This window comes from Candidatus Brevundimonas phytovorans (genome assembly GCA_029203145.1).
GTDB lineage: Bacteria > Pseudomonadota > Alphaproteobacteria > Caulobacterales > Caulobacteraceae > Brevundimonas > Brevundimonas phytovorans.
In genome coordinates this window covers 2,496,035-2,551,917 of the sequence record CP119309.1, presented here as the reverse complement: position 1 = coordinate 2,551,917, position 55,883 = coordinate 2,496,035, and the positions used below count along the sequence as shown (strand labels likewise).

Here is a 55,883-nt window from a genome sequence, read left to right as displayed (position 1 = left end):
GGTGTCGGTGGTGTCGGGCGACCGGAAGACAAACACACCGCGCGGATTCGCGCGCAACGGATCCAGTCCGCCAGCTTCTGACAGGGCGTTGAGAAGCGTGACGTCAGCGGTCGCCAGCGGATGGGAGCCCTGACGACGCACGGCTCCCAACGCTTGGAACACGGCGGGCTTCACAGTGACGATCAGGTCTGTGTCCCCGTCAAGCGGCAGGGGCGGACCGGCGAGGATCTGCGCTAGCGTCGCCTGGGATGCGCCGTCATGCTTTCGGATGGTGACATTGGCCGTGAATGGGGCCTCATACGGAGCCCCCGCCCGGGACAACGCGTCCTGAATCGTTAGCAGGTCCGAGCCGATCGCCAGTCTGCCCGGCGTTCTGACAGCACCGGCCACTGAAACGCTGCCGCGATTGCGGGACTTGATCTCCACTAAGGCTTCGGGGCGGGTGGCGAAACCGCGCACGCGAGAGAGAATGTCGAGACGAATCGCCGCCACGTCGCGGCCTTCGACGCGCAGGGCGCCGACATAGGGAAGAACGATCGTGCCGTCTTCGCGTACAGGAACGTCGGGAAAGACGCTGCCGCCCGTCGCCGGAGTCGCAAACACGCCGTCGGGCAAGCCCTCGAATAGGGCAATGGTCAGGACATCACCTCTGGCCACAACGAACCGTGCCATCGAAGGCGCGGGAGCGTAGGTCTGTGGCTCCGGAAGCTCAAATGTCGCGCGTTGTTCTGGAACTCCGGCGAGGGTCAGAGTCTGCAGCCGCAGATCGCTGCCGGAACCAATAGCTTTGGTGGTCGGTCCATCCGTCGGAAGCCCCGCGCAGCCGACAAGTGTCATGGCCATGCCCATCAAGGCGACCATCATCGGCGATCTGGCGATCATTCGGCTTTGCCCCTTTGCAGTCGCGCCTCGCCATCTACGCCGGTCGCGCCTGCGATGGAAAGTGCCGTCACGCTTTTTATGCGCTTGTGTTTTCGCCAAAAGCCAAGCTTTGAGGTCAGGCCGTCAGTTCTACGGGCTTGAGTTCCTCGCTGGCGCGCTGAAGGTCGCCGGGGCGGCCCACGTCCATCCAGAAGCCGTCATGTTCATAGGCGCAGACCAGATAGCCATTCTGCTTTGCCCGCTCCATAAGTTGGGGCATGTCGACCCGTTCGCCGGGTGCGATGAGTTGCAGCAGTTGGGGATTGATGACGTAGGTTCCCGCGCTGACTCGGTAAGAGAAGCTTGGTTTCTCGACCACTGAGAGGATCTCACCCGCGTCGTCTACTGAGATCACGCCGAAGGGCACATTGACCTCATGCGGTACAGTTACGACCGTCATGTCTGCTTGCTGGCGTTCATGCGCTGACAGCAGCGCGACATAGTCGATATCCGTCAAAATGTCGGCATTGCAGACCAACATGGGATCGTCGTTTACTGGTCCGATCAGAGAAAGTCCGCCCGCCGTTCCCAAGGGAATTTCTTCATGCGCGTACCGAATTTGAACACCCCAACCTGAGCCATCGCCACAATGGGATCGAATTTTTTCCGGCAGATAGTGCGTTGTCAGGACATAGCTATGCAGGCCGTAACGCTTCATCCGGTGGATGATTCGTTCAAGCATGGGTTGGCCTGCAACAGGGATCAGGGGCTTGGGCAGGTGGCGCGTTAGGTCGCCGAGGCGGCTGCCGAAGCCACCTGCCATAACGACTACCGTGTTCGCCCGTCGGGCTGCTGCGGGTCGGATGGTCAGTTCGTGAACTTCAGCCTGCATTGGTGAACGCCTTCAAACGGATAAATGGTCGAGCGAGAATGACTGCCAGAGTTCCCGGTTCCAACAACACTGCACTTCGACCTATCGGCCCGTGGGCCATGAAATTTACCAAACCCCGACAAGCAAGGACGAGTCGGCGCTGCATCTATAAAGACGCTTTAGATCATACGATCATGACAAAGGTCCATATCCCAAAAATGCAACATTTGTTCTTAAAGGTTCTCAACGGGATGGCGGAGGGTTGAGCAGACGTTTCGAGCGTGTCTAAGCGTTGTCGTTATTCTCTTAACAAAATCCTTTGGAGCGATTTGTGCGTAGGGGAGACGCCGAGGGTGGTCCAGCCCACAGCCGCTCAGCTTGTAGGAGAATATTTGGTCGCAGCCGGTCGCGCTTAGCGCATCCGACGGGTGTTCCCAATTCTGCTTATCCGTTCAAACTCTCGCGCAATCCAAGAGCATTTGCGTCGACCAAGGGGCTAGAAATGCGGGGCTGTCCGATAAGATCGATTGCACGCGCCCTGATCTGTGAAGTGGCAGGCTGCGCGCCGGGTGCACGCTTTTAAAGTGGGCAGCTCGGCCAGCCCCCCGCCCTGCTCAAGGCGCTGAGGCGGGGTTTGTTGATCTTCTGGCCGATCCAGCGGGCGCTTTCGATCAACTGGTCGAGGTCGTAGCCGGTTTCGAAGCCGGCGCGCTCCAGCATGTAGACCAGATCCTCGGTGGCGATGTTGCCGGTTGCGCCGGGCGCGAAGGGGCAGCCGCCGATGCCGCCGACGGAGGCGTCGAGGATGTCGATCCCGGCCTCGACCCCGGCGTAGGCGTTGGCCAGGCCGGTGTTGCGGGTGTCGTGGAAATGCAGGCGAAGGGTCGCGTCGGGGGCGGCCTTGCGGGCGGCTTCAACCTTTTTTGTGACGCTCCACGGATCGCCGACGCCGATGGTGTCGGCCAGGGCGATCTCTTCGACGCCCAGCGCCGCGATGCGGGCGACCAGTTCGCTGACCTGTTCGACCGAGACCTCGCCGTCGAAGGGGCAGCCCCAGACGCAGGACAGGGTGGCCGACAGCTTGGGCGTCGCGCCCGGCGCACCCTCGGCATTGCGACGGCCCGCCATGATGTCGGACAGCATCTGCACCTGCTGGTCGACGTTGAGGCCCTGGTTCTTCAGGCCGAAACCGTCGGTGGCGGACATGGCGACATTGACCTCGTCCACCGCCGTGCCGAGCGCGCGGTCATAGCCCTTGCCGTTCAAAACGAGGCCGATGCGGCTGCGACCCTCGGCGGGGGGCAGGGCGGCCATGACCTCTTCGGCGCCGGCCATCTGCGGCACGTATTTGGGATGGACGAAGCTGACAGCCTCGATGCGTTTGGCGCCCGCGGCTTCGAGGCGTTGCACGAAGTCGGCGCGGACGGCGGGCGTCAGCACGGCCTTTTCGTTCTGCAGGCCGTCGCGCGGCCCGACCTCGACGATCTGGATGAAGCGACCCATCAGCGGGCGCTCCGCTCGCCCGCTCCGGCGGGGGCATAGACGGTCAGGCGCACGTCGTCGCCGGAGGAGTAGTTGTGGCCGCTGACCACGCCGACGGCGCGTCCGGCGGCGCCGAGGTCAGCCAGGGCGCGACGGAAGGCCTCGTCGTCGTGGGCCTCGACGATGGCGGGGCGGCCCTCGGCCAGGGCGCGGGCGGCGCCGGGGCCGTCGGTCAGCTGGGTGTCGCGCCCGGTCAGGAAGACGAAGCTGGGCTCGTGGAAGCCGGTGATGGCCACCGGGCCGGGATAGCGGCCCTGGGCGGGGCTCAGCTCGGCCGACTCCAGGGTCTTCACCAGGCGCGGGGCGATGGACAGGGGGCGCAACTGGCGGACGGTCCCGGCCAGACCGGCGTGAGCGATGACGCCGCACAGGATGGCGGCCAGGACGCCGGTGATCGCCGCCCGATTGACCAGCAGGAAGCCGCCGACCGCCGCCGCCATGACGGCGAAGACGATGGTCACGGTGGCCCAGGTCTGGGCCGTCGAACGCCCGAACTCGGTCAGGCCATAGACGGTGATGGCGCAGATGATGACGGCGGCGAACAGGCCCAGCAGGGCGCCGGATATGCGCGAGACCTTGCCGATGGGCTGGGTCAGGGCGGCGGCGGCCAGAAGCGCGATCGCGCCAAACGTAGGCAGGGTATAGTGCCACAGCTTGGTCGGGGCGATCTCGAACATCAGCCAGGCGGGCACCAGCCAGCAGACGGCGAAGCGGATGGCCGGCTCGGCGCGGCGGCGCCAGCCGGTCGACAGGGCGGCGGGCAGCATCAGGGTGACGGGGAACAACAGCAGGGGCGACAGCAGGGCGTACATGCCGATGAAGCCGCCGTGGCTTTCGTGGGCGCCGGTCAGCTTGGGCGCCAGATCGCCGCCGATGGCTTCACGCCAGAAGCCGCCGTCTGTGGCGATGGTGACGGCGATGGCCCAGGGGCCGACCAGCAGGGCCACCAGAGGCAGGCCCCAGCCCCAGCCGAGCTGACCCAGCCACTTGATGTTTCGGTCCCAGACCGTCAGGGCGATGATCGACAGGGCCACGACCAGAAGCCCGATCGGTCCCTTGATCAGGATGGACAGGCCGATGCCCAGCCAGAACAGCAGCTTGTGCCAGCGCACCGGCTTCTCACTGGCTCGCGTCGCCATGTAGATCCGCGCCAGCGCCGCCATCGACAATGTGGTCAGGCCGCACAGCATGGCGTCGGTCTTGGCGATGCCCGCCTCGGACGACAAAAGGAAGGTCGCGCCCAGCATGGCGCCCGCCAAAAAGCCCGCGCGATTGCCGAACAGGGCCGCGCCCGCCCAGGCCACGGCCCAGGCGGCCAGCATGGCTCCGAACAGCGACGGCAGGCGATAGGGCTGGATATTGCGGTCCTCGACGTCGGAGGTCAGGGCCACGGCGGCGGCCTGCATCCAGTAGATGCCGACCGGCTTCTTCCAGCGCGGTTCGTCCTGGAAGCGGATGTCGACGAAGTCGCCGCTTTCCAGCATCTGCGCGGTCGCCTGGGCGAAGCGGCTTTCGTCGCGGTCCAGCGGCGGCAGCAGCATCAGGCTGGGCAGGCCGGCGAGCAGGGCCAGCAGGGCCGCCAGAACGGGGCCGCGCCAGCCGGCGATGAGGTGATCCAGGTTCGGGCGGTTCATGGCGCTGTCGTATCACGCCGACGCCGCCCCCCGGAAGCTTCAGCTTTGCATCGGTCGCGCGTCCCCCGTTTTCCTCGCCCCCGGCGATGCGCTACAGAGCGACGATGACCGATAGCTCTGCCTCGACTCCCGATATTTCCGTCGTCGTGCCCGTTCACGACGAATCCGGCGCCGCCGTGCCTCTGGCGCGCGAGATCGCCGAGGCCTTCGCCGGTCGGTCTTATGAGATGATCTTCGTCAATGACGCCAGCCGAGACTCGACCCTGGCCGAGCTGCAGGCGGCGATGGCGGAACTGCCGACGCTGCGGGTGTTGTCGCATGCGACCAATGCGGGTCAGAGCCGCGCGGTGCGCACCGGCGTCCTGGCGGCGCGCGCGCCCATCGTCGTGACGCTGGACGGCGATGGCCAGAATCCGCCCGCCGACGCCCCGCGCCTGGCCGACGCCCTGATCGCGGCGCCCGCCAATGTCGCCCTGGTCGGCGGCGTCCGCGCCAAGCGTCAGGACACGAACGCCAAGCGTCAGGCCTCGATCTGGGCCAACCGCATCCGGCGCAAGCTGCTGTCCGACGACGCCGATGACACCGGCTGCGGATTGAAGGCCTTCCGTCGCGACGTCTTCCTGCGTCTGCCCTACTTCGATCACATCCACCGCTACCTGCCGGCGCTGACGATCCGCGAGGGCTATGAGAACCGCTACCTCGACGTCGATCACCGCCACCGCGAGACGGGCCAGTCGAAATACACCAACTGGGGTCGGCTGCGGGCGTCGTTCTCGGACCTTCTGGGCGTGATGTGGCTGAAGTCGCGCTCGCGTCGTCCGGGCGCGATCAGCGAGTTCTGACCGCGCTTGGCCCATATGGCCGCGCATCGGAAACCGGGGTAAGCAGGGCGATCTGGAGGGGCCGCCATGCTGATCGCCATACCGCTGCTGATCGTTCCGGTCGTGATCTACAACCTGGTCGTTCTGCTGGGCGGGAGCGCGCCGGACGCGGTCCTAGGCCAGACCTCGGTGCTGGGCGAAGTCCTGTTTCGCGTGCCCATGACCTCGGGCGCGGTGTGGAGCGTCAGCGTCGGCGACCTGATCCTGTTTTTGTCGCTGATCCTGCTGTTTGTCGAACTGCTGAAGTCGACCTCCAGCCAGCGGGTGGCCATCGTCAATCACGCCCTGTCGATGGTGCTGTTCGTGGTCTGCCTGGTCGAGTTCCTGCTGCTGCCGGGGTTTGCGGGATCGGTCTTCTTCCTGATCCTGACCATGGTGCTGCTGGACGTGCTGGCCGGCTTCATCGTCACCATCATCGCCTCGCGGCGCGACTTCGACATGAACCCGCGCTGATTAGCTGAAGGCGACGAAGACCAGGGCGACCACGGTCACGTCGAACAGGCGGGCGGCGAGGTTGAGGACGGCCATGGGCGAAACTCCGGTCGAAGACGCCGGAGCCGTCGCAAACGGCGTGCCATTCGTTGGAGCGGCCTAGACCTCGGTCTGTCTCGCCCTGCCCACGCGGGGGCGTCGGTCGCGCTTGCCCGAATATTCCGCGCCCAGATAGGTCGAGCGGGCGGCGTCCAGAACCGGCGGCCCGCCCTTCAGTCCGCGTTTCTGCCCCTTCTGACCCAGCACCTGCGCGGCGAACAGGGCCGGAGGCGAGAGCGGCGACACGGCAGGCTTTGCCGGGGAGGCGGCATGATCGACCCGCTCTCCGGCTGGAACCACGGCGCGCGAGGCCTCTTCGGCCCGGGCAGCGGCGCGACGATCACGCTCGCGCCGATCGCCCTCACGGCGCTCGTGCACCGTCTGGCCCTCGATCGGGCTGATCGGGCGGACGCCGTCGGTCACTTGTCGGCGCCGGCCAGGCGGTCGATCTGGGCGCGCATCTCGTCCATCTGACGACGCATCTCGTCCAGGGGCGAGGCGGCGGCGGGCGCGGCCTCGGGCTCAGGCGTCCTTTCGGCCTCGCCGCCGGGACGGCCATAGGCGGTCATGCCGGGGAACATCTTCATGGCCCGCTCGAACATGGCCATGTTCTGGCGCACGGCTTCTTCCATCAGGCCGCCGCCGGGCGTGCCGGCGAAGGTGCGGGTGAACTGGCTGCGCAGCTGCTCCTGCTGGCGGCTGAAGCTGTCCAGCGACATCTCCAGATAGGACGGCAGCACCGCCTGCATCGAGTTGCCGTAGAAGCCGATCAGCTGACGCAGGAACTGCACCGGCAGCAGGGCCTCGCCGCGGCTCTCTTCCTCGAAGATGATCTGCGTCAGGATCTGACGCGTCAGTTCGTCATTGGTCTTGGCGTCATAAACGACGAATTCGACCCCCTCGCGCACCATCTGCGCCAGGTCTTCCAGCGTCACATAGGCGCTGGTGGCGGTGTTATAGAGCCGCCGGTTCGCATACTTCTTGATGACGACGACGCCATCACGGGTTTTTCCGCCCTCGGATTTCTTGTCGGCCACGCTTGTTCTCGCGTTGTTGCAACGCGGCACTATCACGCGTTGCGCGCGCGAAGGCCAGAGGGCGCCGCAGGGTCAGGTGGCGCCGGGCGCCAATACCACGCCGATCAGGATGGCGGCCCAGTGCACGCCGGCCCCGGCGACGACGAAGCCGTGCCAGATGGCGCGGCGGAATTTCACCTTCTGGCTGATGAAGACAAAGACGCCCGAGGTATAGATCAGCCCCCCTGCGACCAATAGGCCCAGAGCCAGTGGATGCACCGTCTCGATCATCGGTTTCAGCGCAAAGATGGCCACCCAGCCGAACAGGACATAGACCCCGCTCCAGAAGACATCCGAGAGGCGCGGGGCGAACATCTTCACCGCCACGCCTGACAGAGCGATGGCCCAGACGGCGATGGTGAAGCCGATCGACCACGCCCCTTCGAACCTCTGGGTGGTGAAGGGGGTGTAGCTGCCGGCGATCATCAGGAAGATGGCCGCCTCGTCCAGCCGCCGCAGCACGGGCCGCGCGGCGCAGGGGTGGGTCTGATTATAGATGGTCGAGGCGGTCAGCATGGCCAGCAGGCAAACGGCGTATATGGCGGTCGCCACCACGGCGCCGATCCCGCTGTAGAGCCCGGCCAGGACCGCCAGGACGACCCCGCCGACCGCCGCCAGGCCCAGGCCCACGATATGGACCCACAGATCGGCCAGACGCTCGGCGCGCGATTGATAGTGCTCGATCATGTCGAGATCGTCGGGCGTCCACACCCGTCGCGCCAAGGATTTAAGCCGCACCAGCATCACTCCTGAAAAGCGTCCGCTGAGGGTATCGTTCCCGTCAGATTGCGCCCTGATGATGACGAAGTGCTGAACTTCGCAACTGCGAGAGGTGACGCCGGCTGTGGAATGCGGCACAACCTCGCCCAGAATTCTCCCCGGAGTGAATATCATGACTGATGTAGTGATCGTTTCCGCCGCCCGCACCCCGGTCGGCTCCTTCCTGGGCGCCCTGTCCAGCCTGCCCGCGTCCAAGCTGGGCGAGGTCGCCATCAAGGCGGCGCTGGAACGGGCCGGCGTGGCCGCCGCCGACGTGGACGAAGTCATCCTCGGCCAGGTGCTGCAAGCGGGCGCGGGCCAGGGCCCGGCGCGTCAGGCCTCGATCGGCGCCGGCCTGCCCAACGAAACCCCGGCCTGGAGCCTGAACCAGCTGTGCGGCTCGGGCCTGCGCGCCGTGGCCCTGGCCTATCAGCAGATCGTTCAGGGCGACGCGAAGATCGTCGTCGCTGGCGGTCAGGAAAGCATGAGCCAGTCGCCCCACACCGCCCAGCTCCGCAACGGCCAGAAGATGGGTGAGTTGGGCTTGAAGGACAGCATGCTGCAGGACGGCCTGATCGACGCCTTCCACGGCTACCACATGGGCCAGACGGCCGAGAATATCGCCAACAAGTGGTCGATCGATCGCGCGTCGCAGGACGCCTTCGCCGTCGCCTCGCAGAACAAGGCCGAGGCCGCCCAGAAGGCCGGCAAGTTCGTCGACGAAATCGCCCCCGTCACCATCTCGACCCGCAAGGGCGACGTGGTCGTGGATCAGGACGAGTACATCCGCCACGGCGCCACCATCGAGGCGATGGAGAAGCTGAAGCCCGCCTTCGTCAAGGACGGCTCGGTCACGGCCGCCAACGCCTCGGGCATCAACGACGGCGCTGCGGCTCTGGTGCTGATGTCGGCCGATGAGGCCAAGGCGCGCGGTCTGGAACCGCTGGCCCGCATCGCCTCCTGGGCCACGGCGGGCGTCGATCCGGCCATCATGGGCACCGGCCCGATCCCGGCCTCGAAGAAGGCGTTGGAGAAGGCCGGCTGGACCGTGGCCGACCTGGACCTGATCGAGTCCAACGAAGCCTTCGCCGCCCAGTCGCTGTGCGTGGTCAAGGAGTTGGGCCTCGATGCGGCCAAGGTGAACGTCAACGGCGGCGCCATCGCCATCGGCCACCCGGTCGGCGCCTCGGGCGCCCGCGTCCTGACCACCCTGCTGCACGAGATGAAGCGCTCGGGCGCCCGGAAGGGTCTGGCCACCCTGTGCATCGGCGGCGGCATGGGCGTGGCCATGTGCGTTGAGCGTTAAGGTCGCGCCTCAAGGCTGAAATGCAAAAGGCCGGCGGAGCGATCCGCCGGCCTTTCTCATGTCTGAGGGCTGAGCGTCAGAAGCCGCGTCGCCAGCTGCCCAGCAGGGCGTAGCCGGTGGGCGCGCCCGCGCGGTGCTGTTCGTCGCGGCTGGCCACGGCCTCCAGTTGCAGCATCGACCCGCCGGGCAGGGGGTGCAGGCTGCGCACAGAGAAGTCGATCTGACGTCCCGACGGGCTGGCCGAGAAGCGGCGCTCGGAGAAGGTGACGGGGTCGAAATACTCCAGCGGCACGTCGGCCAGGAAGGCGCTGAAGGTTCCGCTCTCGATCCGCAACGGTTGCGAGATCTCCCAGGTCAGACGGCTGCAGCCGAGCGCCCACGACGGGCAGTCGGATTGCAGGGCCATGCGCCAGGTCGAGCTGACGGCGGCGCTGGACAGGTTCAGGAACCGGCCCTCGATCTCGGTGCGGCCGAAACCGGCCTCGCCGCTCAGCACGACGCCACGGCCCAGCGACAGGTCGCCGCCGAAGGCCGCAAAGCGCGTGCGCGACGGCATGGCGAAGTCCGAACGCGTCGGCATATAGGCGCCGAGCGGTCCCATCTTCTCGTCCAGAGCCCCCATGCTGAACGACAGGCCGCCGTGCTCGCCGCGCCAGTCCAGCGCGGCACGGGCATAGGAGGAGACGTCCTGTTCGACCGAGCGCAGCGGGGCGCGGCGGTCGCCGGCGCCGGTCTCGGCGCTGAGGGTCAGGGGGCCAAAGCCCAGGCCGTCGAAGACCATGGCCCCGCGCACCGCGTGGTCGGCCTGCGCCAGGGCGGCGAAGCCGTCGCCCGAGCCGGTGCGGAAGGGCGAACGCGATCCGCCCCTGCCTTGCCAGGCGGCGAAGGACATCCGCCCGGCGGTGACGTCGAACAGGGCCTCCTGCTTGACCTCGTCGCCCAGCCAGGGGGCGTCGAAGGGGGTGTAGCGATTCAGGATCGGCTCGGGCGTCTCGACCGGGACAGCGGCGACCAGCGACAGCTTCGCCCCGCCGGGGCCGTCCATCGTCACCTGCGACTGACGCATGGGCGTGGGGTTTTCCGGCTGATAGCTGCGGCGCGGGGCGATGCGATAGGCGGCGCCCATGTCGATGCGGAACAGGCGCTCGTATTCATCATAGCCGATGGTGCCCAGGGCGTCGGTGCGCCCCATGGCGTCGCCGAACGGTCCGCCGACATAGGCGCCCGGTTCGATGGCGACCTGAACCGCCCGGCCCGTCGCCTGGGGCGAGGAAGTCGTCCCGACGGGCTGGAAGGCCTTGGCGATGTCCAGCAGGCCGCGGCCATAGATCACGTCGGTTCCCGTATCCCCGGCGTCGCGTCCGGTACGCAGCAGGATATCGACCGCCTGCTTGCCCGTCAGGTTGGGGAAGGCCTCAAGCAGCAGGGCCAGGGCCCCGGCCACGGCGGGCGAGGCGAAGGAAGTCCCGTTGGCGATCCAACAGGAGTTTCCCTCGCAGTCGGTGTAGATCTGAACGCCGGGCGCCGAGAGGAAATAGGTCTGCGACACCCCGGCGCGGTTCGAGAAGCCGGCGATCTGATTGGCGTTGTCGTGGGCGCCGGTGACGATGATCCCGCCCGCAAAGCGCGGGTCGCTGGCGTAGCGGCCAGGCCATTCGGGGTTGGTTCCGGCCTCATTGCCCGAGGCCACGGCGAAGACCACGCCGGCGTTGATCGCCCGCCCCAATGCGTTTTCAAACGCGGCGCCCAGGGGGCCTTCCCCGCCCAGCGACAGGTTGATGATCTTGGCCCCGTTGGCGACGGCGTAGTCCAGGGCGCGGGCCAGGTCGGACCCGTAGAAGCAGACGGTTTCCTTGGGATCGCTGCAATTGCTGACGTCGGCGCGGATCGAAAGGATGGTGGCGTTATAGGCGACCCCGACCGTGCCGTAGTTGTTGAAGGCTGCGGCGATGACGCCTGAAACGCTCGTCCCATGGGTGTCCGGACCCTGCGGCTGGTTGCGGCCGTAGATGACGTCGGTGGACAGGGGAGAGATGTTCACCGCCAGGTCCTGGTGATCCAGCTTGATGCCGCTGTCGACTACGCCGACCGTGACGCCGCGCCCCGTCGCCCCCGTCTGCCAGGCGGCGATGGCGCCGGTGTTCCCGACGCCGTAGTTCCTCAGATACTCGGACGAGTTCGCCGACGGAATGGTCGCCGGCGGCGGGGGTGGGGGTGGCGGGGGCGGTGGCGGAGGAGGTGGCGGAGGCGTGACGACGCCCCCGCCTCCACCCCCGCCCCCGCCGCAAGCGGCGAGGGGCAGGGCCAGAAGGCCGAGCGCGCCAAGTGAAATCGCTACCTTGCGCAGACCCTTGATCGTCAACGCCGCCTCCCCCGGAAAACAAGGCCGCCATTAGGCCATAGTTCGCGCCGTTGGCGAGCCGTTTATGTGTCGATGCGGCGCGTTGCTGGCGGTAAACCTTCGATCAGTCGCGCAGCAGTTCATTGACGCCAGTCTTGGCGCGGGTCTGGGCGTCGACGCGCTTGACGATGACGGCGCAATAGAGCGACGGACCGCCGTTCGGGTCGGGCAGGGCGCCCGGCACCACGACGGAATAGGCCGGCACCTCGCCGCGGAAGATCTCGCCGGTGGCGCGGTCGACGATCTTGGTCGAGCCCGACAGATAGACGCCCATGGCCAGGACCGCGCCTTCGCGGACGATGACGCCCTCGGCCACCTCGGCGCGGGCGCCGATGAAGCAGCCGTCCTCGATGATGGTCGGGTTGGCCTGCAGCGGCTCCAGCACGCCGCCGATGCCGGCGCCGCCCGACAGGTGGACGTTCTTGCCGATCTGGGCGCAGGAACCGACCGTGGCCCAGGCGTCGACCATCGAGCCTTCATCGACAAAGGCGCCGATGTTGACGAAGGACGGCATCAGCACGACGTTCTTGGCCACGTGGGCGCCGCGACGGACGATGGCGCCCGGCACCGAACGGAAGCCGGCAGCCTGATAGTCGGCGGCGCTCCAGTCGCCGAACTTGTTGGGCACCTTGTCCCAGAAGGGACCGACGGCGACCGGGTGATCGGCCGACAGCGGCAGGGTGGGGGCGTGGCCCGCACGCATGATGACGTTGTCGTTCAGGCGGAAGGACAGCAGCACGGCCTTCTTCAGCCATTGATGGGTGGTCCAGACGCCGTCCGCGCCGCGCGTAGCGACGCGGGCCTGTCCTGCGTCCAGCAGGGCCAGGGCGGTGTCGACGGCGTCGCGGACCTCGCCGCGCGTAGCGGCCGAAACCTCGGCGCGGGCTTCCCAGGCGGCTTCGATGACGGATTCCAGATGGGTCAGGTCGGTCATTGCGGATCTCCGTCCAGCATGGCGGTGGTCAGGAAGGGGCCGACGGTCGCGGCCCGATGGTGGATATGCTCGCCTTCAGCCGTGAAGGCCTTGGGACCGACCAGAACCGTGGTCATGCCGATGGCGTGGGCCGGCTCCAGGTTCTTGGGCGTGTCCTCGAAGAAGCAGGCCGTGGTCGGATCGACGCCGAACCGGGCCAGCATTTTCTGGAAGGTGCGCGGGTCCGGCTTGGGGATCAGGTCGGCGTCTTCCAGGGCGAAGATTCCGTCGAAGAAGCGTGTCAGCTCCAGCTTCTCCATGACCCGCCGGGCGTGGCCGATCGAGCCGTTGGTGAAGATCAGGCGCGGTCCGCTCAAGCGTTCCAGCGCCGCGTGCAGGCCGGGATCGGGCGTCAGCACGTCCAGCGGCACATCGTGGACCTCGGCCAGGAAGTCGTGGGGGTCGATGTCATAGTGCATCATCAGACCGGCCAGCGAGGTGCCGTAGTCGTGCAGATAGCCGCGCTGAACGCTGAGTGCCTCGGCGGACTCCAGGCCCGATGTGCGCACCACATACTGATTGATGCGCTGTTCGACCTGTTTCAGGAACAGGCTTTCCGGCGGGTAGAGGGTGTTGTCGAGATCGAACACCCAGGAGCGGACGTGACGCAGGTCGGCGCCGATCTCGGTGGTCACTTCTGCCGTCGCTTCCGCCGTCACTGGGCCTTCACCAGTGTGCCCGCCCCGAACTCGGTGAACAGCTCGACCAGCATGGCGTGGGGACGGCGCCCGTCCAGGATGACCACGGCCTCGACGCCCGCGCGAACGGCGGCCATGGCCGTCTCCAGCTTGGGGATCATGCCGCCGTTGGCGACGCCGGTGTCGATCAGGCCTTGGGCCTCTTCGAGGTTCATCTGGCGGATGATCTCGCCGTCCGCGCCCTTCACGCCCGCCACGTCGGTCAGCAGCAGCATCCGCTTGGCGCCCAGCGACCCGGCCACGGCGCCCGCCACCGTGTCGGCGTTGACGTTATAGGTCATGCCGTCCTCGGCCACCCCGATGGGGGCGATGACCGGCACCCAGTCCTCGGTCTCGGAGGCGATCAGGCCCTTGATCAGCTTGGGGTCGACCTTGGTCGGTTCGCCGACGAAGCCCAGATCGACCTCGTGCTCGATCATGCTGTCGGGGTCGCGCTTGGTGCGCTTGGTCTTCTCGACCGTCAGCAGGCCGGCGTCCTTGCCCGACAGGCCGACGCCGCGCACGTCGGCTTCCTTGCCGGCGACGGTGATCCAGTGGGCGATCTCCTTGTTGACCGCGCCGGACAGGACCATCTCGGCCACCTGCATGGTGTCCTTGTCGGTGACGCGCAGGCCGTCCACGAAGGCCGACTTGACGCCCGCCTTGTCCAGCATGGCGCTGATCTGCGGCCCGCCGCCGTGGACCACCACGGGGTTCACGCCCATCAGCTTCAGCAACACCACGTCGGCGGCGAACTGCCTGGCCACGGCGCTCTCGCCCATGGCGTGGCCGCCGTATTTGATGACCACGGTCTCGCGATCATAGACCTGGATATAGGGCAGGGCTTCGGCAAGCGTCTTCGCCGTTTCCCAGCTGCGTTCTTCGGATTGCCGTTCGGTCTCTTGCATGATGTGCGCTCGATAGCGGCGGAGGGCGCGGAAGTCACGACATCAACCGCGCGAGGATGATGGGCGCGCGCACTGGTTGTTCGGATGCAACTCTTTCCATTGCTGCAGACTTGGCTATCAATGATATATGGGGCTTTATCCAGTGATCATGTGCGGGGGCGCTGGGACGCGGCTATGGCCGGTGTCTCGACCCTCTCGACCCAAGCAATTCATGTCCCTGGACGGCGCCCGCTCTCTGTTTCAGGAGGCCGTATTGCGGGCTGCCGCCTTGGCGAGCTGCGGGGGGCACCTGATTGTCGTGGGCGGGGTGGATCACAAGGCATGGATTCTGGATCAGCTGGCCCAGATCGATATAGATGCTCAGGTGCTTCTGGAGCCCGAGGCGCGAGATTCTGCGGCGGCGATGACGGCGGCGGCGATCTGGACCCATGAGCGGGATCCGCAGGGGGTGAACGCGTTTATCGCTTCGGACCATCACATTCCCGATCATGCTGCCTTTCGAGCGGCGGTCCTTCAGGCGGTCGAAGGCGCGCGACAGGGTCGGATCGTCACCCTGGGGATCGTGCCGACCGAACCCTCTTCGGCCTATGGTTATATCGCGCCGACGGGGGCGGGACTGGGACCGATCGCGGCCTTCGTGGAAAAGCCCGATCCATCAAAGGCCCGACTATATGTCCTTCAAGGCTATCTTTGGAACAGCGGCAATTTCATCGTGTCATCCAGGGTTCTTCTGGATCAGGTGCGAACTTTTGCGCCCGAGATCGAGCGTGCGGTCAGCAGGGGGATCGCGACGGCCGGGCGCGGTGCGGTCGCGGTTCTGGGGGAGGCCTTCCGCGAGGCGCCGAAGATCTCGATCGATTATGCCGTGATGGAGAAAACAGCCCTAGCCTCGGTGCTTGAGGTGGATTTCAAATGGTCCGATCTTGGCGCCTGGGACGCGATCGCCGCCAGCGGGGAGGGCGCCGCAGGCCAGCACATCTTCGAGGATGTCGAAGGCTGTTTGGCGCGGGCCGCCGACGGCATCCTTGTCGCCGCCGTCGGCGTGCGAAATCTGGCGATTATCGCCGAACCTGATGCGGTCCTCGTCTGCGATCTGAGCCGTTCCCAGGACGTCAGGAAGGTGGTTGAACGGATCCGGCTGTCCTGTCCTGAGCACGGGGATTTCGTGCGCCGCCTCGAAGAGCCCTTGGGTGTCGGCGCGCGCCGTTTGCAGGACTGGCTGCGACGGAAGGCCTTGCCGATCTGGACTACGATGGGCCAGCGAGAGGACGGCGGCTTTGTCGAAAGATTGGGGCTGGATGGGCGTCCGCTGCACGAGCCGCGCAGGGCGCGCGTTCAGACGCGGCATATCTATGTCTTCGCTCAGGCGGGGCTCATGGGATGGCAGGGGCCGTGGGCGCGGGCGGTCCGTATGGGCCTGGAGAGCCTGGAAGCGGATTTTGTGCGGCAAGATGGGCTGATGCGCACCTTGCTGGATAAGGACGGACGCCCGTTGGATGAGACGGCCATGGTCTATGATCAGGCGTTCCTTCTGCTGGCGCTGGCGACAGCCCGCAAGGTGGGCGCCATTGAGGAGGAGGCGGCTTTGGCGCGCGGCAAGGCCGTGCTTTCAGCCCTTGAGGCGCGGGCCGCGTGCAATGGCGCTTTCCGCGAAGGCGGAGCCTTTCCTTATCAGTCCAACGCCCACATGCATCTTCTAGAGGGGGCGTTGGCGTGGGAGGAGATCAGCGACGACCCTGTCTGGTCGGCCTTGGCGGATCGCCTCGCGAACCTGGCGCAGACCCATTCATTGATCCTGACACAGGCCGTCTGGGCGAATTTCTGGACAAGACCTGGAAGCTCGAGGGCTACGAGGGCGGCGGACGAGTCGAGCCGGGACACCAGTTCGAGTGGGCCTGGCTCCTTGCGCGTCATTCTCGGCTCCGCGGCGACGAGGCCGGCGTCGAGGTGGCGCGACGCCTCTATGCGTCCGGAACAGACGGCATCAGCCTGCGCCACGACGTGGCGGTCGACGCCCTGAACAGCGACGGCACGGTCCGGACCAACCAGGCGCGGCTGTGGCCGCAGGCGGAATGGTTGAAGGCGGCCCTGATCCTGGCGCGGGAAACTGAGGGGGGGCTTCGTGCGGCCTATCTGAACGACGCCGCCGTCGCCTTGAGAGCGCTTTGGCTCTACCTCACCCCCGATGGTCTTTGGCGGGACAAACGATTGCAGAATGGCTGCTTCGTGGACGAGCCGGTCCCAGCCAGTTCATTCTACCATATTATGTCCAGCTTCACACAGTTGGCGGAACATTCGGACCTTCATGGCGAAGGATGGGAGTTATCCGTCTCCCTGCGTTAACAGAAGCGGTTCCGAGGTTAAGGTTTTGTAGCGCTGCGGCCACGGTAGAGTTGCAACCTTTGGTAACGGCGGCGTTTGCGGCTCGACCGCTCACGGCAACGCTGATAATGGGTTGAGTAGGCGACGTGTCCGTCGTCCACGAAAAACAGATCTCGGAGGGCCGCTTAATATGCGCGTCAAGAGTTTGATCCTGGCATCCAGCGCGGCGGCGGCTCTGGCCCTGTCGGCTGGCGCTGCTTCGGCTGAGCCGAACGGCTGGTACGGCGCTATCGACGCCGGCTATCACTTTAAACACGACGCCGAGCTGGACTCGGCTATCGGCGCTCAGACCTGGGATTGGGAAGTCAATCCGGGTTGGGCGGCGTTCGCCCGTCTGGGCTACCGCTTCAACCCCAACTGGCGCGTTGAACTGGAAGGCGGCTACCGCTCGGGCGACATCGGCACCGTGCGGGCTGTCGACAACGGCGTGGCAGGCCTCTGCAACCTGACGCCGGCCACGGGTCCCTGCCATTCGCCGGAAGGCGACATCGAGTCGACGACTCTGATGGCCAACGTCCTCTATGACTTCGGCTCGCCCGAATGGCGCATCCGTCCCTTCGTCGGTCTCGGCGTCGGCGTGAACCGCGTCAATACCGACACTGTGGGGGCCGTCCGCGGCAACCGCGGCGTGACCTTCACCGCTGACGACAGCTCGACCAAGTTCGCCGCTCAGGCGATCGCGGGTCTGGCCTGGGCCATTTCGGACCGCGCCAACATCGACCTGACCTACCGCTACCTGACGGGCGACATGGCGTTCGATTCGACGACTATCGGCGGTCCGTCTTACGGCGAATGGGACGGCAGCTACGACCAGTCGCACACCGTGACCCTGGGTCTGCGTTACGCCTTCGGCGCCGAGCCGGCTGCTCCCCCGCCGCCGCCCCCGCCCCCGCCGCCGCCCCCGCCGCCTCCCCCGCCGCCGCCGCCGCCTCCGCCGCCCCCGGCTAAGCCGGCTGCGCGTCAGTTCGTGGTCTACTTCGACTGGGATCGCTCGGACCTGACGGCTGAAGCCCGTTCGGTGGTGACGCAGGCCGCCAACTACGCCAAGTCGGGCGCCCCGACCCGCGTCCTGATCGTCGGTTACACCGACACCTCGGGTTCGCCGGCCTACAACCTGGGTCTGTCCAACCGTCGTTCGCGCACGGTTGCCGACGCCCTGGTCGCCCAAGGCGTCAACGGCGGCGTGATCGCCCTCGACGGCAAGGGTGAAACCGTCCTGGCCAAGCCGACCGCTGACGGCGTGCGTGAGCCGTTGAACCGTCGCGCCACCATCGACATCAACTTCTAAGGTCCTGAGGGGTCGGTTCACGCCGATCCCGATGACCAAGGAACGTCGATAAGAATAGGGCGGTCGATCCATCTGGGTCGGCCGCCCTTTTTCTTTGCCGGTGGTCCGAGAGGCTGTTGGCGAATGTCATGCTGGGGCGTTATCTCGTCCTGACTGCATCAAGAGGATGAGCGCATGCGCGTCGCAATGATCGGCACCGGCTATGTCGGGCTTGTTTCCGGGGCCTGTTTCGCCGACTTCGGCCATGTCGTGACCTGCGTCGACAAGGACGCCGGCAAGATCGATCAACTGAACGCCGGGCGGATGCCGATCTATGAGCCGGGCCTTGAGGATCTGGTCGCCGCCAATGTCCGCGACGGCCGCCTGTCCTTCGCCTTGGACGGCGCTGAGGCCATCCGCCGCGCCGACGCCGTCTTCATCGCCGTGGGCACGCCGTCCCGACGCGGCGACGGCCATGCAGACCTGTCCTACGTCTATGCCGCCGCCGAAGAGATCGCCGACCTGATCGACGGCTTCACCGTCATCGTCACCAAGTCGACGGTCCCCGTCGGCACCGGCGACGAAATCGAGCGCATCATCCGCGCGCGCCGACCCGAGGCTGATTTCGCCGTCGTCTCCAACCCCGAATTCCTGCGCGAAGGCGCCGCCATCGGCGACTTCAAGCGTCCTGACCGCGTCGTGGTCGGCCTCGAGGACGAGCGTGCCCGCCCGGTCATGACCGAGCTCTATCGTCCGCTGAACCTCAATGAGACGCCGATTCTGTTTACCGGCCGTCGCACTTCGGAACTGACCAAATACGCCGCCAACGCCTTCCTGGCGCTGAAGATCACCTTCATCAACGAGATGGCCGACCTGTGCGAAAGCCTGGGCGCCGACGTGCAGCAGGTCGCCCGCGGCATCGGGCTGGATAACCGCATCGGCGGCAAGTTCCTGCACGCCGGGCCAGGTTACGGCGGCTCCTGCTTCCCCAAGGACACCCTGGCCCTGGTGCGCACCGCCACCGACGCCGGGTCGCCGCTGCGCCTCATAGAAACTACGGTCGAGGTCAACGACGCTCGCAAGAAGGCCATGGCCGACCGCGTGGCGGCGGCCCTGGGCGGCGCAGATTTGAAGGGCAAGACGGTGGCCCTGCTGGGGCTGACCTTCAAGCCGAACACCGACGACATGCGCGACGCCCCGTCGCTGGACGTGGCCCCGGCCCTGATCGCCATGGGGGCGACGGTCCAGGCCTTCGATCCCGAGGGCATGGAGGAGGCGGCCAAGCTATTGGACGGCGTGGTCTTCCGCGACGGACCCTATGACGCGGTCGAGGGCGCCGACGTCGTGGTCATCATGACGGAGTGGGATCAGTTCCGCGCCCTGGACCTGGACCGGATCAAGCTGTTGCTGAAACAGCCGGTCATGGTCGATCTGCGCAACGTATATCGCCCGGAGGATATGAAGGCGCGGGGCTTCCGCTACACCTCCATCGGCCGCCCCGAAAGCGTCCGCTAGGGATCAAGGAAAAGGGCGGCGCTGGTCGGCGCCGCCCTTCGTCGTTTCAGCTCAAGCCGCCGGATCAGCCCGTGAAGGGACGGATCAGGATTTCGACGCGGCGGTTCTTGGCCTTGCCCTCGACCGTCGTATTGTCGGCGATGGGGTTGCGCGAGCTGTTGCCAGCGACATAGAGGCGCTCGCGGATGACGCCGTGGTCCATCAGGTAGGCGGCGACCGAAGAGGCGCGGCGTTCCGACAGGGGCTGGTTGATGGCGTCGCCGCCCGAGGAGTCGGTGTGGCCGATCACGTCAACCATCGAGCGATCATATTCCTGAAGCACCCGAGCCACGTCGTCCAGGACGGGCAGGAAGCGGCTGTCCAGGCTGGATTGGTTGGTGGCGAAGGTCACGTCCGACGGCATGCGGAGCACCAGGGTGTCGCCCTGACGCGCCACGCCGACGCCGGTGCCCGACAGCTCAGCCTCCAGGGCGCGCTGCTGGCGATCCATGTATTGGCCGACGCCCGCGCCGGCCAGGGCGCCGATGCCGGCGCCGATCAGGGCGTTCTTGCGGCCCTGTTCACCGTTCGAGGTATTGGTCAGATAGCCCAGCAGGGCGCCGCCCAGGGCGCCGGCGATGGCGCCCGTGCCGGTGTTGTTGCGGTTCGGGGTCGAGCTGTAGGGGTCGGTCGTGGTGCAGGCGCTCGCGCCGAGCAGGGCGGCGATGCTGACACTGGCGACGATGAACTTGGCGCGCATGGAATATCCTTTGTTAAGGGCTCAGGCCCGAAAACGTGGCCCTACAGTGAAGGTTCCAACCTGTATGTCATGTGAACGCCGTGGGCGGCCAGCGCCGCGGTTGACCGCGACCCCGCGCATGACCATTTGTTGCAAACGGCCGGGCGTCCTTGCCGCTTCAGGGAGGACGCGGACGGTCGCGGTCGCTTGTTTGCGAGGGCCCCATGACCACACGCACCATCCTGTTTGACAGCCCCTTTCTGCTGGGGTTCGACCACACCCGCGCCCTGATTGATCGCGCGGCCAAGGCGGCGGCCGAGAGCTATCCTCCCTATAATGTCGAGCAGGTCGGCGAGGCGGCGGTGCGCATCAGTCTGGCCGTGGCGGGGTTCGCGCCCGAGGAACTGACCATCACCCTGGAAGGGCGCCAACTCACCATCGCCGGCAAGCGCGACGAGACGGGCAAGGGCGAGCAGGCCTTTCTGCATCGCGGCATCGCGGCGCGCGGCTTTGTTCGCAGCTTCGTTCTGGCGGACGGGCTCGAGGTCGCCAAGGCGCGACTGGAACACGGCCTGCTGCACGTCGATCTCGTGCGCCCCGAACTGGAGCGTCAGGTTCGACGCATCCCCATCACGACGGGCTGAAGACAGCCGTCGAACCGCCCGGCTGTCCGGGCGTTCAGTCAAGCGTAAGGAGGCGGTCCTATGACGCCGGTTATGAACAAGTCAGAATTCGCCGGCCTGGGCGCGCCGGACCTGGTCTATGTGCGCGCGATCCGCGCCGCGGACCTGATGGAGGACGCCCATGTCGAGGTCGGCCCCGGCGTCGATCTGAACCCGGATCAGATCCTCTACGCTGTCCACGGCGCCGACGGCGAACGCCTGGCGGTCATGCTGGACCGCGAGACGGCCTTTGCCGCCGCCGCCGCCCACGAGCTGGAGCCGGTGTCGGTTCACTGATCCTGAGGGGCGTCGGACATTCGGGGCGCGCGAGTGGCCGTCATGCCTGCCTGATCGCAACCATGCGGGCGAGGCCGCGCTCAGGCGGCGGCGACGGGCACGTCCTTGACGAAAAGGGCGCGGACGGCGTCGACCGTGCGGGCCTGACGCAGATGTTCACGCAACTCCGGCGACCGCATGGCCCGCGACACCGCCGCCAGGGCCCGCAGGTGTTCGGCCCCGGCGTTCAGGGGAGCGAACAGGGCGAACAGGAGGTCGACCGGGCGATCATCCACCGACTCATAGGCCACCGGGGTCTCGAGCCGCACAAACACGGCGCAGACGCGGTCCAGTCCCTTGATGCGGGCGTGGGGCACGGCGACGCCCGAACCGAGGCCGGTCGATCCCAGGGCCTCGCGCTCCAGCAGGGCTTCCAGCACACGATCCTCATCGATGTCCAAGGCCACGGCCGCAGCCTCGGCCACCGTATGCAGCGCCTGACGTTTGGATGAGACGCCGCCCCGCAGGACGATCCCGTCCGACGACAGCAAATCAGCGATGTCCATGATCACCCCGAAAACTCGAGCCCGACATTGCGGAAGGGCGAGGCGTCTTCTAGCGCCTTCGCCCTCCGCGTGGAAGCCTTACGACCCAGAGCCGTTCTTTGCCGGTTTGAGGGTGCGTTCCGGGTCGATCCAGCCCACATTGCCGTCAGGGCGGCGATAGACAACCGCCAGACCGCCGTGGGCGGCGTTGCGGAACATGACGATGGGGTAGCCGGTCATGTCCAGCTCCAGCACCGCACGGCCGACCGTAATGGTGCGGATTTCCGACTCGGTTTCGGCGATGACCATGCCGACGGGCGGCGGTTCGTCCGGGGCTCCGGCGTCGCCGAAGGCCTCGTCCTCGACGGTGTCGGGGTTGCGGAAGACGGTCAGGGCCGCGACCTCGCGGGCGGCGTTTTCAGTCTTCTCAGGGGACAGGCCCTTGGGACCGATATGGTGGTCTTTCAGGCGACGCTTGTAGCGGCGCACCCGCTTCTCGAGCTTGTCCAGGCTATCGGTGAAGGCGGCCTGGGCGTCGCCGCCGAATCCGGTCGTCACCAGGCTCTGCCCCGAGGCCAGACGGACCCAGCAATCGACGCGGAAGCCGTGGCGGTCCTTGGACACCACGACCTCGGCGTTTTCGCCGCCGCGGGCGAAATACTTGCCGACTCCCTCTTCGAGTTCCTGGGAGATGCGCGAGCTTAGCGCTTCGCCGACATCCACTTGCTTGCCGCTGACTTGGATCTGCATAGGCATAGAACGCGACGGGTTGCGTTTGGTGTCAACGCCGATCACCGATTTGTGGTGACGCTTCGTCGCGGCGTGATCAGCCGGCCTTCAACAACCGTCTGCGCTGGACAGAGGACGGAATTCTAAGGGCTTCGCGATACTTCGCTACGGTGCGGCGAGCGATGTCGATGCCGGTCTCGTTGAGGATTTCCACGATCCGGTCGTCGCTCAGCACGTCGCCGTCAGCGGCTTCGTTGTCGATCATGGCCTTGATCCGGTGACGGACGGCTTCGGCCGAGTGCAGGGCGCCGCCGTCGGACGACTGGATGGCGGCGGTGAAGAAGAATTTCAGCTCGAACACCCCGCGCGGGGTGGCGACATACTTGTTCGAGGTCACGCGGCTGACGGTGGATTCGTGCATGCCGATGGCGTCGGCCACGGTCTTCAGGTTCAGCGGGCGCAGGAACTCGACGCCGAAGGCCAGGAAGGCGTCCTGCTGGCGCACGATCTCGGAGGAGACCTTGAGGATGGTCTTGGCCCGCTGGTCCAGCGACTTGACCAGCCAGCTGGCCTGGGCGGCGCAGTCGGCGACGAAGGCCTTTTCGGTTTCGGAGCGGGCGCCGGCGGCGACCACGCCGTGATAGCGCTTGTCCATCAGGAGGCGGGGCAGGGTGTCGCTGTTCAGTTCCACGCGCCAGCCGCCGGCGGGGTCGGGACGGACGTGGACGTCGGGCACGACCGTCTGGGCCGGCTCGCCGCCGAAGCCGGCGCCGGGGCGGGGCGTCAGGCCCTTCAGCTCGGCGATCATGTCGTTCAGGTCCTCGGCGTCGACGCCGCAGACCTTGCGCAGGGCCGGCAGGTCACGGCGCGCCAGCAGCTCCAGATTGTCCAGCAGGGCCGCCATGGCCGGATCGAAGCGGTTGCGCTCGACCAGTTGCAGCTTCAGGCATTCGGGGGCCGAGCGGGCCATGACGCCGGTGGGCTCGAAGCCGTGACAGACGGTCAGAACCGCCTCGATGCGCGCCAGGTCCACGCCCAGCCGGTCGGCGATCTCCTGCAGTTCGCCGCGCAGATAGCCGCCCTCGTCGGTGGCGTCGATCAGGGTCAGGGCGATGGCGTGGTCGGCGGGGCTGAACCCGGCGGACGAGGCCTGGGCCTGAAGGTGTTCCCACAGGGTCAGGTCGCGCGTATCGGGGCGCTCCATGTCCTCGCCGTCCATGCCGCCGCCATTGCCGGCACGCGACCAGTCGGACAGGCCGGGCTGCTCGCCTTCGCCCGCGTCGCGCTTGCGGTCGGCGTCGCGTTCGCCGGGGGCATCGTCGTAGAGATCCTCGGTGCGCGCATCCATGGCGTGCTCGGCCTCGCCCGAGGGCTCGCTGAACTGCAGTTCGCTGGCCTCGCCGGAGGCGGGGGCCGCTTCGGCCGGCGCCTCGCCGCTCGATTCGCCGGCTGCGTCCCCCTCGTCGCGCTGCAACAGGGGGTTCTTCTCCAGTTCGGCCTCGACGAAGGCTTCCAGTTCGAGATTCGACAGCTGCAGCAGCTTGATCGCCTGCTGCAGTTGGGGCGTGATGACCAGCCCCTGACCCTGTCTGACCTCCAGCCTCTGACCGATCACGGCGCGTCAATCCCTCCGGCGGGCGCAAGATGGCCCGGTTCTTGCTGTGATCGTGAGGCAGAGAGTTTAACGTCTGGCGAACGGCGCGGCCGCCTGCCTGCCCCGGATCATCTGGGCGGGCAGGGCATTGCACTGCGTCCTCAGAAAAAACAGTGCAATTGGTGCAATGGGCGGCGCGTGACGCCGCGCGCCGCTGAGGGCTGAGCGACGGCTTCGATCGGGCCTCGGTGTGGCGGGCGGCGAAGGCGGCGAGCGGACAATGTCAAAGACCAGGACGCTGATCCTAGTCTATCCCGCAGCGCTGCGACCCTTGGAGCCCCGAGAGGGCGTCAAACCCGTGCAGGGCAGGGGATTGGCCGGACGGGTCATGATGGCGGAGGCGCGGCGGGCGACAGATCGTCGGCCTCAGCCGAACATTTCGCCCAGATAGACGCGGCGGACCTCGGGGTCGCGCACGGCCTCGTCGGCGGTGCCTTCGAACAGGACCGAACCGGCCGAGATGATCGAGACGCGGTCGATGATGTCCAGGGTCTCGCGCACGTTGTGGTCGGTGATCAGCACGCCGATGCCCTGGCTGGACAGGTAGCGGATCACGTGACGGATGTCGGCGATGGCCAGGGGGTCGATGCCGGCGAAGGGTTCGTCCAGCAGCATGAAGCTGGGTCGGGCGGCCAGGGCGCGGGCGATCTCGACGCGACGACGCTCGCCGCCCGACAGGCCGGTGGCCGGGGCGTGGCGCAGGTGGTCGATGCGCAGTTCTTCCAGCAGGCGGGTGGTCTCGGCGCGCACGCCCGCCGAGGTCTTCTCGCGCAGTTCGACCACGGCCTTGATGTTCTGCTCGACCGTCATGCCGCGGAAGATGGAGGCCTCCTGGGCCAGATAGCCCAGGCCCATGCGGGCGCGCTGGTACATGGGCTGGGCGGTGATGTCCTCGCCGTCCAGCCAGATCGAGCCGCTGTCGGCCGGGATCAGGCCGGTGATCATGTAGAAGCAGGTGGTCTTGCCCGCGCCGTTGGGCCCCAGCAGGCCGCAGACCTCGCCGCGCTGGACAGTCAGGGACACGTCCCGGACCACCTGACGCTGGCCGAAGCTGCGGGCGATATGCTCGACGCGCAGGCCGGTCTGGCGCGCGGCCTCAAGCGTGTTCTCGGGGGCGACCGCGTCGTCGGCGGCCGCCTGATCGAGGTTCAGGGCTGAGAGTTCCTTGCGCGCCAAGCGGGGTCAGTTCCCTTGCGGATAGAAGACGCCCTGGACACGGCCATTGCCGCCTTCCATGCGGGCGCTCTCGGTGCGGACGTTATAGACGAGGCGGTTGCCGGTCAGGACGTTCTTGCCCTGGGTCAGGATGACGTCGCCGGTCACCACCACCTCGGCGTTGCCCAGGGTATAGACGGCGCGGTCGCCGCGCATGCTCTGGTCCGGGGTGACGAAATAGACGTTGCCTGTCGCCTCGACCCGGCTGAGGTCGCCGTTGGCCGTGACCCCGGTGATGGCGTCGGCGCGCAGGCGGTTGCCGCCTTGCGTCAGCTCGGCCCGGCCGCGCAGGGAAAAGCCGTTGGGCGTGTATTCGCCGCCGTCGGCCCCGTACTGGACCGGCTGTTTCGAGGCGTCGGCGCGCGCGCTTTGGGCCCCCGAGGTCGCGGGGACCGTCAGGGCCAGCAGCAGGGCGGCGCCTGCGATCATGGTGTTCGACTTGGACATGGTCATTTGCCGGATCCCGCGGGGTTGATGGTCCCGCTCATCTTGTTGTCGCCCTGGCCGCTGAAGACGACCCGTTGGCCCTGGTCATAGATGGCATAGGACGAAGCCTTGATGGTTCCAAGAGGCCCTTGCCCCTCGACGCCCTTGTCGCCTGTCACCACGCCGGTGTTGGTGTCGACCACGGCTTCCGGCGTGGTCAGGACGAAGCCGGAGCCGCCGTCCGAAATCTTGACGTTCGGCCCGATCACCACCTTGCGGCTGGTCTCGATATAGGTGCCGCCGTCCGCCGTCAGTTCCGTCACCTTGCGACCGCCCAGGTTCAGGCGCAGCAGGGGGCCGACCAGGCGGAAATGGCCGGTGGCCGGCTCGCGGATCGCGCCCTTGGCCCCGATGACGAAGGAGCGCCCTTGCGCGTCCTGGCCGTGGAACATGGGGTTGTCGAGGCGGATCTCACGCGTTTCGCTGGCCTTGCGTTCGACCCCCGACATGACGGTGCGGAACACGGTCCAGGTCAGGGCGCCGCCCGCGAGCACCAGGATGACGATGGGCAGGACGCGGCGATACAGCTTCACCCGGCGCGAACGCGCGCGCCAGCGCTCGCCCGCCTGGGCGACCCGGGCCTCGTCGGCGCGTTTGCGCGCTTCCTGGGCGTCGCGGTCGCTCATGCTGGTCCTCAGGCGTGCGCGAAGATGTCGATCTCGTCCCAACCGGCCAGGTCGAGACGCGAACGGGTGGGCAGGAAGTCAAAGCAGGCGCGGGCCAGCTCGGCGCGGCCTTCGCGCTCCAGCATGAGGTCCAGCTTGGCCTTGATGGCATGCAGATAGAGGACGTCCGAGGCGGCGTAGTCCAGCTGGGCCTGCGACAGGACCGGCGAACCCCAGTCGGAGCTCTGCTGAGCCTTGGACATGTCGACCCCGGCCAGTTCGCGCGCCACATCCTTCAGGCCGTGACGGTCGGTATAGGTGCGGGCCAGCTTGGAGGCGATCTTGGTGCAATAGACCGGACGGGTCTCGACGCCGAGGTGCAGGTCGAACATGCCGATGTCGAAGCGGCCGAAGTGGAACAGCTTCAGCACCTTGGGGTCGGCCAGAAGCCGCTTCAGGTTGGGGCAGTCATAGTCGGGGCGGCTCAGCCGCACGACATGGGCGTCGCCGTCGCCCGAGGACAGTTGCACCACGCACAGGGGATCGCGGCGGAAGCGCAGGCCCATGGTTTCGGAATCGATCGCGACCTCGGGGCCGAGGTCGAGGCCGTCGGGCAGGTCGCCTTCGTGCAGGTAAACGGTCATGCTTGGAAACTCGGGTGGTCGTTCAGGGCCACAGCATAGACGAACCACGCGCTATCGCTAGGACGCAGCGCCAACCTTTGCTGTCGCAGTCGATGAAAAGTCAGGGCTGAAATGACAAACGGCGCCGCATCCGATCGGATGCGACGCCGCTTGAGAATGTGGTGCCCAGGAGAGGACTCGAACCTCCACGGCCGTTAAGCCACTGGCACCTGAAGCCAGCGCGTCTACCAATTCCGCCACCTGGGCCCGGTGGGTCGCCCCGCCGAGGAGCGATCTAATAGGGGGGAGCTTCGGGGCGGTCAACAGGCTTTTTCCCGATCATGGAAAAAACTGCACTGTTGACCAAAAACCTCGCGAAATCCGCGTTCTATCAAGCTTGCCGGGCCTGTGTTCCGGCGGCGTCGCGCCCATCGCGACGCGCCGCGGCAGGGGCCTTCCCATCCGCCGCGTTGAGCGTAGGCTGGCGGGGAAGGCGTCAGTCCCCACAGGTGATGATTGTCCGAGACGCAGCCGTCCCAGCAGGCTGAACCGAAGCCGGAGGCGGGCGCGGACGGCGCTGCGCCGCGCAAACGCGACCTGCTGCGGATTTTCAAGGTTCTGGGGCCGGGCCTGATCACCGGCGCCGCCGACGACGACCCGTCCGGCATCGCCACCTATTCCCAGACCGGAGCCCAGTTCGGCTACGGCATGCTGTGGACCGCCCTCTATCAGATCCCCCTGCTGCTGGCGGTGCAGGAGGCCTGCGCCCGCATCGGCGCGGTGACGGGGCAGGGCCTGGCCGGGGTCATCAAGCAGCACTATTCCCGACACGTCCTGACCGCCATGGTCCTGCTGGTGGTGGCGGCCAACACCCTCAATATCGGCGCGGACATCGGCGCCGTGGCTGATGCGGCGGCCCTGGTGGTGGACGCGCCAGTCTGGCTCCTGGCCCTGCTGACGGCGATGACGGTCCTGCTGCTGGAGGTGTTCGTCAGCTATCGGGTTTACGCCAAGTTCCTGAAATGGCTGGCCCTGGCCCTGCTGGCCTATCCAGCCACGGCCCTGATCATTGATCAGCCGTGGCGCGAGATTCTCTATGCGACCTTTGTCCCGCACATCGAGTTCACGGCCTCCTTCCTGTTCATCATCACCGGCGTCTTCGGCACCTCGATCTCGCCCTACATGTTCTTCTGGCAGGCTTCGCAGGAGGTGGAGGAACTGCTGGACCGCAAGGTGCCGGCGGACGAGGGCGGACGGCCGCGCCTGCCGCGTTATTATCTGTCGGACATGAGGCTGGACGTCGGCGTGGGCATGGTGGCGGCCGAGCTGGTGCAGTGGTTCATCATCATGACCACGGCCTCGGTCCTGTTCCGCAACGGGGTGACGGACATCCAGACGGCGGCGGACGCGGCTCGTGCGCTGGAGCCCCTGGTGAAGTCCTTTCCCGATGCGGGGCAGGCGGCCAAGGTCCTGTTCGCGGCGGGGGTGATCGGTCTGGGCCTGCTGGCCATTCCGGTGCTGGCGGGCTCAGCGGCCTACGCCCTGTCCGAGGCCCTGGGCTGGAAGGAAGGGCTGTCGAACAGGCTGGGCGACGCGCGCGGCTTCTATGGGGTCATCGCCGTGGCGACCCTGATCGGGCTTCTGCTCAACTTCATTGGCGTCAATCCGATCAAGGCCCTGGTCTATACGGCGGTGTTCAACGGGATCGCGGCCGTGCCCCTGCTCTATGTCGTGGCGCGGATCAACGGCGACCCGGCGATCCTGGGAGCGCGGCGCGGCGGTCTGCTGTCGCGCATCTTCGTCTGGCTGACCTTTGGCGTCATGGGACTGTCGGCCGCAGCCCTGCTCTACACCCTGGCGGTTTCGCGCTGAGGCGGTCGCCGCCCCCGCGAGGGGACGGCGCCGGGGCAGGTCAGGCCAGCCAGACCATCATCCGCGTGTCGGCGACCTCGCCGCGGGCCTGGCTGAAGGCGCGGCGGGTTTCGCCCGTGTAGAGGAAGCCGGCCTTCTCCAGCACGCGGCCGGAAGCGGGGTTGTCGGCGAAGTGGCCGGCGATCAGGGCGCGGCGCTTCCAGCGCCTGGCGGCCCAGACCAGGGCGCCTTCCAGGGCTTCGGTCGCAAAGCCCCGGCCCCAGAAGTCGCGGCCGATCCAGTAGCCGGCCTCGGGCACGCTGTCCTGATTCTCGAACAGGCCGATGACGCCGACCGGTCCCAGGTCCTCGTGCTCGATGACGAAGGTGTTGGCGCGTTTCGGATCCTGGGCGGCGACGTGCAGGACGAAGTCCTCGGCGTCTTCTACCTGGAAGGGGTGAGGCATGCGCTGGGTCATGCGCGCGATGTCGCGGTCGTTGGCCATGGCCGCGATGCGGCTGACGTCCTGGGCACCCGGCGCACGCAGGATGAGACGCCGGGTTTCGACGACGGGAGAGGTTTCAATCACGCACATGGGTCACGCCCCTTTGGTGCGACCGCCGTCCTTGTTCATCAGGGCTCGGGCGGTCAGCGAGGCGGGGAAACGCAAACGGGGAGCCTGGTGATCCAGACTCCCCGCGGAATATTTTCCCTGGTCCGGATCGCGGCTTCTAAGAGCAACGCGATCCCGGATTTTGGTCCAGTTCGCGTTACTCGGCGGCCATAGCCTGAGCATTGTCGTTGGCCGTGGCGAGAATCGACACGTAACAACGGCCACCACGTTTGGTGGTGAATTTCACCGCGCCCGTCGCCGTGGCGAACAGGGTGTGGTCGCGGCCGAGGCCGACGTTCTCACCGGGGTGGAAGGTGGTGCCGCGCTGACGCACGAGGATGTTGCCGGCCAGAACCTGCTCGCCGCCGTACTTCTTCACGCCAAGGCGCTTGGAATGGGAGTCGCGACCGTTACGCGACGAACCACCGGATTTCTTGTGAGCCATCTTGCTGCTCCTCTTCTTGGGGCGCTATCGGCCTTTCAGCCTACTTGAGCGCACCTGACGATCTAAACTGGCGCTGATCCAGCGCCGGTGAATAGCTTAGGCTTCGGCGCCTTCAGCCTTGGCGGCTTTCTTGGCGGGAGCCTTCTTGGCCGGGGCGGCTTCAACCGCTTCGACGCGCGGGGCGAGGCCACGGGCGCGAGCGTTGATTTCAGCCTTGGTCATCAGGTCGACCGTGCCGTCCCATTTGGCTTTCTCGCCGGCGCCTTCGATGCCGGTGATGCGCAGGACGGTTTCCATCTGACGATGGCCGTTCGTGCGGCGATAGCCCTGACGACGGGTCTTCTTGAAGATCTTGATCTTCTCGCCCTTGCGGGTTTCGACCAGGGTTGCAGCAACCGCCGCACCGTCGATCAGCGGAGCGCCGACCGTCACACCCTTGTCGCCGCCCAGCATGAGGACTTCACCGAAATTGACGGCAGCGCCAGCGTCGCCGTCGAGTTTCTCGACAACAATCACATCGCCCGGTTGGACCCGGTACTGCTTTCCGCCGGTCTTGATCACCGCGTACATTTGGAAGCCTCAGCGTGAACGCAAAAAAGAATGCGCCCGTCAGGAAACCCTGCGGGCGAAGAGCGGCGACATATACGGAAGGGCGAGGCAGAGTCAACGTTCAGGGGGCGAAAACCCCATGCGAGCGCCGATTTCCCCGGACAGGCTAGCCCGACCTGCAAGCCTGTGTAATTGACGAACATCGTTCGAGGGGCTTTTGCGTGAACCAAACCACTGACCGACGCATCATCGCCGCGCGTCGTATTGTCGGCCATATCGCCCAGCATCTCCAGGCCGATCTTTCCTTGCGCCTGTGGAATGGCGAGGTCCTGCCGCTGGGGCCGGGCGCGCGCGACGACATCCAGATCGTGGTGACGCGGCCCAGCGCGGTGCGGCGCCTCATTCTGAAGCCCGGCCTGATGACCCTGTTCGAGTTGATCGCCGTGGGCGACCTCAAGGTCGAGGGCGGCAGTCCGCTGGACGCGGCGGACCGCTGGGACCACGGGCGGGCGGTGCATCTGAAACGCGCGATCGATCGCTGGCTGGTGGCGCGCGAGGCTCTGCCCTTCCTGCTGGGGGGCAGGGACGACGTCGAGGCCCTGCCGGCCTGGGACGCGACGGGGGACGACGGGGTCGGGCGGGATCGCAGCGGCCGACGGGATCAGGACTTCATCCAGTTCCACTATGATGTCGGCAACGACTTCTACGGGCTCTTTCTGGATCCCGAGATGGTCTATTCCAGCGCCTATTTCACCCATCATGACGCCACGCTGGAGGCGGCCCAGCGGGAGAAGCTGGATCGAATCTGTCGCAAGCTGCGGCTGAAGCCGGGGCAGCGTCTGCTGGATGTCGGCTGCGGCTGGGGCGGTCTGTCCTGCTGGGCGGCCAGCAAGTACGGCGTCCATGTCCACGGCGTCACCCTGAGCCAGGCGCAGCTGGACTTCGCCCGCGCCAAGGTCGAGCGGATGGGGCTGTCGGACAAGGTGACGCTGGAGCTCAAGGACTATCGCGAGGTCGACGCCGCCGGGGCCTATGACGCCATCGCCCAGGTCGAGATGTTCGAGCACGCCGGCTTCGCCAACCACGAGCGGCATTTCGAACAGATGCGCCGCCTGTTGAAGCCGGGCGGTCTCTATTTCCATCAGGCGTCGGTGCGGCGCGGCGGCAAGGACCGGCTGCGCCCCACGGCCACAACCCGCGTCATCACGCGCTTCATCTTTCCCGGCGGCGAGCTGGACACGATCGGCATGACCGTCACCAACCTGGGCCGGCTGGGGTTCGAGACGCTGGACGTGGAGGATATGCGCGAGCATTTCGAGCTGTCGCTGCGGGAATGGACGCGGCGTCTGTATGACCGTCGCGAGGCGGCCTATGGGCTGGCGGGCGAGGCGCGGACGCGGTTGTGGCTCGTCTATTTCGCCCTGTTCGCCAAGGGGTTCGAGCGCGGCGCGGTGCAGGTCTATCAGACGGTGGCCCAGAAGCGTCGGGCCGGGCCCTCTGGCCTGCCGCTGGATCGGGCCAGCCTCTATCAGTAGGGATAAAAAGGGATCGACTGTTACAAAGTAACAGGATATAGCGGCCGGAATGTCGCCGCCCTATCTCCAGCAGCCCGTTCTGATTTCGCTTCTGGGCGGGGGATTCGTCGCGGCCTTTCTGCATGCGGCCCTGCCGACCCACTGGCTGCCCTTTGTGCTGGTAGGCCGGGCGCAGCGGTGGAGCCTGACGCGGGTCATGACGGTCGCGGTGACGGCGGGGTTGGCCCACATCGCCTCGACCGCCCTGGTCGGATCGCTGATCGTGGCGGCGGGTCTGGCGCTGAACGCCTGGATCGGCGGCCTCCTGCCCCACCTGTCGGCGGCTCTGCTCTTTATATTCGGCGCCTTCTATCTGGCGCGAGCCTCGCTGCAGAAGCCGGTCACGGCGACGGGGCCGGAGGCCGAGGTTCCCGAGCCCGCCGTCTCTGACCGCGCCGCCTTCTGGGGCCTGGTGCTGATGATGGCGGTGACGCCGGGCGAGGTGCTGCTGCCCATCTATCTGTCGTCGGCGACCGAGGGCGTCATGGCCCTGGCCCTGCTGACGCTCGCCTTCGCGGCGGGGACGGTGCTGGGCATGACCCTGTTGGCCGCTCTGGCCAGCGCCGGATACTCCATCCTGCGGCTGGAGCGCTGGGCGCGCTATGAAGGCGCTATCCTGGGCGTGGCTCTGATCCTGATCGGCTTCCTGGTGATTACCCACCAGCACTGATCTGCTGATAGGTTATATATTTACATTCAACGACTTAAGTTCGACCGCGTTGACGTGGCGCGGCGGGCGGGCCTAGAGGGGTGGCATGGCGCACGATCACGCACACGACCATGACCATCCCCAAGCGGGGCACGCCCACGCGGGCCACGACCATTCAGGTCATGATCACGGCCATGGCCATTCCCACGGCATCGGCGGCCACCATCATGGCCCGGTCAATACCGGCGACTGGCGCTACGCCGTCGGCCTGATCGTCAATCTGGCCTTTGTCTTCTGCGAGTTCGGGGCGGGCCTCTGGGCCGATTCAGCGGCGCTGATGGCCGATGCGGGCCATAACCTGTCGGACGTTCTGGGGCTGGCGATGGCCGGCGGGGCGGCCTGGCTGGCGCGGCGCGCGGCGGGGTCCCGGCGCACCTATGGCTATGGCAAGGCGACGGTGCTGGCGGCCCTGGGCAACGCCCTGCTGCTGATCTTCGCCTGCGGCGCCATCGCCTTTGAGGCCGTTCGCCGTCTGGCCGAGCCCGCGCCGGTGGCGTCCGGCGTCATCATGGTGGTGGCGGGCATCGGCTTCGTCATCAACCTGGGCACGGCCCTGATGTTCATGAAGGACCAGCATAAGGACCTGAACGTCCGCGGCGCCTATCTGCACATGATGTCCGACGCCGCGGTGTCTCTGGGCGTGGTGGTCGCCGGGGCGGTGATCCTGCTGACCGGCTGGGCCGTGATCGACGCCATCGTCAGCCTGGCCATCGTCGCTGTCGTCCTGATCAGCACCTGGGGCCTGCTGAAGGACTCGGTCAATCTGGCGCTGGACGCGGTTCCGAACGGGGTCGAGGTCGATCAGGTCCGCGAGGCCTTCCTGGCCCTGCCGGGCGTTCGCGCGGTGCACGACCTGCACATCTGGGGTCTGTCGACCTCGGACACGGCCCTGACGGCGCATCTGGTCCATGACCGGCCCGACGCCGATGCGCTTCTGATTGAAGTCCAGGCCGTGGCTCGCAGCCGTTTCGACATCAGCCACACCACCTTCCAGCTGGAAAGCGGCGCCTTGCCGGATTGCCCGACCTGCTGAGCGCACCCTTTTCTTTCTTCTCTTGAAGCTCCATCTAGCCGCCCATGACCCAGAAGACTCCCGTCACCGTCCTCACCGGCTACCTCGGCGCCGGCAAGACCACCCTGCTGAACCGCATCCTCACCGAGGATCACGGCAAGCGTTACGCCGTGATCGTCAACGAGTTCGGCGAGATCGGCATCGACAACGACCTGGTGGTCGGCGCCGACGAGGACGTGTTCGAGATGAACAACGGCTGCGTCTGCTGCACGGTGCGCGGCGACCTGATCCGCGTCGTCTCGGGCCTGATGAAGCGCCAGCGCCCCGGCAAGCCCGCCTTTGACGCCATCATCGTCGAGACCACGGGTTTGGCCGATCCCGGCCCGGTGGCCCAGACCTTCTTCGTCGACGAAGAGGTCAAGGCCAAGACCCAGTTGGACAGTGTCACGGCCCTGGTCGACGCCAAGCACGTCATGGCGCGTCTGGACGACTCGAAGGAGGCCCGCGAGCAGGTGGCGTTTGCCGACCGCATCATCCTGAACAAGGTCGATCTGGCGACGGACGAGGAGCTGGCCGCCGTCGAGAGCCGTCTGCGCGCCCTCAACCCTCTGGCCCCCATCATTCGCGCCGAGCGCTCGAACGTGCCGCTGGATCAGGTGCTGGGCGTCCACGCCTTTGATCTGGAACGCATTCTCGAGGTCAAGCCGGACTTCGTGAACCCGCCCCACGGCGCCGAGGGCCACGTCCACGACGCTGACTGCGGCCATGACCATGACCATGACCACGGCCACCACGACCACGACCACGGCCCGCGCGGCCACGCCCACAACGACGACATCAAGGGCATCTCGCTGACGCTGGACCGCCCGCTGAACGGCGCCAAGTTCACCGCCTGGCTGGACAAGCTGCTGGGCGAGCAGGGCCAGAACATCCTGCGCGCCAAGGGCATCATCGACGTGGACGGCGAGGACCGCCGCCTGGTCTTCCAGGCCGTGCACATGATCCTGGAAGGCGACCTGCAGAAGCCCTGGGGCGACAAGGAGCGCCGCTGGAGCCGCGCCGTCTTCATCGGCCGCGACCTCAACGAAGCCGAACTGAGGGCCGGGTTCGAGGCCTGCGCGGCATGAACCCGCCCCCTCATGCGCGGGTCGAGGCCAGGGTGATCTACGGCACGCCCGACTTCGAGATCGTCAAGGGCGGCGACCACGTCGTCTGCGCCATCTCGGGCGTCGTCATCCCGCTGGACATGCTCAACTACTGGAGCGTGGAACTGCAGGAAGCCTACGCCACGCCCGACCTGATGACCCAGCGCTGGGTCGAGACGCATAAATAGAACACCAACCCTCTCCCGACGGGAGAGGGCTTGAGCGCACGGCGGCGTAGCCGTCGTCCTTGCGCGAAAGGGTGAGGGGCTAAGAGCTCAGTCGGCGTCAGCCGTGGCCCCTACGCCCTTCGGCCGACTTCGACCGCCAGCCAGTCCGTCATCGCCTTCGCCAGCGCCTGCGGCTGTTCCAGCGGGATCATGTGGCCGCTGTGTGCGATGCGAACCAGGGTCGAGCCCGCAATCCCGCGATGCAGTTCCTCGGCCTCGTCGGAGCCGCGCAGGCGGTCGGAGTCGGCGGCGACGATCAGGGTCGGTTGGCTGATCTCGTCCAGCCGGTCGAGGTCGCCGGCGCGGGCCATGGCCGACTGCCGGTGGAAGACCTCGCCGCCCAGCCTCAGGCCCATGTCGCGCACGCGGGCGATCATCGCCTCATCCCCGGCCAGATCGGGATGAAGCGACGAGGCGATGGCCGGCCGGCTCAGGCCCTTGAATGACTTGGGCGCGGCCTTCAGGGCCGAACGGCGCTGGCGGATCAGGTCCTCGGTGTCGCCGCGCGCCGAGGTGGCGATCAGGATCAGGGCCGTGACCCGCTCCGGCGCGATGCGCGCCAGTTCGCGCGCCACATAGCCGCCCATGGAAAAGCCGACGGCGACGAAGCGGTCGGGCGCATCGCTCAGGATGGCGGCGGCCATGGTCTCGATGTCCTCGCCCCGGCTCAGGTCGGTGGCGACCAGCGGCCCGAACGGGGCCAGGTCATCCGTCATTTCGTCCCACAGGGTGGCGTCGGCCATGAAGCCGGGAATGAGCAGCAGGGTCATGGGCCGCTCTATAGGCCCGATGCGCGACAGACGCGACGCAGGGCGCTATGAGGCGCGTCTGACTTCTCTGCTTGCGTGAGCCGACATGACCACCTTCACCTTCGACGCCCAGGTCACCGCCGCCCTGTTCGACAAGACGGGCGCGATCTTCGCCCTGGGCGACGGCTCGGTGCGGTTCGAGAACGGCGCCCGCAGCGAGGTCCATGACGGCGCCATCCTGTGCGCCGCCGTTCACCCCTCGGGCGAGGGCGTCGTCACCGGCGGCGACGACGGCAAGGTGGTGTGGAGCCGCGAGGGCGAGGCGGTGCTGCTGGCGACCGCCAAGGGCCAGTGGATCGACTCCATCGCCGCCTCGGCGGCCTCGGGCCTGATCGCCTTCTCGGCGGGCCGCACCCTGTCGGTGATCGACGTGAAGGACGCCGCCTTCCGCCGCGACTTCCAGCACGAGCGCACCGTCTCGGGCGTGGCCTTTGATCCCAAGGGACGGCGCATCGCCACCGCCACCTATGGCGGGGCGGCCCTGTGGTACGCGCGCATCGAGCAGCAGCAGCCGGTCAAGCTGGCCTGGGCCGGGTCGCACCTGGCGGTGGCCTTCTCGCCCGACGGGGCCTTTGTCGTCACCTCCATGCAGGACGCGCAACTGCACGGCTGGCGGTTGAAGGATCAGAAGAACATGCGGATGGGCGGCTATCCGACCAAGGTGAAGAGCTTCGCCTTCATGGCCAAGGGTCAGCTGCTGGCCACCTCGGGCGCGCAGGGCGTGGTGCTGTGGCCCTTCATCGGCGCCAATGGCCCGATGGGGCGCGAGGCGACCGAGATCGGCTTTGACGAGACGACCCTGATCGCCCACGTCGCCGCCGCCGAACAGCATGGCCGTCTGGCCGCAGGGCTCGACGACGGTCGCGTCTGGTGGGCCGATCCGGCGGGGCAGGGGCTGGACTTCATCAAGAAGGACAAGGGCGCGCCCATCGTCGCCCTGGCCATGAGCGCGGGTTCGGCCCGCATCGCCTGGGCCGACGAAGATGGTCAGGCGGGCGTGGTTTCGCTCTAATCCCGCTTGCGCTGACGCTTGAGCCAGCCAGAGTGACGCCATGACCCGTGCGAAGACCCGCAAGCGGCGCCCGCTGCTGACCCTGCTGTTGATCCTGGCCCTGATCCCGGTCGGCGGGGTGGTGCTGCATCGCTTTGTGCCGCCGCTCTTCACTATTCTGATGGTCCAGCAGGCGGCGGCGGGCCACGGCATGGACTATCGCTGGCGCTCGCTGGACCATATCTCGCCGCGTCTGGTCGAGGCGGTGATCGCTTCGGAAGACGCCCGCTTCTGCCAGCACCACGGCTTTGACGTCGAGGCCATCCAGAAGGCGATGGCGGCCAATGAGCGGGCCGAGCAGCGCGGCTCGGACAAGCGGCGCGGCGCCTCGACCATCAGCCAGCAGACCGCCAAGAACGTCTTCCTCTGGCCCAGTCGCGACTGGGTGAGGAAGGGTCTGGAGGTCGGCTACACCGGCCTGATCGAGGCGGTCTGGGGCAAGCGGCGGATCATGGAGATGTATCTGAACGTCGCCGAGTGGGCGCCGGGCGTCTATGGCGCCGAGGCGGCGTCTCAGCACTGGTTCCACAAGAGCGCCGAGAACCTGACCACGCGCGAGGCCGCCCGTCTGGCCGCTATCCTGCCCAGCCCGCGTCGCTACCGCGCCGCCGACCCCAGCCCCTATGTCCGCCGTCGGGCCAGCCGCATCCAGGCCGCCATGGGCACGGTGCGCGAGCAGGGGCTGGACGCCTGCGTCGACCGCTAGGGCCTGATCGGCGGGGCAGAGCCGATTTCGCTCTAAGGCGGCGTTAACCGTCAGCATAGGGCCAAGCCTTAACTGAAACCCGTCACGCTCCTTTGCAATGCGGACCTGCGTCCGCTGCGGAATTCAGGGGCCGATACGGTGACAAACAGGCTGACGAAGGGGTTGAACCGGCTGGCGCGCACGACGCGGGGCTTTGCCGTGCGCTTCGCCGCGGGCACGCGCGGCAATGTGGCCATGATGTTCGGCCTGGCCCTGCCGGTCCTGCTGATGATGACCCTGGGGGCCATCGATCTGCACCAGGCGTCCAAGGTCCGGGCCAATCTTCAGGACGCGCTGGACGCCGCCGCCCTGGCCGCTGCGCGATCCACCGCCTCGACGGACCAGGAAATCACCACGGTGGGCATGGCCGCGCTGAAGGCCAACATGCCCGGCTACTTCATCGAGGGCAACGGCGACACGGCCACCTTCTCGCTCGTGAACAAGGTGGTCGTGGCGGACGCCAAGGTGAACGTGAAGGTCCTGGTCGCCAACATCGTCCTGCCGCCCTATGGCAAGCTGCTGGACGACTATCTGCCGGTCAGCACAGCATCCCAGGTCGACCGTTCCTCGCGCAACGTGGAGGTCGCCCTGGTGGTCGACATCACCGGCTCGATGGACAACTGCACCAAAAACTGCCCGCCCCAGTCCAAGCTTGAGGCGCTGAAGGCGGCGGCCCGGCAACTGGTCACCATCGTCGTCCAGACGGATCAGTCGAACTTCTTCTCCCGCATGGCGATCGTGCCCTATTCGACCAGCGTCAACATGGGCGGCTACGTCACCGAGGCGCGCGGCGCGCCGATCGGGGCGACGGCCATCACCGGCGCGGCCTGGACGACGGGATCGAGCAAGTCGATCAGCACGATCACGCGGGCCAACCCGGTGGTCATCACCTCGAACGCCCACGGTTTCCAGAACGGCGACTTCGTGTGGATCAGCGGCATCACCGCCAACAGCGGCTCGCCGCGTCTGAGCGCGCTCAACGATCGAGCCTACCGCGTCGCCTCGCGGGCGACCAACACCTTCTCGCTGGAGGCCTTCAACGGCAGCAGCTGGTCCGCGGTCAGCACCAGCGGCTACAGCAGCAGCTATTCCGGCGGCACGATCCGCAAATGCCTGGTCTCGGACTGTTCGGTCGTGATCACCTCGGCCGGTCACGGCATGTCGGCCGTCACCACGGACACGGGCGACAAGGCTCGGCCCTCGACCGTTCGCATCAGCGGCGTGAAGGGCATGACCCAGATCAACAACAAGTCGTTCGAGATCGACCACGTCACCTCCAACAGCTTCTCGATCGGCGTGAACGGCGCGAACTATGGCGCCTATACAAGCGGCGGCGAGGCGCGCTGCGGCCAGAACGGCTGCGAATGGCGCATCTTCCGACGGGGCAACGCCAGTTCGCTGACTTCGTTGGACCTCTCGAATTGCGTCACCGAACGGATCGGCGGAGCGGCCTATACCAACGCCTCTCCCACCGGCAATCCCGTAGGCCGCAAATACGAGGCCAGCGACTGCCCCTCGGCGGTGATCCAGCCCCTGACCTCCAACCGCAAGACCCTGACCGACCTGATCAACGGGTTGACGGCGTCCGGCGGCACGGCGGGTCAGATCGGACTGGCCTGGGGCTGGTATGCGGTGTCGGACACCTTCAACGGTCTGTGGCCGAGCTTTTCCTCGGTGGCCAAGAACCCGGCTGAAACCATCAAGTCCGTCATCCTGATGACCGACGGCGAGTTCAACGTGGCCTATTGCTCGGGTGTGACTGCAGGCGATATCGACTGCAACGCGACCAATGGCGATCCTTTCGCCCAGGCGACCCGGCTGTGCACCAACATGAAAGATGACGGGGTCATCGTCTATACGGTCGGCTTCCAGATCACAGACGCCAACGCCAAGGCCATTCTGAAAAGCTGCGCCTCGGGCGAAGGCCGGGCCTACCTGCCCCAGACCGGCGACGACCTGAGCAAGAACTTCGCCGAGATCGGTCAGGACATCACCCGATTGCGCATCTCTCGCTAGAGGCGCGGACAACAAGAAGGGCCGGCGGATCGCTCCGCCGGCCCTTTCTCTATTCCGTCGAGGCGCCCATCCGTCAGATCAGGCGGATCTCCTTGAGGCGTTCCATCAGGAAGTCCTCGGCCAGGATGGTCTTGCCGGCGTAGCGGTCCGGGTTTTCCGGGGTGATGGTCGAGGGCAGGGTCTCGATCGGGAAGTCCGGGTTGAAGTGCAGGAAGAAGGGCGTCGAGTAGCGGGCGAAGCCGCGGCGCTCGGGCGCGGGGTTGACCACGCGGTGCGTCGTCGACGGCAGGACGTGGTTGGTCAGGCGCTGCAGCATGTCGCCGATGTTGACCACCAGGGCGCCGGGCGGCGGGGCGATGTCCAGCCATTCGCCGTCGGCGTCCTTGAGCTGCAGCCCGGCCTCTTCGGCGCCCAGCAGCAGGGTGATGACGTTGATGTCCTCGTGGGCGCCCGCGCGCACGCCGGGGGCGTCGGCCGGGACCGGCGGATAGTGCAGCATGCGCAGGACGCTGTTGCCCAGCTCGACCTTGTCCTCGAAATAGTCGTCGCCCAGCTGCATGTAGCGGGCGATGGCCTTGAGGATCTTGCGACCCAGTTGGTCCAGGGCCTCGAACATGCCGTAGAGGTGGCTCTGGAAGCCTTCGATCTCGGTCGGCCAGACGTTGTCGCGCATGTATTGGCGATAGGGATGGCCTTGCGGCAATTCACGGCCGACGTGCCAGAACTCCTTCAGGTCCACGGCGGCGGCGCCCTTGGCGGCTTCGACGCCGAAGGGGGTCAGGCCGCGCGCGCCGCCGGTGCCAGGCTGGTGGTACTGGCGCTTCACGTCTTCCGGCAGGGCGAAGAAGGCCTTGGCGTCGGCGATGGCGGCGTCGATCGTCGGCTGGTCCAGGCCATGATCGGCGATGACGGCGAAGCCGTAGCGCGAGAAGGAGGCGCCCAGGGCGTCGGCGAAGGCCTGGAAGTCGGCGTCATAGCCCTGCATCGACACGGGGACGATGGCGCGGGTCTTGGTCTGGTCCTCGGCGGAGGAAGCGGTCAGCGTGGAGCTCACGTGCGATAGTGCCTCTGAAAGGGGGATATGGAGCGTTCCATACCCCCTATCGCCGGAAAAAGGCAGTCCGGCGCCGTTGGGCCCCGGATGTCTCAGGCGCAAAGCGGAGTCTGGCGGTTGTAGCGGGGCCAGACCACGGTCGTGCCGCTGCGGATCATGGCGCAGTTCACCTCGGTTCCGTCCGGCGTCCAGCAGATGGCGGTGACCCGGTCATAGCTGCGGCCGGTGGTGCGGCAGGCCAGGTCGCGGCCCTCGGTCAGGCGTTTCAGGGCGCGGGTGGCGGCGGCGGCCGAGGCGGCGGGGCAGGGATGGCCGGGCGCACAGGTCTCGTCCGTCTCGCGCGCCGCGACGGCGTGCAGCCGGATCCGGGCGCCGTCCTGACACCTCAGGGTGTCGCCGTCATGGACAGCGGCGACGCGGCACGACAGGTCCGCGTCGGCCCGCACGGCGGTCAGGGGAGGGGCGGTCAGAGATGGGGCGGGCGTGTCCGAGAGGCTCTTTGCGGCGCGGTCGTCGTCCAGCGACAGCCAACCGGCGAGGAGCAGGATCAGGACAAGGGCGGCGGCGAAGGTCTGGAAACGCATACTGACGCCGGGACTAGGCGGCGCCGGTTAATGCAGCGTCACCGACGCCGGAATGGACAAAGGCCCCGCGGGGGTTCCGCGAGGCCTTTGATGGTGGAGCTTAGCGGAGTCGAACCGCTGACCTCTTGCATGCCATGCAAGCGCTCTACCAACTGAGCTAAAGCCCCGCGCCTGACGGCTTGGGTATGTTCCGGCGGACCGGGGTAGAATGGACGAAGGCCCCGCGGGATGTCCGCAGGGCCTTCGATGGTGGAGCTTAGCGGAGTCGAACCGCTGACCTCTTGCATGCCATGCAAGCGCTCTACCAACTGAGCTAAAGCCCCGAACCTTTCGGTCGGCCTCGCCGGAGATTGTGGTCGCCAGCGAGGGGCGGAAACTATGTCAGGGCCTTTGAGAGATCAAGCCGCCCTGGCAACTTTTTTTCCGCTTATTTTTCCGACCGTTGGTATCAATCGTCGTCGCGCGACGGCTTGACGATCTCGTCGTCGAGATTGTCGTCGTCTTCGTCTTCGATGAAGGGCACCGAGTCATCGTCGTCGTCGCCCAGGGCGTCGTCGTCGTCGCCGTCCGACGAGCCCATGCCGGCGTCGTCGGCGCTGGGTTCAGCGTCGTCGTCGTCGTCGGGGGTCAGGATCGGCTCATGGCCTTCCTCGTCGATTTCGGGGGTCGAGGGCTCGGATTCCTCGTCCTCGTCTTCGGCGTCCTTCGCCTTGTCGGCGACTTGATCCTCGGCCTCGTCGTCGGCGGCGAAGCCCGGGCCGGTGCGGCCGCGAACGCGACGGTTGCGCATGGCTTCTTCAAGCGGGTCGAACTCGGTGTCGCACTTGGGGCAGTGCGCCGGGCGACGGGTCAGGTCGTAGAATTTGGCCTGGCAGTTCGGGCAGACCTGCTTTTGGCCCAGTTCGGGTTTGGCCACGGGATTACCTTCGGCAGGAGTTGAATTTCGGAATTAGGCCGGCTCCCTTGCCACCCAAGGGGGCCGCTGTCAAAAGCCTTCTTCTTCGCCGAGCGCGGCGTTTCCTGAACAAGCGGAGTTTTTGGCCAGGTGACTGCCCCTTCGACCCTGACTGCGCGTCCTGTCTCTGCGCCATTGAACGGCCGCGTGAGAGCGCCCGGCGACAAGTCCATGTCGCATCGCTCGCTGATCTTCGGCGGCATGGCCGAGGGCGTGACCGAGATCGAGGGCCTGCTGGAAGGCGACGACATCCTGGCCACGGCGCGGGCCGTCGAGGCCTTCGGCGGCACGGTCGAGCGGCTGGGCGAGGGGCGCTGGCGGGTGACGGGGCAGGGCGGGTTCAAGACGCCGGCGTCCGTCATCGACTGCGGCAACGCCGGCACCGGCGTGCGCCTGCTGATGGGCGCCGCCGCCGGTTATGAGTTGAGCGCGACTTTTGACGGCGACGCCTCGCTGCGCAAACGGCCGATGAAGCGCGTCACCGGGCCTCTGGCCGACATGGGCGCGCGTTTCGACTGGAACGGCGCCGAGGATCGCGTGCCCCTGACCCTGCACGGCGGCGGCCTGAAGGGTATCGAATACGTGCAGACGGTGGCCTCGGCCCAGATCAAGTCGGCTATCTTGCTGGCCGGGCTGAACGCAGCGGGTGAGACCGTCGTGGTCGAGCCGGAAAAGAGCCGCGACCACACCGAGCGGATGCTGCGCGCCTTTGGCGCGACGGTGGACGTCGCCGAAGAGGGCGAGGGCTGGCGCATTCGCCTCAAGGGCGGACAGAAACTGGCCGGAACCGCCGTGGCCGTGCCGGGCGATCCGTCCTCGGCGGCCTTCCCCCTGGCGGCGGCGCTGATCGTTCCCGGTTCGGAAATCACGGTCGAGGGCGTCATGCTGAATCCGCAGCGCACCGGCCTGTTCGACACCTGGATCGAGATGGGCGCTGACCTGACCATCTCCAATCGCCGCACCAGCGGGGGCGAGGACGTCGGCGACATCACCGCCCGCTACTCCGCGCTTAAGGGCGTGACGGTGCCGGAAGACCGCGCCGCCTCTATGATTGACGAATACCCGATCCTGTCGGCGGTCGCCGCCTATGCCGAGGGCCGCACCGTCATGCGCGGCATCGGCGAGATGCGGGTCAAGGAAAGCGACCGGATCGCCCTGATGGTCGCCGGCCTGAGCGCCTGCGGCGTCGCGGTGGAGGAAGAGGCCGAGGGCTTCATCGTCACCGGTGGTCCGGTCAAGGGCCGCGCGACCGTCGCCACCGCCCATGATCACCGCATCGCCATGAGCCACCTGATCCTCGGCCTGGCCGCCGAACAGCCCGTCTCGGTGCTGGACCCGGAAATGATCGCCACCAGCTTCCCCGGCTTCGTCGAGATGATGAAGGGCCTGGGCGCGGACATTGGCGAAGAGCGTGGCTGAAGCCCGAAAGAAGTCCGGGCTCTGGTCCTGGCTTCAGTTCGTCCTCGCCGCCGCCTTTGTCGGCTGGTGCAGCCTGGAGGGCGCGCGCTTCCTTTGGCGTAGTTGGCAGGTGGGAATCCTGCTGCACGGCAAGGGGCCGGACGTCGCGCTCAGCGACAAGCCGCTTGTCTTCTGGGGCCTGAGCGGTTTTTACGGGGTCTCGGTGCTGGTCGGCGGCGGTTTCGCCGTCTTCTGCCTGCTGATCGCCCTTCGTGATGTGACTAGAAAGACAATCTCCTGACCCAAGCGCTCGTCATCGCCGTCGACGGCCCCGCCGCATCCGGCAAGGGCACCATCGCCACCCGTCTGGCGACGCACTACGTCCTGCCGCATCTGGACACCGGCCTGCTGTATCGCGCCGTCGGTCTGGCGGTGCTGGACGCCGGTCAGGATCTGGATGACGCCGCAGCGGCCGAGGCGGCGGCCCTGTCGCTGGATATTACGGGCCTGTCGGACAATCAGCGCCTGACCGAGCGCGACGCGGGCGAGGCGGCCAGCCGGGTCGCCAGCCATCCGGGGGTCCGCGCCGCCCTGCTGAAACTGCAACAGGACTTCGCCCGCCAGCCCGGCGGCGCCGTTCTGGACGGCCGCGACATCGGCACGGTCATCGCGCCTGACGCCACAGCCAAGCTCTATGTCACCGCCACGCCCGAGGTCCGGGCCGAGCGGCGCTGGAAGCAGCTGACGGCGCGGGGGCAGGACATCGCCTTCGCCGACATGCTGGAGGACATCCGCCGTCGCGACGAGCGCGATTCCGGTCGGGATTCCGCGCCGATGGTCCAGGCCGACGACGCGGTCTTGCTGGACACGACCGATCTGGGTATAGAAGCGGCCTTCGATGCGGCCCGCCGTATCGTCGAGGCGGCGCGCGTCCGGGCTGGGGTTTAATCCTCGTCGGACAAATCCAACGCTCCTGACCTCGGCTGCCGCGGACGTTCTGGCTTTCTTTGTTTGCGCCCCTTGCGCCGGCCTCGCGTCCTGACGACCTGATTTTCCCTTTCCAAGTTTATCCACCCGCGTGGGGCCATCCGGTCGCGCGCCATAACCCCAGAGCTATATGACCGACACCCACAATCCCTCGCGTGACGATTTCGCTGCGCTGCTCGACGAAACCCTTCAGGGCCGCGACCTCGGCGAAGGCCAAGTCGTCCACGGCCGCGTCGTCGGCATCGAAAAAGACATCCTGATCATCGACGTCGGTCTGAAGACCGAAGGTCGTATCCCGGCCCGCGAATTCGGCATCGGCGAAGGCGCCGTCATCCCGAAGGTCGGCGACAACGTCGAAGTCTACCTGGAGCGCGTCGAAAACGCCCTGGGTGAAGCCGTCATCAGCCGCGACAAGGCTCGCCGCGAAGAAGCCTGGACCCGTCTGGAAGTCGTCTTCGCCGAAGGTCAGCCGGTCAACGGCGCCATCGTCGGTCGCGTCAAGGGCGGCTTCACCGTCGACCTGGGCGGCGCCTCGGCCTTCCTGCCCGGCAGCCAAGTCGACATCCGCCCGGTGCGCGACGTCGGCCCGCTGATGGGCAAGGAACAGCCCTTCGCCATCCTGAAAATGGACCGTCCGCGCGGCAACATCGTCGTCTCGCGTCGCGCCATCCTGGAAGAAGCCCGCGCCGAACAGCGCACGGAGCTGGTCGGCCAGCTGCAAGAGGGTGAAGTCCGCGAAGGCGTCGTCAAGAACATCACCGACTACGGCGCGTTCGTCGACCTGGGCGGCATCGACGGCCTGCTGCACGTCACCGACATGTCGTGGAAGCGCGTCTCGCATCCGTCGCAGGTCCTGGCCGTCGGCGACACCGTCAAGGTCCAGATCGTCAAGATCAACCCGGACACCCAGCGCATCAGCCTCGGCATGAAGCAGCTGCAGTCGGACCCGTGGGACGGCGTCGAAGCCAAGTACCCGGTCAACGCCAAGTACACGGGCCGCATCACGAACATCACCGACTACGGTGCGTTCGTTGAGCTGGAAGCCGGCGTCGAAGGCCTGGTCCACGTCTCGGAAATGTCCTGGACCAAGAAGAACGTCCACCCGGGCAAGATCGTCTCCACCTCGCAGGAAGTGGAAGTCATCGTCCTGGACGTCGACAGCGCCAAGCGCCGCATCTCGCTGGGCCTGAAGCAGGCTCAGAACAACCCGTGGGAAGCCTTCGTCGAGGCTCACCCGATCGGTTCGACCGTCGAAGGCGAAGTCAAGAACGCCACCGAGTTCGGTCTGTTCGTCGGCCTGGACAACGACATCGACGGCATGGTCCACCTGTCGGACCTGGACTGGAACGTGTCGGGCGAAGAAGCCATCCAGCGTTACCGCAAGGGTGAAACGATCAAGGCCAAGGTGCTGGACGTCGACATCGAGAAGGAACGCGTCTCGCTGGGCGTCAAGCAGCTCGGCGGCGATCCGATGGAAGGCGACGTCTACAAGCGTGGCCAGCAGATCACCGTCACCGTGACGTCGATCGAAACCGGCGGCATCGAAGTCAAGTTCGGCGAAGACGACGCGCCGGTCACGGCCTTCGTCCGCAAGTCGGACCTGTCGCGCGACCGCAACGAGCAACGTCCGGAACGCTTCGCCGTCGGCGATCGTATCGACGCCATGATCACGGGCATCGACAAGGCCACGCGCCGCGTCTCGGTGTCGGTCAAGGCGCTGGAAATGAAGGACGAGGCCGAGGCCATCGAACAGTTCGGTTCGTCGGACTCGGGCGCTTCGCTGGGAGACATCCTGGGCGCCGCGCTTCGCGAGAAGGCCGGTTCGAAGGACTAATCGTCCAAATCGACCAGAAAATGGGGCGGCTGGAGCAATCCAGCCGCCTTTTTTCTTGCGCCTCGGGCAAGAACCCTCACCAATGGCGAGGCTAGCCCGAGAGAATCGTTCCTAATCCGACGAGACCCCTTTCTTCCTGTGGCGTCAGACGGTTAGGGTGCGGACCTGAGCGGAAGCGACTGCATCTGAAACAGCCACGGGCGGGGGCCTGAATGATCAAGTCTGAACTGATCGAGAAGCTGGCGGCCGAGAACATCCACCTGACCCACGCCGAGGTGGAGCGGGTCGTCAACGTCATCCTGGGTCAGATGACCGAGGCTCTGTCCGACGGCGGACGGGTCGAACTGCGGGGCTTCGGCGCCTTTTCGGTGCGCAGCCGCCCGGCGCGCGTCGGACGCAATCCCCGCACCGGCGATACGGTGGAAGTGCCCGCCAAGGCCGTGCCCTTTTTCAAGAGCGGCAAGGAACTTCGCGAACGCCTGAACGCTTCCGGCGACGCCTGAACGAAAGACTGAGCCATGAGCCTGCTGACCGAGTTTCGTGAATTCGCCGCCCGCGGCAACGTCGTCGACCTGGCGGTCGGCGTCATCATCGGCGCCTCGTTCGGCAAGATCGTCACCAGCCTGGTCGATCAGGTCATCATGCCGCCCATCGGCCTGCTGCTGGGCAAGGTGGACTTTTCCAAGCTGGAATGGGTGCTGGTGCCCGAAAACCCCGCCACCCCGGCGATCGAGAAGGTGGCCATCCAGTACGGCGCCTTCATCAACACCCTGATCCAGTTCCTGATCGTGGCCTTCGTGGTCTTCCTGCTGGTCAAGGGCATCAACAAGATGCGTCGCGAACAGGCGCCCGAAGCCGCCGCCGCCCCGACGCCCACCGAGGCCCTGCTGGCGGAAATCCGCGACGAGCTTAAGGCCCGCCCCTAACCCAGGGCGCCGGCTTTCGAGCCGCTCGGGCTCGCCTTGTCCCGGACCCGCCGCCGGACGGCCGGGACGGCGGGCGCGGGCAGGGGGCGGGTGCAGAAGGAATAGTCGCCGTCAAACGGGGTGGGGCGCCAGTCGCCGGTCTCCTCGAGCGCGCTCTCAAAGGCGACATGACAGTGGCCCCAGCCGCCCTCGCGCCGGGCGCGACGCCCCAGATCGCCCAGATCATGCAGGACGGCCTCTGTGACCACCGGCAATCGCACCTTGGCGGCGCCGAGGGCGGGCGCCAGCCTCAACAGGGCGCCGACCAGGGCCGGAATCGCCGCCCGGTCGCGATCCAGCGCCTCCAGATCCAGAATCTCCAGCGTCGGCGGCTCGATCGTATTGCCCTTGCCCAGAAGGGCCAGCGCATGGCCGGTGATATCGCCGCCCTGGCGCCGCACCAGATGCAGCGGCCGCGTAGTCAGGTCGGGGTCGGAAAGACGCCAGCGCAGCAGGGCTGGACTACGATCCCCCACGATGCGCCCCTGATCGCGCAAGGCTGTCCAGAAGCCGGCGTAGGCCGAGGTGTCGGACAGGTCGTCCAGGACCGTCACCCCCTCCGGCAACCCCGTCGGATCGACGGCCCGCGCCGTGCGCGCCGGCATCAGCTGCTCCCCCAGCCAGCGCGCCGCGCGCGGCTCGCGCGCCACCAGGGCCCGCAGTCCCCGACTGTAGAGGCAGGCCGCCGGGTTGACGATCCACGACAGTTTCAGGTCATGCGTCCGCGCGGGCCAGGCCTGCATGCCGAAGCGCTTGTAGAGCGGGCTGGAGCGGGCGTTGGCGTTCAGGGTGTATCGGGCGAAGCAGCCGGGCTGTGCAACGAAGGTTCCCATCAGCTCACGGCTGCGCCCTCTGTGGTCTGACGGCACGATGACCGAGAAGCCCGTGGCCCCGTAAAGAGGGCGCTCGCCCGACCAGAAGCGCTGGATGAAGTTGCCCAGAAAGGCCCCCGGCCGACCGTCCGCCCCCTCGATCACCCAGCCCGCCGGCGCATCGAGCGCCCGTCGCGCCGGGTTCTGCTCCAGCCAGCGCCATCCCTCATGCGACCGCTCGGGCCACCAGACGTCACGGTGCAGCCGGTTCACCTCGGCGACGTCGGCGGGAAGAAAGCGGCGGACCGTCATGCGCGTCAGACCTCTTTTTGAACTCAACAGGGTAACGGCATGGTCTAGCTTCAGGTTGCGCGAAGCGGGGCTTTTGTCGAAAAAACAACCCACAGGCGTAAGGGCTGAGATGTAAAATGCGTCATTGCGGTGACGAGTCGCGGCGTTAACGCTTGTCCGCATGGCCTCGCCGTGCTGTTTCTGCGGCCTTAATGCGCCAGTCAGGGCGCAGCATTTGGGAGAACGCCGTTGAGCACGACGGATGGGGGGGGCGCGCTGTCGGCGGCGCCTCGCAAGACGTTTCTGGGACACCCGCGGGGGCTGGTGGTCCTGTTCCTTACAGAGATGTGGGAACGCTTTTCCTACTACGGCATGCGGGCCCTGCTGGTCCTCTACCTGACCCAGCACTTCCTGTTCGGTCCGAAAGAGGCGCAAGGCATCTACGCCGCCTATGCGGCCCTGGTCTATCTGATGCCGGTTGTCGGCGGCATGATCGCCGACAAGTATCTGGGCTCGCGCAAGGCGGTCATCATCGGCGCCGTCCTGCTGGTCGCCGGTCACTTCATGATGGCCTTCGAGGGCACGGGCGGGCGTGAAAACCTGACCATCGGCGCCACCACCTATGAACTTCAGGTCGAGGGCCGCGATCAGAACCGCACCATCTTCGCCGTCAACGGCGACGAGCGGACCCAGATCACCATCTCGCCTGAAGGCATTTCCAAGGTCGGCGCCGAGCCGGCGGCGGCGATGGCGGCGGATGCGGCGGCCCCGGCCGTGGCTCCGGCGGCGGGCGGCTTCCCGGCCTTCACCGCCACGGACGGCTACAAGCTGGAAACCGTGCGGGACCTCGGCTTTGGCGAGCCGGTCCTCTTCTTCGCCCTGTCGCTGATCATCGTCGGCGTGGGCTTCCTGAAGGCCAATATCTCCACGGTCGTCGGCGCCCTGTACGAAGAAAACGATCCCCGTCGCGACGGCGGCTTCACCATCTTCTACGTCGGCATCAACCTGGGTTCGGTTCTGGCCACGGCGGCCTGTTCCTACCTCGGCATCAAGTATGGCTGGGCCTACGGCTTCGGTCTGGCCGGCATCGGCATGACCCTGGGTCTGATCACCTTCATCCTCGGCCAGAGCTGGCTGGAAGGCCGCGGCGGCCCGCCGCAGCCGGAAATGCTCAAGACCCGCAAGGTCTTCGGCCTGCCGTTCGAGGCCATCTTCTGGATCGGCGGCCTGGTCACGGTCTTCCCGGTCTGGCTGCTGATGCAGCGTCACCACATCATCGAGACGGCCCTGCCCTGGCTCGCCGGCGTCATCTTCGCCTCCGTGGTCGGCTATGTCCTGTTCAAGCTGCGCGGCACCGAGCGCTCGCGGATGCTGGTCGCCCTGACCCTGATCTTCTTCTCGGTCCTGTTCTGGGCCCTGTTCGAACAGGCCGGCTCGTCGCTGACCCTGTTTGCGGATCAGTCCACGGCCATGCCGTCGTGGTTCAATGCGCCCATGACCCAGATGTTCAACCCGGGCATCATCGTCATCGGCGGCCCGATCATCGCCGCCCTGTGGGTCTGGCTGGGCAAGCGCAACCTGGAGCCCTCGACCCCGGTCAAGTTCTCCTTCGCCCTGGTTCTGGTCGGCGCCGGCTTCCTGCTGCTGACCTGGGCCTCGGCGACCCAGGCCAACCTGGACTTCCGCGTGCCGCTGCTGTTCCTGTTCCTGACCTACTTCCTGCACACGCTGGGCGAGCTCTGCCTGTCGCCGGTGGGCCTGTCGATGATCACCAAGCTGTCGGTGGATCGCGTCGTGGGTCTGATGATGGGCGTCTGGTTCCTGTCCAGCTCGGTGGCCCACATCGCCGCCGGCTTCATCGCCCAGGCGACCTCGACCGACACAGTCGCAGGCGTCGTCACCAGCCCCGAGCTGGCGCTGCAGACCTATGGTTCGATCTTCGGCACCATCGGCTGGACCGGCGTCGTCGTCGGCGTGGTGCTGCTGGTGCTGTCGCCGCTGCTGAAGAAGGGCATGGCGGGCGTCCACTGATCGCCTGACAGCCTTTGAGCCAAAGAAGAAGGGCGGCGTCTCGCAGGAGGCGCCGCCCTTTTCAGTTGGTCGGGGAGGCCCGCGCTGTCCCTTCCGACGTCATTGGGGGGACGGAAGGGCGCGGGTTCTTGCTGTTGAAGCTCTAGAAGGTCTTGCGCACGCGGACCTGCCAGAAGGTGCGGGGGTCGATCAGGCGGGTCTCCACGAACTCGACCGGCCGGGTGTCGCGGTCGGCAAAGACGGTGCGGGTGACGTCGAAGTCGTTCCAGATGTTGACCTGACCGCGGATCGACAGGGTCGGGGTCGGCTTGTACTCGGCCCACAGCTCGTAATAGTCCGTGCCGCGCCAGCCCGAGACCTGATCCGGCTGATAGCCTCTCTGGCCCAGCAGCGGGATCCAGGCGGCGCCCCATTGCAGCTTCCAGGCGGTGATGTCCTGCTCAAAGCTGACAACGGCCTGGGAGGCGCGGACGTTCGAGATGGGACGCGTCTCGCCCGTGGTCGGATCGGTGACTTCGGTCTTGTTCCAGGTGTTGCGGAAGCCGAACTTGCCGCCCGAGACACCCAGCTTGTCGGTGGGGATGGTCAGGTTGACAGCCAACTGGTCCAGGCTGCCGTCGCCGATATTGCCGACCGCCGCCAGGCCGCCGTCCAGCGGGATCACGTCGATGACGTCCGTGATCTCGTCGTGGCGCAGGCCCAGGCTGATGATGCCCTCGCCCCAGAAGCGCTTCTCGATGGTCAGTTCGCTGACCCAGCGCGATTCCGGCGACAGGTTCACATTGCCCCCGAAGACGTTCTCGTCAGCGAACTCGGCCGAGGCGGCGAAGTCTCCGAAGTCCAGCTGGCCGACGGTGCGTTCAAAGCGCAGACGCACCTGGCTGTTGGCCATGGGGGTCCAGGTGGCCAGGACGCGGGGCTTGGCGAAGAAGAAGCTCTTTTCCTGCGAGGCGTCGCCCGACTGGCTGATGGTCGAGGATTCCAGGCGCAGGCCGCTTTCCAGCGTCCACTTGGGATTGATGCGCCAGGTGGCCTTGCCGAACAGTTCGCCGCGCGTCTCCTCGACCGTCACCGAGGCCGAGGGCAGGGGGACGTCGACGCCGCCGACCGTATAGGCCTGCTGGACCTCCAGCATGTTGTAGGCGATCTCGCCGCCGCCCTCGAAATCCATCGACGGCGAGCGTTCATAGCGGACCAGGGCGCGCAGGATAGTCTCCGACGAGTTTCCGTCGGCGTTGAACAACTGCTCCGGGCTGTCCACCGCGCCAAGGCGGGTACGCGAGGTTGAAACACTGTCGAAGTCGCCGAACTCATGGATGAAGCGGGTTTCCAGCTTCAGTTTTTCGGACAGGGGGCGCGTGTAGACGACGCCAAACTCGCCGCTGTGACCGTCTTCGTCATAGAGGTTTTCGCGCAGGACGTCGGGCGCGGTCTGCAGGCTGATGTTGTGCCAATCATTGATGCCGTAGCGCGCCGTCAGATCGATCTTGCCGCCCATGAGCGGGGTGGAGAAGTTGCCGCGGATCGCGTTGCCGCCACCGTAGCCGTCGTTGTAATATTGCTCGTCGCGAAGGACGTTCCCATTGGCGTCGACGCGCAGGACCGGGCCGGCGCCGTTGGAATCGCTGGAGGAGATGCCGTCGCTCAGGGTCACGCCCCAGGTCCGATCGCCCTCGCGCGCCGTGAACTGATAGGAACCGCCGAACAGGTCCTGGCCGCCTTCGAACAGGCTGGCGTTGGCGGTCAGCACGTGTTCGCGGCTGGAGGTGGTCTTCAGGATGACGTTGGCGACGACCGAATAGCCCTGCATGTCGATGCCCGGCGCGCCGCCGCGGACCAGTTCGATGCGCTCGACCTGGCTGGCGATGGTGCGGCCCAGGACGTTGGAGCCGGTGTCGTTCTTGGAGGCTGGACGCGAGCCGTTGATCAGGATGTTGCCGACCGCGCCTTCAAACCCGCGGGCGCCGTCGCCGTCGTTGACCGAGAAGCCCGGCACGCGATTGACCATGTCCAGGGCCGTATTCGGGCGGGCGTCCTGGAAGAAGTCGGGCGTGAAGACCAGGACCCCTTGATCGCCGGCCTGGGCGGTCTGGCGCGGGGCCGTCGGCGCGGTCTCGGCGAAAGCCGGCGCGGCGGCGGCGAACGCCAGTGCGGCGGTGGTGGCCAGCAGAATGGTCTTGGTCTGGGTCATGTCGTCGTCCTCTCCCTCGGTCGTGGGCAGAGGTTTGGCGGCGGCGAGCCCAAGTCTCCAGTTACAAGCCGGACAGGTGGATTAAATCGCGGACAGCATTACGGATTAGTCAGATTACAGTCTCGTTAGATACTGTTACGTCGTGCGTCATGTTTAATCGTATCCTTGTTATATCAACAGTTGTTCTTGGATTGTCGCTGGGCATGCCCGCGCGGGCTCAGGACAACGTGACCCAGCCCGTGACCACGGTGGACGAGGTCATCGTCAGCGCACGCCGCACCGAGGCGCCCATCTGGCAGGTGACGCGCGGCGACAGCAGCCTGATCCTGGTCGGCGCAGTCAGCGGGGTGCCGCGCGACGTCGAATGGCGTCCCGAGGCCCTGGAGGCGGCGACGCGGCGCGCTCAGCGCATCCTCTTCCCGCAGGAGGGCCGCGCCTCGGTCGCGGATGTCCTGCGGCTGATCTGGCGCATCCGCACCGTAGCGACCCTGCCCAAGGGGACGACGACCGCCGACTATCTGTCGCCCGAGGTCCAGGCGCGGCTGGAGACGGTGATGGCGGATCAGAGAAACGACAGCTGGCGCACCAACAGCCTGATGATCCTGAGCATGGATCTGATGAGCGACAAGGCCGGCTATGAGCGGGGCCGCACCCGCAACGCCACCGATGTGATCAAGAAGGTCGCGCGCGAGGCCCGCATTCCGGTGCGCCCGGTGGGGACCGTGCGCGGCGACGAGATCGTCGACAGCCTGATCACCGCCCCGCCCGCGACCTATGCGACCTGTCTGGAGCGCGCCCTGGCCGCCGCCGAGGCCGGGCCGGAAGGCGCCGCCGCCCGCATCAACGACTGGCGCGCCCGTCGTGTGCCCGAGGTCATGGCCCAGCCGCTGGAACAGGCGCTGGGCCTGTGCTGGCCCTGGGGCGATCCCGAGATCGCGCCCCTGTTGCGTCGCCAATGGGCCGAGGCGATCCAGACGGCGTTGGGCGAGCCGGGCGTGACCATGGCCGTGGCCCAACTGCGCGTCCTGGCCGAACCGGGCGGCGTGCTCGATACCCTGGCGGCCCAGGGCTATGAGATCGAAGGGCCGGCGTGGAAGACTGCGCCGGTCGAGGTCGCGGCTCCCTAGACCGCTGTGCCGCCCACGGTCAGTCCGCCCATCTTGAGGCTGGGCTGGCCGATGCCGACGGGGACGCCCTGACCAGCCTTGCCGCAGACGCCGACGCCGGGGTCGAAGGCGAAGTCGTCGCCGACCATCTGGATATGGGTCAGGGCCGTGGCCCCGTCGCCGATCAGGGTGGCGCCGCGCACCGGGGCGGTGATCTTGCCGTCCTCGATCAGATAGGCCTCGGTGCACTGGAAGACGAACTTGCCGTTGGTGATGTCCACCTGACCGCCGCCGAAGTTGGCGGCGTAGAGGCCGCGCTTGGTCGAGGCGATCATGTCCTCGAACTTGTCCTGGCCGGCCTCCATGAAGGTGTTGGTCATGCGGGGCATGGGCATGTGGGCGAAGGACTGGCGGCGCCCGTTGCCGGTGGCTTTCGCGCCCAGCTGACGCGCGCTCAGGCGGTCGTGCATCAGGCCGACCATGATGCCGTCCTCGATCAGGACGGTGCGTGAGGTCGGGGTGCCTTCGTCGTCGAAGGACAGTGAGCCGCGACGCCCGGCGATGGAGCCGTCGTCGACGATGGTCACGCCGGGAGCGGCCACGCGCTGGCCCATCTTGCCGCTGAAGACCGAGGAGCCCTTCCTGTGGAAGTCGCCCTCGAAGCCGTGGCCGATGGCCTCGTGCAGCAGGACGCCGGGCCAGCCGGCGCCGAGCACCACGTCCATCTCGCCCGCCGGGCAGTCGATGGCGTCCAGATTGACTAGGGCTTGCCGTAAGGCCTCGTCGATCTGGCCCTGCCAGCGGTCGGGGGCGATCCAGGCCTCGAAGCCGGCGCGGCCGCCGGCGCCGGACGAGGCGCTCTCGCGCTTGCCGTCGCGCTCGACCGTAACCGAGACGTTCAGCCGGACCAGGGGGCGCACGTCGCTGAGCAGCCGACCGTCGGCGCGCAGGATCTCGATGGCGCGGCGCTCGCCGGTGATGGAGGCCGAGACCTGGACCACGCGCGGGTCGCGGGCGCGGGCCCAGGCGTCGATTTCCGACAGCAGTTCGATCTTGTCCGAGAAGCTGGGCGAGGCGAGGGGATCGACCTCGTCATAGAGCTTCTGATTGGTGGCGCGCGGGGCCTCGGCCGAGTGGCCGGAATAGCCGCGCTTGGCCAGGGACGCGCTGTCGGCGGCGCGGCGGATGGCGGCGGCGGAAATCTCGTTGGCGTGGGCGTAGCCGGCGGTCTCGCCCGCCACGACCCGCAGGCCGAAGCCCTCGACGGCGTCATAGGAGGCGCCCTTCAGCCGCCCGTCGTCAAAGACGAGCGATTCGCTCTCGGTCTTTTCCAGAAACAGTTCGCCGTCGTCGGCGCCGGCCAGGGCCGTCTGCAGGATGGACAGGGCCTCGTCAGGGGCCACGCCCGCGGCGTCGAGGATGGGGGAGGGGGAAGCGGCTGCGGTCATGCAAGGCTAGATAGGGGCTGCGGGGGCCGGCGTCACGGGGGCAGCAAAAAACCCTCTCCCGGTGGGAGAGGGCTTGAGCCTCCAGGAGGAGAGCGATTGGAGCAGGCGACCCGGAGGGCGGCGCGTAGCAGCCAAAGGGTGAGGGTTCCCGGTTGAAGTCGGCCGAAGGCCGTAGCGGACTGTCCATGCGGCGGCTTGCGCCGACGGATCGGTCCAACCCTCACCCTTTCGCGCAAGAACGATCGCTGACGCTCTCGTGCGCTCAATCCCTCTCCCACCGGGAGAGGGAAGGCGGTCATCAGTCCTGGGTGACGTCGCCCGAGCCGCTGATGTCCTGACGCAGCTGGGCCGGGCGGCGGGTCAGGCGGACCGAGCCGCTGCCCG

General features: G+C 67.0%; 54 protein-coding genes, 3 tRNA genes and 1 pseudogene (2 of these 58 running past the window's edge). 25 read left to right on the top strand and 33 right to left on the bottom strand.

Annotation, left to right across the window (positions count from 1 at the left end; all coding sequences use genetic code 11):
- From P0Y52_12555 to P0Y52_12540, 4 genes are all read right to left on the bottom strand, one after another.
- A protein-coding gene (locus P0Y52_12555; GenBank protein WEK57363.1) for a polysaccharide biosynthesis/export family protein crosses the window boundary here: on the bottom strand, positions 1-882 show its 5' portion. 207 nt of this gene lie to the left of the window's left edge; the window shows 882 of its 1,089 coding nt (coding positions 1-882); its start codon is at positions 880-882; its stop codon lies beyond the left edge, outside the window.
- Positions 883-997: 115 nt separating this feature from the next.
- Complete coding sequence (locus tag P0Y52_12550) at positions 998-1,753, bottom strand: sugar phosphate nucleotidyltransferase (protein ID WEK57362.1); 756 nt, start codon at positions 1,751-1,753, stop codon at positions 998-1,000.
- Between the two features lie 558 nt (positions 1,754-2,311).
- Positions 2,312-3,235, bottom strand: a complete 924-nt coding sequence (locus P0Y52_12545; protein WEK57361.1) for a hydroxymethylglutaryl-CoA lyase — start codon at positions 3,233-3,235, stop codon at positions 2,312-2,314.
- Positions 3,235-4,908, bottom strand: coding sequence for a glycosyltransferase family 39 protein (locus P0Y52_12540; protein ID WEK57360.1), 1,674 nt, complete (start codon positions 4,906-4,908; stop codon positions 3,235-3,237). The genes P0Y52_12545 and P0Y52_12540 overlap by 1 nt, the downstream gene beginning before the upstream one ends.
- A gap of 104 nt (positions 4,909-5,012) precedes the next feature.
- Between P0Y52_12540 and P0Y52_12535 the strand changes: the two genes are divergently transcribed.
- Together P0Y52_12535 and P0Y52_12530 are read left to right on the top strand one after the other, a co-directional pair.
- Positions 5,013-5,750, top strand: a complete 738-nt coding sequence (locus P0Y52_12535; protein ID WEK57359.1) for a glycosyltransferase family 2 protein — start codon at positions 5,013-5,015, stop codon at positions 5,748-5,750.
- Positions 5,751-5,816: 66 nt separating this feature from the next.
- Positions 5,817-6,242, top strand: coding sequence for a hypothetical protein (locus P0Y52_12530; protein WEK57358.1), 426 nt, complete (start codon positions 5,817-5,819; stop codon positions 6,240-6,242).
- 138 nt (positions 6,243-6,380) lie between these two features.
- Here P0Y52_12530 and P0Y52_12525 read toward each other — a convergent pair whose 3' ends face one another.
- The 3 genes from P0Y52_12525 to P0Y52_12515 form a co-directional block, all read right to left on the bottom strand.
- The gene (locus tag P0Y52_12525; GenBank protein ID WEK57357.1) at positions 6,381-6,743 is read right to left on the bottom strand and encodes a hypothetical protein; all 363 of its coding nucleotides are present in this window, start codon (positions 6,741-6,743) and stop codon (positions 6,381-6,383) included.
- On the bottom strand, positions 6,740-7,357 hold the full coding sequence (gene phaR, locus P0Y52_12520; GenBank protein WEK57356.1) for a polyhydroxyalkanoate synthesis repressor PhaR: 618 nt from the start codon (positions 7,355-7,357) through the stop codon (positions 6,740-6,742). The genes P0Y52_12525 and phaR overlap by 4 nt, the downstream gene beginning before the upstream one ends.
- A 72-nt stretch (positions 7,358-7,429) precedes the next feature.
- Positions 7,430-8,140, bottom strand: coding sequence for a hemolysin III family protein (locus P0Y52_12515; GenBank protein ID WEK57355.1), 711 nt, complete (start codon positions 8,138-8,140; stop codon positions 7,430-7,432).
- 148 nt (positions 8,141-8,288) lie between these two features.
- Here P0Y52_12515 and P0Y52_12510 point away from each other — a divergent pair, with 148 nt between their 5' ends.
- A complete protein-coding gene (locus P0Y52_12510; protein WEK57354.1) occupies positions 8,289-9,461 on the top strand; it encodes an acetyl-CoA C-acetyltransferase in 1,173 nt (390 codons plus the stop codon).
- Between the two features lie 76 nt (positions 9,462-9,537).
- Here the strand turns inward: P0Y52_12510 and P0Y52_12505 are convergent, their stop codons facing one another.
- From P0Y52_12505 to argB, 4 genes are all read right to left on the bottom strand, one after another.
- Entirely contained in the window at positions 9,538-11,823 is a 2,286-nt protein-coding gene (locus P0Y52_12505) for a S8 family serine peptidase (GenBank protein ID WEK57353.1), read from the bottom strand.
- 103 nt (positions 11,824-11,926) lie between these two features.
- On the bottom strand, positions 11,927-12,796 hold the full coding sequence (gene dapD, locus P0Y52_12500) for a 2,3,4,5-tetrahydropyridine-2,6-dicarboxylate N-succinyltransferase (protein ID WEK57352.1): 870 nt from the start codon (positions 12,794-12,796) through the stop codon (positions 11,927-11,929).
- Entirely contained in the window at positions 12,793-13,470 is a 678-nt protein-coding gene (locus P0Y52_12495; GenBank protein WEK57351.1) for a pyrimidine 5'-nucleotidase, read from the bottom strand. The genes dapD and P0Y52_12495 overlap by 4 nt, the downstream gene beginning before the upstream one ends.
- 20 nt (positions 13,471-13,490) lie before the next feature.
- Positions 13,491-14,420 carry an acetylglutamate kinase gene (argB, locus tag P0Y52_12490; GenBank protein WEK57350.1) on the bottom strand — a complete coding sequence of 310 codons (930 nt, stop codon included), beginning with the start codon at positions 14,418-14,420 and terminating at the stop codon, positions 13,491-13,493.
- A 148-nt stretch (positions 14,421-14,568) separates the two neighbouring features.
- Here argB and P0Y52_12485 point away from each other — a divergent pair.
- The 3 genes and pseudogenes from P0Y52_12485 to P0Y52_12475 all read left to right on the top strand — a co-directional run bounded on the left by P0Y52_12485 (position 14,569) and on the right by P0Y52_12475 (position 19,584).
- Positions 14,569-16,763, top strand: a pseudogene (locus P0Y52_12485) (AGE family epimerase/isomerase).
- 169 nt (positions 16,764-16,932) lie between these two features.
- Positions 16,933-18,090, top strand: a complete 1,158-nt coding sequence (locus P0Y52_12480) for an outer membrane beta-barrel protein (protein ID WEK57349.1) — start codon at positions 16,933-16,935, stop codon at positions 18,088-18,090.
- A gap of 174 nt (positions 18,091-18,264) precedes the next feature.
- Entirely contained in the window at positions 18,265-19,584 is a 1,320-nt protein-coding gene (locus P0Y52_12475; GenBank protein WEK57348.1) for a UDP-glucose/GDP-mannose dehydrogenase family protein, read from the top strand.
- Positions 19,585-19,648: 64 nt separating this feature from the next.
- Here the strand turns inward: P0Y52_12475 and P0Y52_12470 are convergent, their stop codons facing one another.
- A complete protein-coding gene (locus P0Y52_12470) occupies positions 19,649-20,323 on the bottom strand; it encodes an OmpA family protein (GenBank protein ID WEK57347.1) in 675 nt (224 codons plus the stop codon).
- 203 nt (positions 20,324-20,526) lie between these two features.
- On the opposite strand from P0Y52_12470, the gene P0Y52_12465 reads away from it, so the two are divergent.
- Both P0Y52_12465 and P0Y52_12460 read left to right on the top strand, forming a co-directional pair.
- On the top strand, positions 20,527-20,946 hold the full coding sequence (locus P0Y52_12465) for an Hsp20 family protein (GenBank protein ID WEK57346.1): 420 nt from the start codon (positions 20,527-20,529) through the stop codon (positions 20,944-20,946).
- Positions 20,947-21,006: 60 nt separating this feature from the next.
- The gene (locus P0Y52_12460) at positions 21,007-21,261 is read left to right on the top strand and encodes a DUF1150 family protein (protein WEK57345.1); all 255 of its coding nucleotides are present in this window, start codon (positions 21,007-21,009) and stop codon (positions 21,259-21,261) included.
- 80 nt (positions 21,262-21,341) lie between these two features.
- Here P0Y52_12460 and P0Y52_12455 read toward each other — a convergent pair whose 3' ends face one another.
- The 8 genes from P0Y52_12455 to P0Y52_12420 all read right to left on the bottom strand — a co-directional run bounded on the left by P0Y52_12455 (position 21,342) and on the right by P0Y52_12420 (position 27,364).
- Positions 21,342-21,806, bottom strand: a complete 465-nt coding sequence (locus P0Y52_12455) for a PTS sugar transporter subunit IIA (protein ID WEK57344.1) — start codon at positions 21,804-21,806, stop codon at positions 21,342-21,344.
- Positions 21,807-21,884: 78 nt separating this feature from the next.
- Positions 21,885-22,535, bottom strand: a complete 651-nt coding sequence (raiA, locus tag P0Y52_12450; protein WEK57343.1) for a ribosome-associated translation inhibitor RaiA — start codon at positions 22,533-22,535, stop codon at positions 21,885-21,887.
- Positions 22,536-22,611: 76 nt separating this feature from the next.
- Complete coding sequence (rpoN, locus tag P0Y52_12445; GenBank protein WEK57342.1) at positions 22,612-24,129, bottom strand: RNA polymerase factor sigma-54; 1,518 nt, start codon at positions 24,127-24,129, stop codon at positions 22,612-22,614.
- Between the two features lie 405 nt (positions 24,130-24,534).
- Positions 24,535-25,344, bottom strand: coding sequence for an LPS export ABC transporter ATP-binding protein (gene lptB / locus P0Y52_12440; GenBank protein ID WEK57341.1), 810 nt, complete (start codon positions 25,342-25,344; stop codon positions 24,535-24,537).
- Between the two features lie 6 nt (positions 25,345-25,350).
- The gene (locus P0Y52_12435; protein WEK57340.1) at positions 25,351-25,836 is read right to left on the bottom strand and encodes an LptA/OstA family protein; all 486 of its coding nucleotides are present in this window, start codon (positions 25,834-25,836) and stop codon (positions 25,351-25,353) included.
- The gene (lptC, locus tag P0Y52_12430) at positions 25,833-26,495 is read right to left on the bottom strand and encodes an LPS export ABC transporter periplasmic protein LptC (protein WEK57339.1); all 663 of its coding nucleotides are present in this window, start codon (positions 26,493-26,495) and stop codon (positions 25,833-25,835) included. The genes P0Y52_12435 and lptC overlap by 4 nt, the downstream gene beginning before the upstream one ends.
- Positions 26,496-26,503: 8 nt before the next feature.
- Positions 26,504-27,118 carry a ribonuclease D gene (locus tag P0Y52_12425; protein ID WEK57338.1) on the bottom strand — a complete coding sequence of 205 codons (615 nt, stop codon included), beginning with the start codon at positions 27,116-27,118 and terminating at the stop codon, positions 26,504-26,506.
- Positions 27,119-27,277: 159 nt separating this feature from the next.
- A tRNA-Leu gene (locus tag P0Y52_12420) sits at positions 27,278-27,364 on the bottom strand.
- Positions 27,365-27,613: 249 nt separating this feature from the next.
- Between P0Y52_12420 and P0Y52_12415 the strand changes: the two genes are divergently transcribed.
- On the top strand, positions 27,614-28,969 hold the full coding sequence (locus P0Y52_12415; protein WEK57337.1) for a divalent metal cation transporter: 1,356 nt from the start codon (positions 27,614-27,616) through the stop codon (positions 28,967-28,969).
- 40 nt (positions 28,970-29,009) lie between these two features.
- Here the strand turns inward: P0Y52_12415 and P0Y52_12410 are convergent, their stop codons facing one another.
- From P0Y52_12410 to rplU, 3 genes are all read right to left on the bottom strand, one after another.
- Positions 29,010-29,543, bottom strand: coding sequence for a GNAT family N-acetyltransferase (locus P0Y52_12410; protein ID WEK57336.1), 534 nt, complete (start codon positions 29,541-29,543; stop codon positions 29,010-29,012).
- A 175-nt stretch (positions 29,544-29,718) separates the two neighbouring features.
- Positions 29,719-30,006: a 50S ribosomal protein L27 gene (gene rpmA, locus P0Y52_12405; protein ID WEK57335.1), complete on the bottom strand. Its 288-nt coding sequence runs from the start codon at positions 30,004-30,006 to the stop codon at positions 29,719-29,721.
- A gap of 96 nt (positions 30,007-30,102) precedes the next feature.
- Entirely contained in the window at positions 30,103-30,576 is a 474-nt protein-coding gene (rplU, locus tag P0Y52_12400; protein ID WEK57334.1) for a 50S ribosomal protein L21, read from the bottom strand.
- A 200-nt stretch (positions 30,577-30,776) separates the two neighbouring features.
- On the opposite strand from rplU, the gene P0Y52_12395 reads away from it, so the two are divergent.
- The 5 genes from P0Y52_12395 to P0Y52_12375 all read left to right on the top strand — a co-directional run bounded on the left by P0Y52_12395 (position 30,777) and on the right by P0Y52_12375 (position 35,183).
- Positions 30,777-32,090 carry a cyclopropane-fatty-acyl-phospholipid synthase gene (locus tag P0Y52_12395; GenBank protein ID WEK57333.1) on the top strand — a complete coding sequence of 438 codons (1,314 nt, stop codon included), beginning with the start codon at positions 30,777-30,779 and terminating at the stop codon, positions 32,088-32,090.
- A 49-nt stretch (positions 32,091-32,139) separates the two neighbouring features.
- Entirely contained in the window at positions 32,140-32,799 is a 660-nt protein-coding gene (locus tag P0Y52_12390) for a hypothetical protein (GenBank protein ID WEK57332.1), read from the top strand.
- Between the two features lie 85 nt (positions 32,800-32,884).
- Complete coding sequence (locus P0Y52_12385; protein ID WEK57331.1) at positions 32,885-33,871, top strand: cation diffusion facilitator family transporter; 987 nt, start codon at positions 32,885-32,887, stop codon at positions 33,869-33,871.
- 44 nt (positions 33,872-33,915) lie between these two features.
- Positions 33,916-34,977 (top strand): GTP-binding protein, encoded by a 1,062-nt coding sequence (locus tag P0Y52_12380; protein ID WEK57330.1) that lies wholly within the window; start codon positions 33,916-33,918, stop codon positions 34,975-34,977.
- The gene (locus tag P0Y52_12375; GenBank protein ID WEK57329.1) at positions 34,974-35,183 is read left to right on the top strand and encodes a DUF2093 domain-containing protein; all 210 of its coding nucleotides are present in this window, start codon (positions 34,974-34,976) and stop codon (positions 35,181-35,183) included. The genes P0Y52_12380 and P0Y52_12375 overlap by 4 nt, the downstream gene beginning before the upstream one ends.
- A gap of 110 nt (positions 35,184-35,293) precedes the next feature.
- Here P0Y52_12375 and P0Y52_12370 read toward each other — a convergent pair whose 3' ends face one another.
- Positions 35,294-35,992 (bottom strand): alpha/beta hydrolase, encoded by a 699-nt coding sequence (locus P0Y52_12370; GenBank protein ID WEK57328.1) that lies wholly within the window; start codon positions 35,990-35,992, stop codon positions 35,294-35,296.
- Positions 35,993-36,077: 85 nt separating this feature from the next.
- On the opposite strand from P0Y52_12370, the gene P0Y52_12365 reads away from it, so the two are divergent.
- From P0Y52_12365 to P0Y52_12355, 3 genes are all read left to right on the top strand, one after another.
- Positions 36,078-37,043 (top strand): WD40 repeat domain-containing protein, encoded by a 966-nt coding sequence (locus P0Y52_12365; protein WEK57327.1) that lies wholly within the window; start codon positions 36,078-36,080, stop codon positions 37,041-37,043.
- A 40-nt stretch (positions 37,044-37,083) separates the two neighbouring features.
- Complete coding sequence (gene mtgA / locus P0Y52_12360) at positions 37,084-37,788, top strand: monofunctional biosynthetic peptidoglycan transglycosylase (GenBank protein WEK57326.1); 705 nt, start codon at positions 37,084-37,086, stop codon at positions 37,786-37,788.
- Positions 37,789-37,926: 138 nt separating this feature from the next.
- Positions 37,927-39,843 (top strand): pilus assembly protein, encoded by a 1,917-nt coding sequence (locus tag P0Y52_12355; protein ID WEK57325.1) that lies wholly within the window; start codon positions 37,927-37,929, stop codon positions 39,841-39,843.
- A 73-nt stretch (positions 39,844-39,916) separates the two neighbouring features.
- Here P0Y52_12355 and P0Y52_12350 read toward each other — a convergent pair whose 3' ends face one another.
- The 5 genes from P0Y52_12350 to P0Y52_12330 form a co-directional block, all read right to left on the bottom strand.
- Positions 39,917-40,828 carry a 2-oxoglutarate and iron-dependent oxygenase domain-containing protein gene (locus P0Y52_12350; GenBank protein ID WEK59493.1) on the bottom strand — a complete coding sequence of 304 codons (912 nt, stop codon included), beginning with the start codon at positions 40,826-40,828 and terminating at the stop codon, positions 39,917-39,919.
- 161 nt (positions 40,829-40,989) lie between these two features.
- Positions 40,990-41,481: a nuclease gene (locus P0Y52_12345; protein WEK57324.1), complete on the bottom strand. Its 492-nt coding sequence runs from the start codon at positions 41,479-41,481 to the stop codon at positions 40,990-40,992.
- A 91-nt stretch (positions 41,482-41,572) separates the two neighbouring features.
- A tRNA-Ala gene (locus tag P0Y52_12340) sits at positions 41,573-41,648 on the bottom strand.
- Positions 41,649-41,728: 80 nt separating this feature from the next.
- Positions 41,729-41,804: transfer RNA gene (locus P0Y52_12335), tRNA-Ala, on the bottom strand.
- Positions 41,805-41,929: 125 nt separating this feature from the next.
- Positions 41,930-42,397, bottom strand: a complete 468-nt coding sequence (locus P0Y52_12330; GenBank protein ID WEK57323.1) for a TIGR02300 family protein — start codon at positions 42,395-42,397, stop codon at positions 41,930-41,932.
- A 129-nt stretch (positions 42,398-42,526) separates the two neighbouring features.
- Between P0Y52_12330 and aroA the strand changes: the two genes are divergently transcribed.
- The 6 genes from aroA (at position 42,527) to mscL (ending at position 47,581) form a co-directional block, all read left to right on the top strand.
- Positions 42,527-43,855 carry a 3-phosphoshikimate 1-carboxyvinyltransferase gene (gene aroA, locus P0Y52_12325; GenBank protein WEK57322.1) on the top strand — a complete coding sequence of 443 codons (1,329 nt, stop codon included), beginning with the start codon at positions 42,527-42,529 and terminating at the stop codon, positions 43,853-43,855.
- Positions 43,848-44,135: a hypothetical protein gene (locus P0Y52_12320; protein WEK57321.1), complete on the top strand. Its 288-nt coding sequence runs from the start codon at positions 43,848-43,850 to the stop codon at positions 44,133-44,135. Before aroA ends, P0Y52_12320 begins: the two co-directional genes overlap by 8 nt.
- Entirely contained in the window at positions 44,132-44,782 is a 651-nt protein-coding gene (gene cmk / locus P0Y52_12315; GenBank protein ID WEK59492.1) for a (d)CMP kinase, read from the top strand. Before P0Y52_12320 ends, cmk begins: the two co-directional genes overlap by 4 nt.
- 169 nt (positions 44,783-44,951) lie before the next feature.
- A complete protein-coding gene (rpsA, locus tag P0Y52_12310; GenBank protein WEK57320.1) occupies positions 44,952-46,655 on the top strand; it encodes a 30S ribosomal protein S1 in 1,704 nt (567 codons plus the stop codon).
- Between the two features lie 212 nt (positions 46,656-46,867).
- Complete coding sequence (locus P0Y52_12305) at positions 46,868-47,158, top strand: integration host factor subunit beta (protein ID WEK57319.1); 291 nt, start codon at positions 46,868-46,870, stop codon at positions 47,156-47,158.
- A 15-nt stretch (positions 47,159-47,173) separates the two neighbouring features.
- The gene (mscL, locus tag P0Y52_12300) at positions 47,174-47,581 is read left to right on the top strand and encodes a large-conductance mechanosensitive channel protein MscL (GenBank protein WEK57318.1); all 408 of its coding nucleotides are present in this window, start codon (positions 47,174-47,176) and stop codon (positions 47,579-47,581) included.
- Here mscL and P0Y52_12295 read toward each other — a convergent pair.
- Positions 47,578-48,744 carry an N-acetyltransferase gene (locus tag P0Y52_12295; GenBank protein WEK57317.1) on the bottom strand — a complete coding sequence of 389 codons (1,167 nt, stop codon included), beginning with the start codon at positions 48,742-48,744 and terminating at the stop codon, positions 47,578-47,580. The two genes, mscL and P0Y52_12295, sit on opposite strands and share 4 nt — an antisense overlap.
- A 228-nt stretch (positions 48,745-48,972) precedes the next feature.
- On the opposite strand from P0Y52_12295, the gene P0Y52_12290 reads away from it, so the two are divergent.
- Positions 48,973-50,754 (top strand): oligopeptide:H+ symporter, encoded by a 1,782-nt coding sequence (locus tag P0Y52_12290; protein WEK57316.1) that lies wholly within the window; start codon positions 48,973-48,975, stop codon positions 50,752-50,754.
- A 142-nt stretch (positions 50,755-50,896) separates the two neighbouring features.
- On the opposite strand, the gene P0Y52_12285 is transcribed toward P0Y52_12290, so the two are convergent.
- Entirely contained in the window at positions 50,897-52,945 is a 2,049-nt protein-coding gene (locus P0Y52_12285) for a TonB-dependent receptor (protein WEK57315.1), read from the bottom strand.
- Between the two features lie 203 nt (positions 52,946-53,148).
- On the opposite strand from P0Y52_12285, the gene P0Y52_12280 reads away from it, so the two are divergent.
- Complete coding sequence (locus tag P0Y52_12280; GenBank protein WEK57314.1) at positions 53,149-54,072, top strand: TraB/GumN family protein; 924 nt, start codon at positions 53,149-53,151, stop codon at positions 54,070-54,072.
- Here P0Y52_12280 and tldD read toward each other — a convergent pair.
- Both tldD and P0Y52_12270 read right to left on the bottom strand, forming a co-directional pair.
- Positions 54,069-55,499, bottom strand: coding sequence for a metalloprotease TldD (tldD, locus tag P0Y52_12275; protein WEK57313.1), 1,431 nt, complete (start codon positions 55,497-55,499; stop codon positions 54,069-54,071). The genes P0Y52_12280 and tldD overlap by 4 nt on opposite strands.
- A gap of 298 nt (positions 55,500-55,797) precedes the next feature.
- On the bottom strand, positions 55,798-55,883 hold the end of the coding sequence (locus P0Y52_12270; GenBank protein WEK57312.1) for a DUF2807 domain-containing protein. The gene runs 694 nt beyond the window's last position; only the last 86 of its 780 coding nucleotides appear in the window; the start codon falls outside the window, past its right edge; the stop codon is at positions 55,798-55,800.

Coding starts and splice junctions, on each gene's coding strand:
- P0Y52_12545 (WEK57361.1), bottom strand. CDS start 3,235: ATGGGTCGCTTCATCCAGATCGTCGAGGTCGGGCCGCGCGACGGCCTG.
- tldD (WEK57313.1), bottom strand. CDS start 55,499: ATGACCGCAGCCGCTTCCCCCTCCCCCATCCTCGACGCCGCGGGCGTG.
- mtgA (WEK57326.1), top strand. CDS start 37,084: ATGACCCGTGCGAAGACCCGCAAGCGGCGCCCGCTGCTGACCCTGCTG.
- P0Y52_12390 (WEK57332.1), top strand. CDS start 32,140: ATGTCGCCGCCCTATCTCCAGCAGCCCGTTCTGATTTCGCTTCTGGGC.
- P0Y52_12285 (WEK57315.1), bottom strand. CDS start 52,945: ATGACCCAGACCAAGACCATTCTGCTGGCCACCACCGCCGCACTGGCG.
- P0Y52_12475 (WEK57348.1), top strand. CDS start 18,265: ATGCGCGTCGCAATGATCGGCACCGGCTATGTCGGGCTTGTTTCCGGG.
- P0Y52_12470 (WEK57347.1), bottom strand. CDS start 20,323: ATGCGCGCCAAGTTCATCGTCGCCAGTGTCAGCATCGCCGCCCTGCTC.
- P0Y52_12540 (WEK57360.1), bottom strand. CDS start 4,908: ATGAACCGCCCGAACCTGGATCACCTCATCGCCGGCTGGCGCGGCCCC.
- P0Y52_12345 (WEK57324.1), bottom strand. CDS start 41,481: ATGCGTTTCCAGACCTTCGCCGCCGCCCTTGTCCTGATCCTGCTCCTC.
- P0Y52_12435 (WEK57340.1), bottom strand. CDS start 25,836: ATGACCATGTCCAAGTCGAACACCATGATCGCAGGCGCCGCCCTGCTG.
- P0Y52_12460 (WEK57345.1), top strand. CDS start 21,007: ATGACGCCGGTTATGAACAAGTCAGAATTCGCCGGCCTGGGCGCGCCG.
- P0Y52_12480 (WEK57349.1), top strand. CDS start 16,933: ATGCGCGTCAAGAGTTTGATCCTGGCATCCAGCGCGGCGGCGGCTCTG.
- rpmA (WEK57335.1), bottom strand. CDS start 30,006: ATGGCTCACAAGAAATCCGGTGGTTCGTCGCGTAACGGTCGCGACTCC.
- P0Y52_12380 (WEK57330.1), top strand. CDS start 33,916: ATGACCCAGAAGACTCCCGTCACCGTCCTCACCGGCTACCTCGGCGCC.
- rpsA (WEK57320.1), top strand. CDS start 44,952: ATGACCGACACCCACAATCCCTCGCGTGACGATTTCGCTGCGCTGCTC.
- P0Y52_12280 (WEK57314.1), top strand. CDS start 53,149: ATGCCCGCGCGGGCTCAGGACAACGTGACCCAGCCCGTGACCACGGTG.
- P0Y52_12295 (WEK57317.1), bottom strand. CDS start 48,744: ATGACGGTCCGCCGCTTTCTTCCCGCCGACGTCGCCGAGGTGAACCGG.
- P0Y52_12535 (WEK57359.1), top strand. CDS start 5,013: ATGACCGATAGCTCTGCCTCGACTCCCGATATTTCCGTCGTCGTGCCC.
- dapD (WEK57352.1), bottom strand. CDS start 12,796: ATGACCGACCTGACCCATCTGGAATCCGTCATCGAAGCCGCCTGGGAA.
- P0Y52_12465 (WEK57346.1), top strand. CDS start 20,527: ATGACCACACGCACCATCCTGTTTGACAGCCCCTTTCTGCTGGGGTTC.
- argB (WEK57350.1), bottom strand. CDS start 14,420: ATGCAAGAGACCGAACGGCAATCCGAAGAACGCAGCTGGGAAACGGCG.
- P0Y52_12530 (WEK57358.1), top strand. CDS start 5,817: ATGCTGATCGCCATACCGCTGCTGATCGTTCCGGTCGTGATCTACAAC.
- P0Y52_12375 (WEK57329.1), top strand. CDS start 34,974: ATGAACCCGCCCCCTCATGCGCGGGTCGAGGCCAGGGTGATCTACGGC.
- mscL (WEK57318.1), top strand. CDS start 47,174: ATGAGCCTGCTGACCGAGTTTCGTGAATTCGCCGCCCGCGGCAACGTC.
- rplU (WEK57334.1), bottom strand. CDS start 30,576: ATGTACGCGGTGATCAAGACCGGCGGAAAGCAGTACCGGGTCCAACCG.
- raiA (WEK57343.1), bottom strand. CDS start 22,535: ATGCAGATCCAAGTCAGCGGCAAGCAAGTGGATGTCGGCGAAGCGCTA.
- P0Y52_12550 (WEK57362.1), bottom strand. CDS start 1,753: ATGCAGGCTGAAGTTCACGAACTGACCATCCGACCCGCAGCAGCCCGA.
- P0Y52_12515 (WEK57355.1), bottom strand. CDS start 8,140: ATGCTGGTGCGGCTTAAATCCTTGGCGCGACGGGTGTGGACGCCCGAC.
- P0Y52_12425 (WEK57338.1), bottom strand. CDS start 27,118: ATGACCGTTTACCTGCACGAAGGCGACCTGCCCGACGGCCTCGACCTC.
- P0Y52_12510 (WEK57354.1), top strand. CDS start 8,289: ATGACTGATGTAGTGATCGTTTCCGCCGCCCGCACCCCGGTCGGCTCC.
- P0Y52_12350 (WEK59493.1), bottom strand. CDS start 40,828: ATGCAGGGCTATGACGCCGACTTCCAGGCCTTCGCCGACGCCCTGGGC.
- P0Y52_12455 (WEK57344.1), bottom strand. CDS start 21,806: ATGGACATCGCTGATTTGCTGTCGTCGGACGGGATCGTCCTGCGGGGC.
- P0Y52_12385 (WEK57331.1), top strand. CDS start 32,885: ATGGCGCACGATCACGCACACGACCATGACCATCCCCAAGCGGGGCAC.
- lptC (WEK57339.1), bottom strand. CDS start 26,495: ATGAGCGACCGCGACGCCCAGGAAGCGCGCAAACGCGCCGACGAGGCC.
- P0Y52_12410 (WEK57336.1), bottom strand. CDS start 29,543: ATGTGCGTGATTGAAACCTCTCCCGTCGTCGAAACCCGGCGTCTCATC.
- P0Y52_12305 (WEK57319.1), top strand. CDS start 46,868: ATGATCAAGTCTGAACTGATCGAGAAGCTGGCGGCCGAGAACATCCAC.
- P0Y52_12370 (WEK57328.1), bottom strand. CDS start 35,992: ATGACCCTGCTGCTCATTCCCGGCTTCATGGCCGACGCCACCCTGTGG.
- P0Y52_12365 (WEK57327.1), top strand. CDS start 36,078: ATGACCACCTTCACCTTCGACGCCCAGGTCACCGCCGCCCTGTTCGAC.